The organism is Gordonia araii NBRC 100433 (assembly GCF_000241265.1).
Taxonomy (GTDB): domain Bacteria; phylum Actinomycetota; class Actinomycetes; order Mycobacteriales; family Mycobacteriaceae; genus Gordonia; species Gordonia araii.
On record NZ_BAEE01000056.1, the window covers coordinates 168,533 to 224,141 of the forward strand.

Sequence of the window (55,609 nt, forward strand, 5' to 3'; positions counted from 1 at the left end):
CGAATCCGGGCGAGGCAAGCGGGTGGCGGTGATTCCACACCTGGGTGGTGCGGCCGACGAACTGGTACCCGCCCGGGCCCTCCATGCCATAGATGCACAGGTAGGCGCCGCCGATGCCGACCGCGTTCTCCGGCGTCCAGGTGCGGGCGGGGTTGTACTTGGTCGTGACCAGCCGGTGGCGCGGGTCGAGCGGAACCGCCACCGGCGCCCCGAGGTACACGTCGCCGAGTCCGAGGACCAGATAGCCGGCGTCGAACACCGTGCGGTACACGTCGTCGACCGAGTCCAGTCCGTTCATCCGGCGGATGAATTCGATGTTCCACGGGCACCAGGGGGCGTCGGACCTGACCCCGAGCATGTAGCGCTCGATGGCTTCCCGCGTCGACGGGTCGTCCCAGGAGAGCGGCAGTTCGACCGTGCGACTGGGCACGACGAGGTCCTCGGCGGCGGGCAGGTCGGCTTCGCACTCGATCAGCCAGTCCAGCATCCGCCGCTGCGACCACACGTCGGGGTCGGCCTTGACCTGCAACGACCGGATGCCCGGGGTGAGGTCGAGCAGGCCGCGCGGACGCTGCGCCTCGATCCGCTCGCTCAACGCGTGCACCCGGGCGCGCAGCGCCAGGTCGAGCGTCATCTCCCCGTACTCGACGAGGATGTTGTCGTCGCCGCTGCGTCGATAGGTGACCGTCGTGGTGCCGTCCGCGGTCGTCGACGTCGCCAGGATTCCGTTGTCGGCGTCCCCGCCGGCGGACAGGACGTGGGGGACGGTCGCGCGGCGGCCGAGCCCGATCTGCGCGGGCGAGGCCGTCTCGTCGCTGCGCACCGCGACGAACCGCACCGTGTCACCGGGCTTGAGCTGCCCGAGCTTCCACCGCTGCGCTGTCACGACGGTGAGCGGGCAGACGAAGCCGCCCAGGCTCGGACCGTCCGGGCCGAGGAGGATCGGGGTGTCCCCGGTGAAGTCGAGGGCGCCGACCGAGTAGGCGTTGTCGTGGATGTTCGACGGGTGCAGGCCCGCCTCACCGCCGTCGGCTCGCGCCCAGCGCGGCTGCGGGCCGACCAGCCGGACACCGGTGCGGTCGGAGTTGAAATGCACCTCGTAGGCGCTGCCGAACAGGTCGTCGATGTCGCCGGGGGTGAAGAACTCGGGTGCGCCGTGCGGACCGACGGTGACGGCGAGGGCCCACTGGTTGGTGAAGGCCGGCTGTTCGTCGAACAAGATGCGGCGCGGTCTGGTCGCCGCGGCGCCGCCGGTGGCGACGCGGAGTTCGTCGCCCTCGGCCAGCGCCCGCCCGTCGAGGCCGCCGAAGCGGCCGAGGGTGAACGTCGACGCGCTGCCCAGGTAGTCCTGGGCGTCGATGCCGCCCGCGACGGCGATGTAGACGCGCATGCCCAGCGCGCCGACCGCGCCGACGTCGAGGACGTCGCCGGCCGCGACGCGCAGCGGAACCCATTGCGGCACCGGCTTTCCGGCCACGGTGACGGACACGGGTGCGCCGGTGACGGCGACGACGGCCGGTTCGTCGAACCGCAGCGCGGGCCCGTGCAGCGTCGCCTCCAGGCCCGTGGCCGTCTCCGGATTGCCGACGGCGAGGTTGGCCAGGCGGAAGGACAGATCGTCCATCGGACCCGACGGCGGGACGCCCACCTTCCAGTAGCCGACGCGCCCGGGCCAATCCTGAATGGTCGTCTGTGGGCCGCCGCGCACCACGGTGATCGTCATCGGGCCCGCGCCTTCCGCGTGACGATGACCCGGACAGCCGTCGGGTCGAAACCGTTGCACGGGTTGTTGATCTGCGGGCAGTTGGAGATCAGGACGAGGGTGTCGGCCTCGGCGCGCAGCGCCAGCCGCTTGCCCGGTGCCGACAGCCCGTCGACGATGCCCAGGGATCCGTCGTCGTCGACCGGGACGTTCATGAAGAAGTTCACGTTGCCGACGAGGTCGGCCTTACCGAGGCCGTGGCGGGCGCCCTCGGCGAGAAAGTTCTCCACGCAGGCGTGCTGGTGCTTGGTGTGGTGGCCGTAGCGCAGCGTGTTCGACTCCTGCGAGCACGCGCCGCCGACGGTGTCGTGGTTGCCGACCTCGTCGGCGACGATCGTCATGAGAGGCCGCGATTCCTGGTCGCGCAGCACGCTGCCGGTGGTCAGGAAGATGTTGCCCTGCGCCGCGATGGTGGCCTGGGCCGAGTACCGCGCGGACGGCGACGGCGCTCCTCGGTCGTCGACGCCGTAGAACAGGGTGTCGACCGCCTGGTTGCCGTGCAGGTCGACGATGGTGAGCACGTCGCCCGCGGCGACGACACCCGACCACGGGCCCCGCTCGCCGACGACGGCGTCGAGGATGACCGGGCCGGTGCCCAGTTTGAGGTCGGCGGCCGGTGCCTGCACCGGATCGGTGATGGTGGTGGTCATGGGGTCTCCTGTTGCGATGGTGCGGGGGCGGGCGAATCAGAAATGCGTTGCGGCCCAGATGTCTTCGGTGTTGGCCACGGCCCGGCGATACTCCGGCTCGGTACTCTCGTCGGCGATCAGTGCGTCCAGATCGGCGCCGGCCCGCCAGGCCAGCACTTCGAGCGGGCCGGTGTCGAAAGTCGGCGACTCGTCACACGGGTGCGCCGTGTTGGCGACGGCGACGAGGCAGGGCAGGTGCAGCACCAGGTCGACGGCGCGATCGGGACCCGCGGTGCCGGTCGAGACCAGCGCGCCGTCTTCGGCGACCGTCACCCCGTGGAAGAAGGACAGCGACGGCGCGACGTCGGCCGGACCGAGTCCCTGCTTGGCCGCTGCGAGCAGGAACAGTTCGCGCCCGGCCGGCGCCGGGCCGTGCGCACTGCCGTCGCCGTACTTCGCAGTGTTCGCCGCCCTGGTCGTCGTGCCGCACAGGGCGTCGTGACGTCCGGAATCGTCGGCGACGATGGTCGCCAGCACTCGTCCTTGATCGGAGAGCAGCGGATGCCCCGCGCCCAGGTAGGCCTGCCACGGCACCTTGACCGTGTCGGCAACGTTGAGGCGCTCCCAGGGGGCGTCGGTCCGCCACAGCAGCAGGTGGGCGCACGCCGACCCGTCGACGTCGCGCAGCCTGATCCGGGTTCCGCGGGCCAGCGCTTTGACGGTGTAGCGCCCGCCGGGAACGGTCTCGGCCCATGTGAGAGTCGCGGCGTCGACCTTTGCCGGTGGCGACGGCCAGTCGCTGGCCGGGATGACCGGCATGCTGTCGGTGATGGTGCCGGCCTGGGCGCGAGCGTGTTCGCGGGCGCCGGCGGTGGTATTGGTGCTCATCGTCGAAGGACTCCTCGGTGCTGGGTGGGTGCGGCTATTCGCCGACGGTCACGGGATTGGGGTGGACCTTGCCGCGCGGGAAGCACGCGATGCCGACGAGAACGGTCGCCGCGATGCAGATGGGGCCGGCCCAGCGCAGGATCGGCATCTCACCGGCCGGATCGAAGACCTCGGCGCGCGGCCAGGCCAGGTTCACCACCATGAGGGCGCCGTAGCCGACAGCGAGAACATTGACCACGATGCCGAAGCGGCCGAGCGAGAAGAGCTTGCGCCCGTCGGCGTCGACGGCCGGGCCGCCGTGCGGCCAGCCCTTGAGGCGCCGGTAGAGCATCGGACCGGTGACCGCCAGGTAGGCGAGGTAGATGAGGATGATGCAGACGCTGGCGAGGGTGGCGAAGATCGCCGAGTTGCCGACGTTGACCGCCAGGATGCCGATGCACAGCACGCCGATGAGGATGGCGGGCGCGATCGGGGTTCCGGTGCGCTTGTTGACGTGTGCGAGCGTCGACGAGAAGGGGAGCCGGCCGTCGCGGGCCATCGAGAACATCAGCCGCGAGCAGGCCGTCTGGATGGCCAGGGTGCAGATGAAGATGGCCACGGCGACGTCGGCGAGCAGAACCTTGCCCCAGAACCCACCGAGGATCGAGTCCAGCACGTACGGCAGGCCGCCGTTGGCGAGCTGTTCGTCGAGAGTCGGGGCGGCCATCAGGGCGCCCAGCAGCATCAGGCCGCCGCCGATCGCCGAGACGGTCAGCGCCATGCGGATGGTGCGCGGCGCGACGCGGCGCGGGTTGCGGGTCTCCTCGGCCAGCTCGCCCGCCGAGCCGAATCCCACCATGACGTAGGCGGCCATCAGGCCCGAGACGATGAACGCCCAGATGTAGCCGGGCTGCTGGCCGGGCAGGCCGGTGTCGAAGACGACCGACGGTCCGCGCTGCGCGTGGGTGAACAGCGCCAGGACCACCGCGACGACGCCGACGAGTTCACAGGTGACGCCGATGCTGTTGACCCGGCTCATCCAGGCGACGCCGATGCAATTGATGGCGGTGACGACGACCAGGAGGATCGATCCGAGCAGGACCGCGTTGGCCGCACCGCTGGTCGACGTCAGCGTCGGGTCGTCGCCGATGATCTGGAATCCGCTCCAGATCGACGGCAGGACGACCTGCAGCGCGATCGCCGCTGCCGAAGCGGTGACGATCTGCGCGATCATCATGAACCAGCCGCCGAACCACCCGACGACCTCGCCGCCCATGCGCCGCGACCATTGGTAGATGGCTCCCGAGATCGGATAGCGCGCGGCGATCTCGGCGAAGCACAGCGCCACCAGGAACTGCCCGGCGTAGACGATCGGCCACGTCCAGAAGAAGGCCGGCCCGCCGAAACCGAAGCCCAGGCCGAACAACTGGAAGATCGTCGTCAGGATCGAGACGAAGGAGAAGCCGGCGGCGAAAGAGGCGAACTTACCGAGGGAGCGGTGCAGCTGCTGGTCGTAGCCGAACTCGGACAGGTCGTCGGCGTCGTGGCCGGTGGTCAGTTCGGAGGCGGACGCCGATGCGGTGGTCGTCATGAGGTTCCTTCTCAGGGGAGACGTGCGGGCGCTCGCCGTTGAGCGGTATCTGTCTGCTGATAGATAAGCGGAGTCGCTTTTCTACCCGATGACAGAAATGTTTCGTCCCCGCTAATCGCCGCAACAAACTCGTAAACCGCCGCCGGTAAACTCGGCGCCCATGACCGCACGGGCGAAATCGGGGGGACGCGGCACGTCGGGGCCGGGGCGTCCGCGGCTCGTCGAGCGCAGGCGCGACGCCGCGACCGCGCGCGAGGAGATCCTCGACGCGGCGGCCGAACTGTTCACCAGCCGCGGCTTCACGACGACGTCGACACGGATGATCGCCGAGGCCGTCGGCATCCGGCAGGCCTCGATGTACCACTACTTCTCGACCAAGGACGACATCCTCGCCGCGCTTCTGGAGACGACGGTCGCCGGCCCTCTCGACCGCGCCCGGGAGCTCTTGGCCGCCGACGGCCCGGCACTGGAACGGCTCCTGGAACTGGCGCGGTTCGACGTCGGTCAGCTGACGAGGGCGCGGTGGAACCTGGGTGCGCTCTATCTCCTGCCCGAGTTGCGCGCCGACCGGTTCGCCGACTTCCGCTCCGCGCGGCTCGAGCTGGCCGACGCCTATGCAACGCTGGCGACCGACGTGCTCGGCGATCCGCGCGACAAGCGCAACCTGCTGCCGTTCCGGCTCGTCGAGTCGGTGATCATGATGCGCGGCGACGAGGCCACCGGTCAGGTCGGAAACGACACCGCGGCGAGCCTGGTGGACACGGTCGTCGGGGCGATCGAGATGTTGATGACCCACCGGCCGCCGCGGTAACCCGGCACGTCGCCGTCGGGCCGTCGAGTAGCGTTTGATCCATGCCAGCGAGTATTGGATCGGATTCCCGCTGGGCGCCCGCCGGGCCTGCCCTCCTGTTTTGCCCCGCGGATCGCCCCGATCGTTACGAGAAGGCCGCCGAGCGCGCCGACGTCGTCATCCTCGATCTGGAGGACGCCGTCGCCCCGGATCGCCGCGACGCAGCACGCGAAGCCCTGGTGGCCAATCAGCTCGACCCCGACCGCACCATCGTGCGCATCAACCCCGCATCGACGGGAGAGGCGCGCCGCGATCTCGCAGCCATCGCCGAGACGATGTACCGGGTGATCCTGGTGGCCAAGGCGCAGACCGCGGACGAAGTCGCCCGGACCGAGATGCAAGCCGTCGCCCTCATCGAGACCCCGCTCGGGGCGGTCAACGCCAACGAGATCGCCGGGGCGCCGAACGTGGTCGGTCTCATGTGGGGCGCCGAGGATCTGGTCGCCGGACTCGGCGGTTCCTCGTCGCGCTTCGGGCCGGAGGAACCGCGCACGGGCACCTATCGCGACGTCGCGCGCTACGTACGGTCGACCGTGCGCCTGGCGGCCGCCGCGCACGATCGCTTCGCCATCGACGCGGTACACCTGGACATCGAGGACGTCGACGGGTTGCGCGACGAGGTGCGCGACGCGGTGGCGCTCGGCTACCAGGCGACGGCCTGCATCCACCCGTCCCAGGTGGAGATCATCAGGGCGGGATACCGGCCGTCCGACGAGGAGGTGGCGTGGGCCGCGGCGGTCGTCGCCGCCGCCGACGAGCACTCGGGCGTGTTCACCTTCGACGGGCGGATGGTCGACGGTCCTGTGCTGAGTCAGGCGCGCGCCGTACTGTTGCGGGCGGGTGGCTAGGTTCCGATCGGCGGATCGGTCGGTCACCGGGCCGATCCGGGCACGGGCAATGTACTAGCGTGGTGGTGCATGCGCGTACGCGGGTTCGGCGTCGCCGCTGCCCCAGAACGACAAGGAGTCACCAAGCAATGACCTATCAAGGACCGGCCGGCTACGGCCAGCAGCCCGCCAACCCGCAGGACCCGGCCGCCTACGGCCAGCAGCAGGCCTACGGCCAACAGGATTACGGCCAGCAACAGCAGGCCTATGGCCAGCAGCAGGCCTACGGCCAGCAGGATTACAGCCAGCAGGGCTACGGCCAGCAGCAGGCCTACGGTCAGCAGGACTACGGCCAGCAGCAAGGCTATGCCCAGGGCTACGGCCAGCAGGGTTATGCCCAGCAGGGCTACGGCCAGCAGCAGGCCTACGGTCAGCAGGGTTACGGCCAGCAGGGCTACTACGGCCAGCAGGCCTACACCCCGCCGAAGCCGCCGAGCCAGGGGCTGCCGTCGAACATCGCGCAGATCTTGGCGTTCTCCACGCTGGGGCTCTCGGTGATTCTTTTCCTCATCGGCCTGTTCGCGTCCACCTTCAACCTCGAGTGGGCACTGATTCTCATCGTCCTGGCCGGCGTGGCCGGCACGGCCGGACTGGCCAAGGACAAGGCGCTGGTGACCGTCGTGACGGCGGTGGCCTCGGTGACCTTCATCGGCGGTCTCGCGCGGGTGTTCCTCCTCGATGGGCTCTACCACGATCGGATGATCTCCTTCATCAGCGTCTTCTTCGGGCTCGTGACGCTGGGCGTGGCCATCTTCTGGCTCATCGTCGCGCTCGGTAAGGCGAAGGTCGCTCCCGAGCCCGGTTCGGAGGCCGCGGTGGCCGCCGAGACGGGCTCGGCAGAAGCGGCGACCGCCGACGCCAACACCGCCGTTGCCGCGGGAACGACCGCTGCTGCCGCCGCACCGGCGACCGCTGCCGCCACCGGCTACAGCTACCCGAGCGCGACGGCGCCGGCCGCCGCGGAGACCGCCCAGGGTGCGTCCGGCTACGCCGCCGACGCCGCAGCGGCCTCGGCCGACGCCTCCTCGGCGGCCACTCAGGTCGTCGACACAGCGGCAGACGCCGCCGGCCAGGCTGCCGACTCGGCGACGAAGGTCATCGACACCAACGGTGGCCAGCAGCAGTAGCCGCCACTGATTGATCAACAATGGAACCCCGGCCGTGCGGTCGGGGTTCCATTGTCTCCGGGGGCCGCGGAGTTCCAGGGTTCCCGGGATACCGAGGGCGTGATTTCGGCCTCGTCCGGCGCGCCTGCTGGGAGTGCGCCGCGGTGACTGCGACGCTGAGAAGCGATGGCAGGACAGACGGGATCGCTGGCCGAGCGCCTGAGGCATGTGCGCCAGGCGCAGCGCGAGCGCGCGCTCACCAGCGCGGGCACGGCGCGCGAGTTGGTCATTGTCGCCTTCGCGGTGCCCCTGGCGACATTGGCGCTGCTCGCGCTCATCGTCGGGGTGACGCTGGTGTCGTCGGGCAGCGGCTTCGGGGCGTTCGGCACCGCGCTCGGTTCTGCGTGGCTCTCCCTGCACCAGGTGCCGCTGAGCATCGGCGGCGTCACCATCTCGTCGTTGCCGCTGCTTCCGACGATCGGGCTGGCCGTCGCGGTCTTCGCCTACACCGGCCCGTCGGCCCGTTTGCGTACGACGCCCGCCGATCTCGGGGCGCTGGTCGGTGCCGCGATCGGCGGCCCGTTGCTGATCACCGCCCTGGCGCTGGCCCTGGTCCTCGACGGCAGCTCCGTGTTGCCGGTGAACCCGCCCAACGCGCTCTGGGCCTTCGCGGCGACGGCTTTGCTCTACGGCGGCGCGACGACCGCCGGCATTGCGCGCCGCGACTGGCGCGACTGGTGCGAGGACGCCGGGCTGACCGGCGAGCGGTTCGACGACGTGGTGGCCGGAGTGAAGACCGGCTGGCTCGCCTCGTTGCTGCTGGTGGGCGCGGCGGCGATCGCGGTATGCGCACTGCTGGTGGTCAACTGGCCGTCGGTGGCGACGGTCGTCGCGGGCGGCAACGGTATCGACGGCCACCTCGGCCTCGTCGTCCTGTCCTTGCTGTACCTGCCGAACGTCGTCATCGACGCCGTCGGCGTGCTGCTGGGCACGACGGTGCAGATGGGCGGGTCGCTGGTCGACCTGTTCAATCCGCAACCGGGTACTGTGCCCGCACTGCCGATCCTGGCGATCGTTCCGGGACCGCCCCCCATCCGATTCCTGTGGTCGATCGCGCTCGTCGTCCCGCTGGGGATCGCGGTCTGGGCCGGTCTGCGGATGCGTCACTACGATCCGATCCGGAACCTGCGGCGGGTGGCGATCTGCGCCGCGACGGCCGCCGCCGTGCTGCTGCTCGCGACGCTGGCCGCTACCGGGACGGTGGGCGAACTCGGGCGCGCGGGTGGCGATCCGCCCGTCGTCGGCGTTTTCGCGTTCGGTCTGTTCGTGGTCGTCGGCGCGATCATCGCACTCCTGCACGGCGCGCGAGACGAGACGAAGGCCCAACGTCGCGCCGCTGCCGCCGCAACGGTCGCGCCCGCGGCGGGCGGCGGCGATGCCGAGCTGGCCGCGGACCCGGTGGACGACGATGCCGAACCCGCGGAACCGACGCCGACGTTCTTCCGGCCCGACGGCGACGCACCGGTCGTCGACGACCTCGAGGACCTGATGTTCTTCGACGATCTCACCCCGGACTAGACTTCCTGCTCGTGATGACGGCAGAGGCGATCAGATGAGCGTGCCCGTCGTCGTCCTGGCTTCGGGTGCCGGATCCCTGTTGTCCGCGCTGATCGACGCCGCCGCACAAGACGATGCGGCGTTCGACATCGTCGCCGTCGGCGTCGACCGGGATTGTGCGGCCGCCGAGTTGGCCGCGGACCGGGGGATCGCCGTGATCACCTGCCGCCTCGGGGACTATGGCGACCGCGCCGCGTGGGACCGCGCGCTGACCGAGCAGACCGCCGCGTTCGCGCCGCAGTGGATCGTAACCGCCGGATTCATGAAGATCCTGGGCCCGGCCTTCCTGGAGCGTTTCGCCGGGCGGGTCGTCAATTCTCACCCTGCGCTGCTGCCCGCCTTCCCCGGTGCGCACGGCGTCGCCGACGCACTCGAGCACGGCGTGAAGGTCACCGGCACCACCGTGCACCTCGTCGATTCCGGTGTGGACACCGGTCCGATCCTCGCTCAGGCCCCGGTGGCCGTGGAACCCGACGACACCGAGGCGACCCTGCACGAGCGCATCAAGACGGTCGAGCGCAGACTGCTCACCGACATCGTCACAGCCCTCACCACCCGCGGGGTGGTCATCGACGGACGAAAGGCCCAGATCCCGTGACCGACACCAAACGCCCACTGAAACGCGCCCTGGTCAGCGTCTACGACAAGACCGGGCTGGCCGAGCTGGCGACGACGCTGCACGAGGCGGGCGTTGAACTCGTGTCGACCGGGTCGACCGCGAAGACGATCGCCGCAGCCGGTGTCCCGGTCGTCGAGGTCTCCGAGCTGACCGGCTTCCCGGAATGCCTGGAGGGCAGGGTGAAGACCCTGCACCCGCGGGTGCACGCCGGCATCCTGGCCGATACCCGCAAGGACGACCACGTGCGCCAGCTCGGGGAACTGGACATCGCGCCGTTCGAACTCGTGGTGGTCAACCTCTACCCGTTCACCCAGACGGTCGCCTCCGGCGCCTCGCCCGACGAGTGCATCGAGCAGATTGACATCGGCGGACCGTCGATGGTGCGTGCGGCGGCCAAGAACCACCCGTCCGTGGCAGTCGTCGTCGATCCGGCCGACTACGGCGACGTCGGCGTCGCGGCGGCCGGCGGCGGGTTCACCCTCGCCCAGCGTCAGGCGCTGGCCGCCAAGGCGTTCCGCCACACCGCCGACTACGACGTCGCCGTCGCATCGTGGATGACCAGCGTCGTCGCCCCCGAGCCCGAATCGTCGTTCCCGGTCTGGGCCGGCGCGACGTGGAACCGGTCGGCGGTGCTGCGCTACGGCGAGAATCCGCACCAGGCTGCGGCGCTGTACGCGAACACGGCCGGCGCACCCGGGCTCGCGCAAGCACGGCAACTGCACGGCAAAGAGATGTCGTTCAACAACTACACCGACGGCGACGCAGCGTGGCGCGCCGCCCACGACTTCGACGCACCCGCCGTGGCGATCATCAAACACGCCAATCCGTGCGGGATCGCCGTGGGCGCCGACATCGCGGAGGCCCATCGGAAGGCACACGAGTGCGACCCGGTGAGCGCCTACGGCGGCGTCATCGCCGCCAACCGCGAAGTCAGCGTCGAGATGGCCGAGCAGGTCGCCGACATCTTCACCGAGGTCATCATCGCCCCGTCCTACGCCGACGGCGCCGTCGACGTGCTGGCCAAGAAGAAGAACCTGCGCATCCTCATCGCGACCCCGCCCGCTGACACCGGTATCGAGCTGCGGCCGATCTCCGGCGGAACACTCCTGCAGGAGCGCGACGTGCTCGACGCCGAGGGCGACGACCCGGCGAACTGGCGGCTGGTCGCCGGTCCCGCGGCCGACGAGCGGACGCTCGCCGACCTGGAGTTCGCGTGGCGCGCGTGCCGGGCCGTGAAGAGCAACGCCATCCTGCTGGCCACCGATGGCGCCTCGGTCGGTGTCGGCATGGGCCAGGTGAACCGGGTGGATTCCGCACACCTGGCCGTCAACCGGGCCGGAGCCCGTGCTGCCGGTTCGGTAGGCGCGTCGGACGCCTTCTTTCCGTTCGCAGACGGGTTGCAGGTGCTGATCGACGCGCGTGTGCGGGCCGTCGTCCAGCCGGGCGGCTCCATCCGCGATGAGGAGGTCATCGCCGCCGCCGAGCAGGCCGGGGTGACGCTCTACCTCACCGGTTCGCGCCACTTCGCGCACTGACGAGGCAACCGCGTTCCACGGGGTGAGTCGTCGGCGGCTCAGGAGGGGAACGGCGGACCGGACGCCGAGCCGACCCCGGCGTCGATGGCGGAGAAGACCTGGCTCAAGTTCTTAGCGTGCTTGCCCCAGTCGAGGAACTGGGTGGGCAAGGCAGATCTGCTGTGCACTCTTGCCAGCGAACCGCCGTCTGCAGCCTGTACGTCCACGGTGATGATCTCACCCCAGCTGGCCCAACCGAGGCTGCTGCGCGCCTCCAGCGTTGTCGGCCCTATCCGGGATACCGAGCCGAACAGGGTGCGCAACGCCTCCGCGGCAATGGCGAACGCCGCGTCGGGCGGGATGGCGTAGGGACGGTCTGCGGTGCGTGAGGTGGGCACCGGGGGAGATTACCTCGACGTCCAGCGCCACCGGAAGTCGCGGTGAGTCATGGGATCGCCCGGCGCAGCGCCGCGTAGCTGAGGCCGGCCACCGCCGCGCTCACGGCGAGGCAGATCCCGGCCACGGTGAGCGGCTGTGCCGCGGCCAGCGCGCGGCCGATCGCGGGCCAGCCGTCGACGGCGGAGACGGCGAACGCGGTCCCGATGAGCGCGGCGGCGAGGACGACGCCGACCAGGATCACGCCGAACATGCCGAATCGCTTGTACACGGTGGCGCTGCCGAAGCCGACGAGGAAGGCCAGGGCCGCTGCGCTGAAGAAGGTGAGCGCGGCGACGATCGGGCCCTGCTCCCACACCCACGGCAGGTAGAAGAAATAGCCGCCGAAACCCCAGCCGTCGGTGGCCTGTTCAAGGATCCCGCCGACCAGGTAGACGAGCGCCAGCACGCCCGCGCTGGCGGCAGCGGTCAGCAGCGTGCCGAGGAAGAACTCGCGCCGGGTGACGCTCATCGCCTGGGAGAACGGGAAGGTGAGCGTCAGTGCCTGCACGCCGACGACCCCGAAGTACCAGAGGGGTGCCTGGGTGCCGCCGCTGTACATCGGCTCGTCGGCGGAGCCCGCGGTGTAGACGACGACCCCGTAGATGGCCAGGGTGATGGCGAATGCCGCGCCCAGAATGGTGGCGGGCAACCAGACGAAGGTCTGCCGGTTGACCAGTTGCATGCGGATGACGTTGGCGGTGCGGTTCATCGGTGTGCTCCCGTCGTGGCGGTGGGCCGGGACTCCCGGCCGTTGGTGTGCTGGGTGAGGCGGACGATCAGTTCTTGCAGCGAGACCGGCGCGGTGACGAGGCCGAGACTGTCGAGGGTCCGGTGCTCCTCGTCGGTGAGACCGCCGAGCACGGTCGCCGCGGCGGTCTCGCCCAGGCGTTCGCGGTGCAGTTCTTCGCGCCCGGCGATGAAGTCGTCGACGACTCGTTCGGAGCCGACGACGGTCACCGCGCGGCCGCGCAGGTCGTCGGCGTCCTCGTCGAGGACGATCCGTCCCTCGTCGACCACCAGCACCCGCTCGATCAGATCGCCGATCTCGTCGATCAGGTGGCTGGAGATGACGATGGCGCGCGGGTGCTCGGCGTAGTCGGCGAGCAGACGGTCGTAGAAGGTATGCCTGGCCACCGCGTCGAGCCCCAGGTACGGCTCGTCGAAAAAGGTGACCTCGGCGCGCGAGGCGAGACCGATGATCACTCCGACGGCCGAGAGCTGGCCGCGGGACAGCTTCTTGATGCGGCAGTCCATCGGTAGGCGGAAATCGTCGACGAGGCGCTGGGCGAAGTCGTCGTCCCAGTTCGGGAAGAACAGCTTGGCGGTGGCGAAGGCGTGGCCCGGCTTGGCGTCGTCGGGGTAGCGCTGGCTCTCGCGGACGAAGCAGATCCGCTGCAGGACCCGGGCATTCTCGTACGGATCCTCGCCGAAGACGCGGATCTCGCCGGAGGTGGCGAAGTTCTGCGCGGTGAGGATCGACATGATCGTCGTCTTGCCTGCGCCGTTGCGGCCGAACAATCCGCAGATCGTGTTGGCCGGGATGGCGAAGTCCACCGCGTCGAGGGCGACGGTGTCGCCGTACCGCTTGGTCAGGCCGCGCGCCTCGACGACGAGGTCGGTGGCGGTGGGGGAGGTCGGTGCGGTCATGCGTCGACTCCTTCGGGTGTCGGGTCGGGGGCTCGGTCGTTGATCAGGGCGATCACGTCGTCGGGTGTCAGGCGCAGGCGGCGCGCTTCGGCGAGGAGCGGATCGACGTAGCGCCGCGCGAACGCATCCTGGCGCTCGCGCAGCAGCAGGTCGCGCGCACCGGTGGCGACGAACATGCCGATGCCGCGCCGCTTGTACAGCACGCCTTTGTCGACCAGCAGGTTCACGCCCTTGGCCGCCGTCGCCGGGTTGATCCGGTGGAAGGCCGCCAGCTCGTTGGTCGACGGCGCTCGGGTCTCCTCGGCGAGGGTCCCGTCGACGATCGAGTCGGCGACGCTGTCGGCGATCTGCTGGAACAGTGCCCGTCCGTCGTCCATGGTCCCTCGGTTTCCTGGTTGCTTACCTGACTAACTAACCATGGCACCGATGAGTCCGGCTTGTCAACCGGCCCGGTGGCGTAGCGTGGAACCGTGGCATCTGCGACCCCCATCGATAGCGAAAAGACCACCCCTCCGACCGCCGCGACCCTCGGCGAGCTCCGCGCCAGCGATCACGTCGCGCGCAGCATCCGCGACGAGATCCGGCACAACCTGCTCACCGCGCTGCGGAAAGGCGTCGACCCGTGGCCGGGCATCGTCGGCCTGGAATCGACGGTGATACCGCAACTCGAGCGCTCGCTGCTCGCCGGTCACGACGTCGTGCTCCTCGGCGAGCGAGGTCAGGGCAAGACCCGGATTCTGCGCACCATCGCGGGACTTCTCGACGAGTGGACGCCGGTGATCGCCGGCTCTGAACTGGGCGAACACCCGTACGAGCCGATCACGCCCGCCTCGGTGCGCCGCGCCGCCGAACTCGGCGACGAGCTGCCGATCGCCTGGCGGCACCGTACCGAGCGCTACAGCGAGAAGCTGGCGACGCCGGACACCTCAGTGGCCGACCTGGTGGGCGACATCGATCCGATGAAGGTCGCGGAAGGACGCAGTCTGGGTGACCCGGAGACGATTCATTTCGGCCTGATCCCGCGCGCGCACCGCGGCATCGTCGCCATCAACGAGCTGCCCGACCTCGCCGAGCGCATCCAGGTCGCCATGCTCAACGTGATGGAGGAGCGCGACATCCAGGTCCGCGGCTATTCGCTGCGGCTGCCGCTCGACGTTCTGGTGCTGGCGAGCGCCAACCCCGAGGACTACACCAACCGAGGGCGGATCATCACCCCGCTCAAGGACAGGTTCGGCGCCGAGATCCGTACCCACTATCCGCTTGACCTGTCCGACGAGGTCGGGGTCATCGAACAGGAAGCCGACCTGCTGGCGACGGTGCCGGAGTACCTGCTGGAGATCCTCGCCCGCTTCACGCGCTACGCCCGGGAGAGCCCGGCGATCGACCAGCGCTCCGGGGTGTCGGCGCGATTCGCCATCGCTGGCGCCGAGACGGTGGCCGCTGCCGCACTGCACCGCAGCGCCGTGCTCGGCGCCGGGAGCGGTGGCGAAGGGGCCGAATCCGGGGCCGTCGACGAAGCGCCGGTGGCGCGCGTGGTCGACCTGGAGTCGGTGATCGAGGTGTTGCGCGGCAAGATCGAGTTCGAATCGGGGGAGGAGGGTCGTGAGCTCGAGATCCTCGCGCACCTGCTGCGCAAGTCCGTGGCCGATACCGTGCGCGAACACCTCGGCGGCATCGACCTCGCACCTCTTGTCGCCGCACTGGAAAGCGGGCACCCGGTGGTCACCGGCGACCGCGTCTCCGCCGCTGACCTGCTGGGCTCGCTGCCGGCGGACGAGCCCGTCGGCAAGACCGTCGAGGCCATCGCCGCCCGGTTCGACGCCGACACCGACGGCGAGCGGGCCGCCGCGGTCGAGCTGGCGCTGGAGGGGCTGTTCCTAGCGCGCCGCATCGGCAAGGAAGCCGACGACGAGGGTCAAACCGTCTACGGATAGGCGATAGCCATGGCTGAGGGCACCTACGACTCCGACCCGGCACGCGGCCGGCGGCACTTCCATCGCGCCCGCTACGACCGGTATCGCGGCGGGCCCGATCCGCTGGCGCCGCCGCTCGACCTGCGCGAGGCGCTCGACGAGATCGGCGCCGACGTCATGGCGGGTACCTCGCCGCGCCGGGCGCTGCGCGAGTTGATGCGCCGAGGCACCCCCGGGATGCGCGGACTCGACGAGCTGCGCGAGCGCATCAACCGCCGGCGCAACGACCTGCTGCGCAAGCACAACCTGGACGGCACCTTCGCCGAGATCCGGGAACTGCTCGACCGGGCCGTGCTCGAAGAGCGCAAGCAACTGGCCCGCGACCTCGACGACGACGCCCGATTCGCCGAGATGCGGATCGGCAACCTGCCCGCGTCCACCGCGGCGGCGGTCACCGAACTCGCCGACTATCAGTGGCGCAGCCCATCGGCGCGCGAGGACTACGAGAAGATCCGCGATCTGCTGGGGCGCGAGCTGCTCGAACAGCGATTCGCCGGCATGAAGGAAGCCCTGGAAGGGGCGGACGAGAACGATCGCCAGGCCATCACCGACATGCTGTCGGACCTGCACGATCTGTTGGCCAAGCACAATCGCGGCGAGGACACGACCGAGGCCTTCGACGAGTTCATGGCCCGCCATGGCCAGTTCTTCCCGGAGAATCCGCGCAACACCGAAGAACTCGTCGAATCCCTCGCCAGGCGTTCGGCCGCCGCGCAGCAGTTCTACAACTCGCTGTCGCCCGAGCAGCGGGCCGAACTCGACCAGCTCTCCGCCCAGGCCTTCGGGTCGCCCGATCTGATGAAAGCGCTCGCCGGGGTCGACGACCAGCTGCGGATGGCCCGCCCGGACCTGGATTGGGATGGGGCGCAAGGGTTCTCCGGCGAGCAGCCGATGGGGATGGGCGAAGCGGCCGCGGCGATGGCCGACCTGGCCGAACTCGACGAACTCGGCGAGGCGTTGAGTCAGCAGTATTCCGGTGCCGATCTCGCCGACATCGATCTCGAGGCGCTGACCCGTCAACTCGGTCCGGAGGCCGCCGTCGACGCTCGGACACTGCAGCGCCTCGAGCAAGCGTTGCGCGACCAGGGCTACTTCGAGCGGGGCGTTGACGGCGAGTTGCGGCTGAGCCCCAAAGCGATGCGGCAGCTCGGCCAGTCGGTGCTGGCCGATGTCGCGGAGCGGCTGACCGGGCGCGGGGAGCGTTCGACGCGACTGACGGGCCGGCTCGGCGAACCGACCGGCGCGACCCGGGAGTGGGCCTTCGGTGACACCGAACCGTGGGACGTCTCCCGCACGATCACCAACGCGGTGGTGCGCCAGGCCGGAACCGGCACCTTCGAACAGGGCGGCCCGGTGCGCCTCGACATCGGCGACGTCGAGATCACCGAGACCGAGGCGCGGACCCAGGCGGCCGTTGTGCTGCTGGTCGATACGTCCTTCTCGATGGAGATGGAGGGCCGGTGGACGCCGATGAAACGGACCGCCATCGCGCTCAACCACCTCATCTCCACGCGATTCCGCACCGATGAACTCCAGCTGATCGCCTTCGGCCGGGAGGCGCGCACGATCGACGTCGCCGAGTTGGCCGCACTGTCGCCGAGGATGGAACAGGGAACCAATCTGCATCACGCGTTGCTGCTGGCCCAGCGCCATCTGCGCCGCTTCCCCCATGCCACGCCGGTCGTCCTGATCGTCACCGACGGGGAGCCGACGGCCCATCTCGAACCGTCGGGCGAGGCGTTCTTCTTCTATCCGCCGCACCCGCAGACGATCGGCGTGACCGTGGCCGAACTCGACCATCTGTCCCGCATGGGTGCGCAGGTCACGATCTTCCGGCTCGGCGAGGACCCCGGCCTCGCGATGTTCATCGACCGCGTCGCGCGCCGCATCGGCGGGCGGGTCGTCGCACCCGACGTCGACGGATTGGGCGCCGCGGTGGTCGGCGATTACCTGCGCAGCCGCCGAGGCCACTGAGCGCGCGGTCTCGCAAGAACGACGAAGGCCGGTTCCGCCGGACCCGCGGGGCCCAGTAGAACCGGCCTGTCGAATCAGACCTGTCGAATCAGGTGATCAGTAGCCGCTCGTCGCGCTGGCACCGATGCCGACGACGACGATGAAGATGATGTACAGCACGAGGACGACGGCGGCAGCGACCGCGCCCCAGATGGCGAACTTCTTCGCGTCGTCGGCGGCCTTCTGAGCTCCCGCGACGTCGCCCTGCGCCCACAGCTTGGACACCGAGGTCGACTTGATGATGGCGACGATGCCGAGCGGCAGGCAGCACAGAACGGTGGACAGGATGGCCCACACCAGGTTGTTGTCCGGCTCGGGTCCGAGGCCACCGGGGTGACCGTACGGCTGTCCCGGCACCGGCTGTCCGGGGACCGGCTGGCCCGGGTTCGGCTGGCCCTGGGCGCCGGGGTTGTTCTGCGGATCGTACGGGTTAGTCATGTCTCTCCTAGTTCGATTCGAAACCGCACTTGATGCTCACGCGCGACGTGGTGGTTTCCATCACGCCCCCCTTGCGGAGCGCAACGGTCGGAAGCGTACCCGAGCGTGTCGGGTTTCGCGCGCGGAGATCGGTCGAACAGACGGGTCGGCCGCCGGGCTCAACCGAGCACGATCGCGACGACGGCGATGACGGGAATCGACGCCAGAGTGGTCACGAGCGCCGAGTCACGGGCGAGTTCGCGTCCGCGTCGATAGCGCACCGCGTACACGAGAACGTTCTGCGCGGTGGGCAGCGCGGCGATGACGACCTGGGCGAACAACTGGTGGCCGGAGAACCCGAAACCCCATCGCGCGACGGCGTAGGCCAATGCGGGCATGGCCGCCATCTTCATCGCTGCCGCCAGCGCGAGGTCGCGGTGCCGGTCCGGAGCATTCGCGTCGCGGCTGCCGCGACCGGCCGCGAGGGACAGGCCGAAGACCAGCAGAGCCAGCGGCACAGAAGCGTCGCCGAGCATCCGGAACGGATCGAGGATGGCCGACGGCAGGCTCCAGCCCAGGCCGGACACCAGTAGTCCGGCGGCACCGCCGATCAGAATCGGGTTGGTCAACGGCGTCACGATGGCGTCGCGCCACACGCGCCGGCCACCCCCGGACGACAGATCGGAGGTCGACAGGTCCAGGGCGACCAGCGCGATCGGCGAGTAGACCAGGATCTGGAAGAGCAGCAGGGGGGCGATGAAGGAACGGTCGTCGAGCACGTACATGGCGATCGGTACGCCGAGGTTGACGCTGTTGACGTAGGAGGAGCTCAGCGCCCCGATCACCAGTTCCGGCACCGAGCGGTGCAGCCACAGCCGGGCGATCACGGTGTAGGCGAGCCCGATCGTCAGCGCCGTCCCACCTGCGATGACCAGGGTGGGCGAGAAGACGTCGCGCAGGTTGGCGGTGACCAGCGAATGGAACAACAGGGCGGGCGTGCAGACGAAGAAGACGAGTCGCGACAACACCTCGGTGGCCGTGGTACCAAGCGTCCCGGCGCGGCCGAGGAGGAACCCGATACCGACGACGAGGAAGATGACGGTGAAACCCGCGATGACGCCAGACACCGCCGTCAGCCTAGTCTTGGGCATTCGGTCTGACGACACCGCTACGAGGTCATCGCCGGTTTTGCGGTAACTTCTCCCTTGAGGACGAACTTTGACGTGAGGGACTTGTGTGACGACACCGGATACGCCCGACCAGCAGCCGTCGGGCACTGACGGCTCTGAGGGCCAGGTCAACCTGAACAAGGACTCGGCGGCATCGGCCCAGACCGAGGCGGTCTACTACGCCGACCACGTCAGCTATCCGGCGCAGGGATACCCGGAAGGCCAGGCGCCGCCGAGCGGCGCCGATCAGGCCGCCGGGCCGCAGGAGAACTACGCGCAGCCGGGACAGGACCAGCAGGGCAACCCGCAGGCGTATGCCCAACCGGGATATGCGCCGTCGGCCTACACCGAGCCGGTCCCGCCGGTCTACGGGGCGCCCCCTCCGGGATACGGCCAGCCTCAGGCGGGATACCAGGCCCAGCCCGGATATCCGGCGCCCGCTCCGAGCCCTTATGCGCCCAACCCCTATGCGTCGGCATACGGGGCGGCCTACGGCACGCCCGGCTACGGTTATCCGCCGAAAACGTCGTCGACGAACGGACTGGCCATCGCCGCGCTGGTCGTCGGACTCGCCGGCATCGTCACGACGTTCTGCCTCTTCTTCACCGGCCTCGTCAGCGGTATCACCGCGCTGGTGCTCGGGCTCGTCGCGCTCAAGCAGATTCGTGACGACCCGACGCCCGATTCCACCAGTAAGAACATGGCCATCGGCGGCATCGTCTTGGGAGCGCTGCAGCTGTTGGTGCCGATCGTCGGATTGATCATCATGCTGGTCAGCGCGATGGCGTCCTAGGAGGATTGATGACTAATCCGACCGACCCGCAGGACCACGATCGGCCGACCGGCGCGGCCGAGGACGAATGGTCCTCGGTCAACCTGAGCAAGCCGGCCCCGGCCGACCCTCCGCTGCAACCGCCGACCGCGCAGGAACAACCGGTGGGCGAGTCGGCGACGACCGACCCGGCACCACCGGTGTATCCGGCGCCGCCGGGGTACTCGGCTCCGACCGGGTATTCGGCCCCGCAGCAGTACGCCGCGCCCGGATACGGCGCCGCGCCCACCCCCGATCCGTACGCGGCGGCCTATGGCTACCCGGTGGCCCCGGCAGCCGGTCCGGGGACCGACGGTCTGGCGATCGCCTCGCTGGTCTGCGGGGCTCTCGGTTTGACGTGCTGCCTGACCGGGCCGATCGCCCTGATCCTCGGGATCATGAGCTTGCGCAACCAGAACCGAGACGGCACGGGCGGAGGCAGCAACCGGGGAATGGCCATCGCCGGCATCGTGCTCGGCGGGTTGGCCACCGCGGTCATCGTCGCCTATGCCGTGTTCCTGATCGTCGTCGCGGTCACCGGAGTGTAGTAGGCCGTTTTGGCCTGCGCCGCCTCGGACGCTATCCTGGCAGGGTTGCGCGCCCACCCGGTCCGACGCCCGGGGATGTCGGCGCAATCGAAGACTTGAAGGAAAGAAGGACACATCATGGCCGTTCCGAAGCGCCGCATGTCGCGGGCCAACACCCACAGCCGACGCTCGCAGTGGAAGGCGGACAACGCCGCCCTGCAAGAGGTCAAGATCAACGGCGTGCCGCAGCGCCTCCCGCGCCGCCTGGTGAAGGCCGCCGAGCTCGGCCTCATCGACGTCGACCGCCGCTAGGCCGTCGCCGCCGCACTCGGCGGACCGTAGACGAACAAGGGCGCCCACACGCGATGTGTGGGCGTCCTTGTTGTGGTGCGCGGGTCAGCTCTGGGCGATGACCTTGTTCACGATGCGCGAGACGAAATTGGGGACGACCTTGCTGGCGTTGTTGAGGACCGTCGTCTGCACGCCCACCGAGTAGTGCGTCCGGTGGATGAGCTTGTCGGCCGGACCCGGGTGCACCGAGGTCCACACGCGATCGGCGATTTCCTCCGGCGTGATCCGAATGCCGAGCGTCTTCGCCGACTTGGAGTCCTCGTCGGCGAGCGCGGTCTTGGCCCACAACGGCCAGATGGCGACGACGCGGATGTCGTCTTTCTGCCACTCGAGTTCGAGCGCCTCGGTCAGACCCGCGACGTAGAACTTCGACGCCGAGTAGGTCGCGATGTCCGGCTGGCCGTAGATCGCCGATGCCGAGGCGATGTTCACCAGGTGCGAGCCGGGCGTCGCCTTCAGATAGGGGTGGGCGGCCTGGGCGCCGAGCGTGACCCCGAGGACGTCGATGTCGATCTGCGCCTTGACGGCCTCCGGCGTGATGGTGTCGAGGCTGCCCGCGACGAGAATGCCCGCGTTGTTGTCCAGGACGTCGAGCGTGCCGTCGGTGTGCGACGTGAAGTCGGCGAGGGCCTTCTTCCACTGATCCGGTTCGCGCACGTCGAGCACGCCGGTGACGAACGCCGGATTCTCCTTCTTCACCGCCTCGAGTGCTTTGGCATCGACGTCGTAGACGCCGACCGTCCATCCTTCGTCGGCGAAACGCCGTGCGGTTGCCAAGCCGATTCCGGCGGCGCCGCCGGAAATGAAGATTGAGGGCATAGTGCCTACCTTCGCTGTGCGGAGTCATCGGCCGCGGTGGGTCCGCGCCGTGCACCTCATCGTACTTACCCGCGAGTAACCCTCCGTGCCGGGCGTGGGCGGCCCGCCTTCATCCCGGTCACGATTGCCCGTAACGGTGCCGCGCGGCGCCCGATCTTGGTAGCTTCGGGCCTGTTCGGACTCAAAATCATGGCAAAACCAACGCAAGTGAGGAAGCCGAGATGACTCAACCTCCCATCGATCCGGGCCAGCAGCCGCCGGTGAACCCCGGCCAGCAACCGCCGGTCGTCCCGTCGCAGCCGGGCGCGTACCCGCCCCCGCCGCCGGGTGCCCCGGGTTCGTATCCGCCTCCTCCGCCCGGTGCCTACCCGCCCGGACCGGGTGCAGGGCAGCCGTACAGCATCGGTGACGGCTTCAGCTGGGCGTTCAACAAGTTCGGCAAGAACGTCGGTCCGCTGATTCTCGCGACGCTGATCTTCGGGCTCATCGCCGGCGTCGTCTACGGCATCTTCTACGGTCTGGCGTTCGCCATGGCCGACAAGGACACGAGCGCGTACGGCGCGACGACGATCAGCTTCGGTATCGGCAGCATTCTCGTGGGAATCGTCGGTCTGCTGGTGTTTCTGGTGGTGCTCGGCTATATCGCCGCGTCCTACTGGCACGGCATTCTGCAGATCACCGATGGCCAGCAGGTCACGCTCGGTTCGTTCTTCCAGCCGCGCAACGTCGGCAACGTGATCATCGCGTCGCTGCTCATGGGCATCATCGTCAGCATCGGCTACGTACTGTGCATCCTGCCGGGCCTGGCCGCCGCCATCTTCCTCTTCTTCACCACTGTCGCGGTGGTGGATCGCAATCTCAGCGGTCCGGAGGGACTGACCACGAGCTTCAACCTGGTCAAGGAGAATTTCGGCCCGGCCATTCTGACCTGGCTCGTGGTCGGCGTCATCACCTTCGTCGGCTCTCTGCTGTGCGGTGTCGGCATGCTGGTCGCCGCCCCGGTGGCCGCGTTGCTCACCGCCTACGCGTGGCGCTCGCTGACCGGCGGATACGTCGCGCCGGCAACTCCGTAGCCCGAAGTCGGAGCAACGGCAGAACCTACGCCGATCACAACTCGGTCCCCCGTCATCCGGCGGGGGACCGAGTTGTCGTTGTGGCTATTCTCGCGGCATGACGCAACCCGGCGGGCGCGTTCGTCCAGCTCTTGCAGGCATTCGCATACCGCCGATTTTCCGGGCAACCCGTCGCGCCCTGATGGGCGACCTTCGCCAATTCTCAGGCGCGCTGCGCTAAGAAGTAACCATGCGGATTCTTGTGGTGGATGACGATCGCGCGGTGCGCGAGTCGCTGCGCCGGTCGTTGACCTTCAACGGCTATGCCGTCGAAACCGCCGGCGACGGGCTCGAGGCTCTCGAGAAAGTCGTGGCGCAGCGGCCCGATGTGCTGCTGCTCGACGTGATGATGCCGCGCATGGACGGGCTGGAAGTCTGCCGTCGTCTACGGTCGGCCGGCGATGACCTGCCCATCCTCGTCCTGACGGCCAGGGATTCGGTTTCCGAGCGCGTCGCGGGTCTGGACGCGGGCGCCGACGACTACCTGGCCAAGCCGTTCGCGCTCGAAGAGTTGCTCGCACGGCTGCGGGCCCTGCTGCGTCGCGCGACGCCCGACGAGGAGGACTCCGAGGCGTTGGAGTTCGAGGACCTGCGGCTGGACCCGGTTACCCGCGACGTGACCAGGGGAGAGCGCGCGATCAGCCTGACGCGCACCGAGTTCGCGCTGCTGGAGATGCTCATGGCCAACCCTCGCCGGGTGCTGTCGCGCAGCCGGATCCTCGAAGAGGTGTGGGGCTATGACTTCCCGACGTCGGGCAACGCCCTCGAGGTTTACGTCGGCTATCTGCGCCGCAAGACCGAAGCGGACGGCGAGTCGAGGTTGATCCACACCGTGCGCGGGGTGGGCTACGTGTTGCGGGAGACGCCGCCCTGAGTCTCTGGTCCGATCTGCGGCGGTGGTCGCAGCGCCATCGCGAAGAAGTCGCGCACCGGGAGATGCGTGAGCCGTTCGCGCTGACCCGATCGGCGTCGCTGACGACCCGCGTCGCCCTGCTCTCGGCCACCGTCGTCGCGGTCTCGGTCTCGTTGATGGCGGCTGCCGCCTACTTCGTGGTGTACCGCGCGATGTACAACGAGGTCGACCGGCAGCTCGAAAGCCGGGCAGACGGGATGACCGCGCTCTCGCGGACCGGTGCGCTGCGCGGCGATCCCCAACGGGTCGTCTCCGGCGCGGTGTTCTCGACCAACATCTCGGTCGCGCTGATCCGTCCCGACGGGCAGACCTTCCTGGTCGGCTCCGTGCCGTTCGAGGGGCCCGAGCGGGCGATCGTGCGCAGCGTGAACAGGCCGGGACAGCACAACCAGAGTCTGCGGACGGTCGGTGACCAGCGGGTGCTGGCCCGCAAGCTGGACCGGGGCTACAGCCTCATCATGTCGCAGAGCCTGCTGCACACCGAGCGCGTGCTCAAGCGCCTCGCATGGGTGCTGCTCGTCGTGGGCGGCGGGGGAGTGGCCCTGGCCGCGCTGGCCGGGACGACGGTGGCCCGCACCGGTCTGCGCCCGGTCGCCCGGCTGACCCGCGCGGCCGAACGCGTCGCGCGCACCGAGGTGCTCGACCCCATCCCGGTCACCGGCAACGACGAATTGGCCCGGCTGACCGAGTCGTTCAACACCATGCTCGCCGCCCTGCGCAACTCGCGCGACAAGCAGGCGCGCCTCGTCGCCGACGCCGGGCACGAGCTCAAGACGCCGCTCACGTCGTTGCGGACCAACGTCGAACTGCTCATCGCCTCGGCCGAACCGGGCGCGCCCGCCGTACCGCTGGCCGACATGATCGAGCTGCGCAGCGATATCGTCGCGCAGATCGAGGAGCTGTCCACCCTCGTCGGCGATCTCGTCGACCTATCGCGGGAGGATGCGCCGGAAGTGGTGCACGAGGAGGTGGACATGGTCGACATCATCGATCGCAGCCTCGAGCGCGTGCGGCGCCGGCGCAACGACGTCGAGTTCGCGGTCGCCGCCGAGAATTGGTACGTCTTCGGCGAGTCGTCGGGCCTCGCGCGCGCTGTTCTCAACGTCCTCGACAACGCGGCCAAATGGTCGCCGGGCGGGCACACCGTGGAGGTCCGGCTGCGCCAGACCGCGGTCGACCGGGCGGTGCTGACCGTGGCCGACGCCGGCCCGGGGATTCCCCTGGAAGACCGCGAGCTGGTCTTCGAGCGCTTCTACCGCGCTGCCGCCTCCCGGTCGATGCCGGGGTCCGGCCTCGGCCTGGCCATCGTGCGTCAGGTGATCGAACGGATCGGCGGTACGGTAAGCACCGGGCAGTCCCACCTCGGCGGCGCGCTGATCACGATGACGCTCCCCGGCCACCCGATCCCGGTGGAACCACCGCCCGTCGTCGTTCGTCAGTAATGTGGACGGCACCGAAGACGGGTGCTCTGACTAGACAAGCGAGGAAGCGCAGTGACGCAACCCCCCTCCAATGACAACTCGCCGTGGCAGTCGAGGCCGTTAGGCGGTCCCGACGAAGGCGTCGAGTCCGCGGCGCAGTGGAGTCAGCCGCGCCCTCGGGAGGCATCGGCCTTTCCCACCTCGCCCGCGCCCGTCGGTCAGCCGACGTCGCCCACCGTGCCGACGGCGCAACCGCCCACCGCGCAGTACGGCGCCTACAGCGGTGCGCCGACCGCGGCCTACCCGCCGATGACGCAGAACGTGACCCCCGCCCCCAAGCAGGGCGGCAAGAAGGCGGCGCTGGCGGCCGGTGCCGTTGCGCTGGCGCTGGTCTCGGGCGGGGTCGGCGGAGTGGTCGGCGCCAACGTCGACCGCACCGACACGCCGGCCGCGGTCGGCGGGGACCGGCACGGCGACGGACAACCACAGGCGCAGCCCCCCGCCCCGGCGGGCAGCGTTCAGGAGGTGGCCGCCAGGGTGCTGCCCTCGGTGGTCTCCATCGCGGTCCGCGTCGGTGATCAGGGCGGTGAGGGCTCCGGCGTGGTGCTCGACGCCGACGGCACCATTCTCACCAACAACCATGTGATCGCCGGCGGGGGACGTGCGGTCGGTGAGCGCCGGCCCGCGATCACGGTGATCTTCCACGACGGGTCGCGGGCCACCGCGCAGTTGCGGGGCGCTGACCCGATCTCCGACATCGCGGTGATCCAGGTGAAGGACCACCCGGGCCTCAAGCCGATCAACGTCGGCTCGTCGAAGAACCTCGCCGTCGGGCAGGACGTCATCGCCATCGGTTCTCCGCTCGGGCTGGCCGGCACGGTGACCACCGGCATCATCTCCGCGCTGAACCGGCCCGTCTCGACCTCGCGCATCGGCGACAACACGTCGGTCATCGACGCGATTCAGACCGATGCCGCGATCAACCCGGGCAACTCCGGCGGCGCCCTCGTCAACGCACGAGGGGCATTGATCGGGATCAACACGGCCATCGCGACGATGGGCGGTCAGGACTCCAACGGCAACCAGCGCGCCACGGGCAGCATCGGCCTCGGGTTCGCCATCCCGATCGACCAGGCGATGCGCGTCGCCGATCAGCTGCGCCGGACCGGAAAGGCCGAGCATCCGAGCCTCGGCGTCTCGGTGGGCCCGGCGTCGACGACCGACCCGACCCAGTCGGGCGCGCGCGTGACCAAGATCGTGCCCAACGGTGCGGCCGCGGCCGCCGGTATTCCCGACGGCGCGGTCATCCACCGCTTCGGAGGGCGCAAGATCACCGGCGCCGACGACTTGGTCGCCGCGGTGCGCTCGTTCGCGCCGGGTGATGTCGTGGATATCGAATACGCGGCCGGCGGTAAGACAACGACCGCGAAGGTCACCCTGAAAACCCTGTCCACCAACTGAATTCGCAACCAAGGAGTCCGATGGCCACCTCGGCGTTCGACGAAACCACCCGCGACGAGTCCGTCGCCGACGCGGCTGCTCGCGAGCTGGCGGCAACGCCGGACGCGGATGGGCCGGACCCCCTCGCGCGCGCCCTGGTCGTGGTGGTCGCCGACGACCATCAGGATACCGACGGGCTCGGGGCGCTGGTCGGCGAACTCCTGGAGGAGGCCGACTTCCACGTCGACGCCACCGTCGTGGTCTCCGGTGACGAGGTCGAGATCCGCAACGCCCTCAACACGGCGGTGATCGGCGGTGTCGACGTCGTCATCTCCGTCGGCGGCGTCGGTGTGCGGGCGCGCGACGTCGCCCCCGAGGCGACCGAGTCGCTGCTCGATCGCCGGTTGCCAGGGATCGAGGAAGCCGTTCGCTCGTCCGGGCTGGCCGCCGGGGCCACCGATGCCGGACTATCCCGCGGTCTCGCCGGCATCTCCGGGCAGACCCTGGTGGTCAACCTCGCCGATTCCCGCGCCGCGGTCCGCGACGGGATGGCGACGATCACCATGCTCGCCCATCACGTCATCGCCGACATCACCGAGTTCTGATGGTTCCCGGCGGCGACGAACCGGACGAATCGGACGAACCCCGCTGGCGGCGCCGTCAGCGTCTCGACGACGTCTTCGGCGATGACCTGCCGGAGACGACCGGCGACGAACGAGGTGCGCGCCCGGGGGGTGGACACACGCGCGATTGGTATGAGCGCAATCGCCCTCCGCACCACGATTAGACGGGGTGGACACTCTTCGCCAACCTGCACCGATGATGGGTGCCCTTAGTCACAGTGGTACCGTTTCGACGAGTTTTGCGTTTGGCCACGAAGGGAATCACATGATGGCGACGTACACGTCGTTGCGTCGGCGCGCGGTCTTACTCGCGGTGGTAGCGACTGCGGCGGTGGTCGGACTGTCGAGCCTGGGTGCCGGTGGCGCGGACGCGCTCCGGCTGCCCGGCGGGTCGAAGAAGTCGACCGGCATCGACGGCCAGGTCGTCACCCTCAAGCGCAGCGCCGAGTACGCGCACAACCAGCCGAGTGAGGCCAACAACGGCATGGTGCGGTCCACCCGGGTGTCCGGGACGTACACCGCGCGGATCAACCGCGGCGGCGGCAACGTCCAGGTCGGCTATCTCGTGGGTTGCCAGGTCAACGTCGGCGGTCTCGATATGGGGATCTCCGGGGGTATATGGGGCGGGCTCGGGGGAGGGGGGCCACTGCCGATGATCAGTGGAAACGTGTCGTTTCCTCTCGCTCCTGGGCAGATCCAGGTCGTGCAGGCCCTCGACAAGAACTTCTACAAGAAGGTCGTCAGCATTCAGCTCTCCGGCGTCGAGATCAACGTCCAGGGCTGCGCCGGCTTCGCCCAGGCCCGCTCCTTCATCAAGGTCCTCGCCGCCGAGGATTACAGCACCGACCGCGGCACGGTCAGCGGCCGCAGCGGTGCCATCCAGACCACCCTCTACGGCAAGCCGTTCAGCCTCGGATAACGCAGAACCAGGACCATGATGATGACCTCGCTCCGCTCCCCGTCCACGCGGCGGCTGCTGGCCGCCGCCGCTGTCGTGCTCGCCGCGGCCACCGCCACCGGAACTGCGATCCCGGCCGCCGACGCCAAGCGGCTGCCCGGCGGCAAGGTGAACAAGAAGCTCGTCGACGGCACGACGGTAAAGGCGCGCCTCTACGACGAGGCGGTGCGCTACCACCGCGGCAACGTCGCCAACATCCAGACCAGCCGCGAGGTGTGGGTCTCGGGCAAGGTCGTCGCCACCATCGGCGGCGGCAAAGCGCAGGGGGCCACCGTCTACGGCGGCTACGTCGTCGGATGTCAACTCAACATCGCCGGCATGAGCAGTGGGCAGTCGGGCGGCGTCGACTCGCGCTACGGTATGCCCGCCGGCATCACTAACACCGGTACGACGCTGCACCTCGGCCCGGGGCAGGCCGGCTGGGTCCCGATCATCCAGACCACCTCGGGCGACTACACGAACTACCGCGACTACAACGTCAACCGCTTCACCTTCCGCGGCACCCGTGGCGGCGTCGCGTACAGCCAGGAGGGCTTCCGGCTCAACGGGTGCGGCGGCTACGCGTCGGCCCGCGCACGGTTCACCATCGAGGTGGAGACCGAGACGGTGCGCGCCCAGGTCGTGGTGTGGGGCAAGCCCTTCAGCCTCGGCTAACGCGCTGCGCGTCCGTCGCGGAGCGACGTTTCCGCGAACCTGGCAGGTACCTGTGTGTTGGCGCCGAGGTCGCTTAAACCGCTAGCCGCGCCCCCGACCGTCCGATTAGCGTCAGAGACACGTTCGGCTCAGCCGATCGCAATCAGTTTGGGTCGGACTACCGAGAGGCAGACACATGAAGTTCAACGTTGATCGTCACCGTCGCGGAGGCTACGGCCGCGGATACGGACGCGGCTATGACCGTCGTTACGGCCGCCCCTACGGCCGTCGTCGTTACTACGGCCGTCCTTACGGCCGTCCTTACGGCCGGCCCTACGGTCGCCCGTACGGCTACTACGGTTCCTAGAACCTGATTCGGCTCCACGGCGAGCCGCACTCGACCACCGGAGAAGACTCCCTGATTCTCCGGTGGTCGAGTTTTATCTACGCTTACTCCCAGGGCGCGGCCACAAACGACCGCGCATCCACCGACACCGAGGATCAGATGGCTCGCAATCGTATGAGGTTCTTCCCGTCTTCACGCGGAAGGTCTCATGGCCCCGGCCGTTTCGACGATGAGGGCCGCGACGATTTCGACTGGCGCGACGAGGCCGCGCTCGACGGACCCGATGACGCCGTCGACGGCGAGTGGGATGTCGAGGGCTGGCAGCGCGGCGACGACGCGCCCATGCCCGACGCCATGTTGGTGCCGCCCCCGACGCCGCTGCACGTCCTGGCGGCCATCAAACGGTTCCGGCCGTACATGCACGGCCTCTACGGCCGCTTGATCCTCGGCATCATCCTGCAGCTCGTCGACCTGCTGGCCAATGTCATCACCATCGCGCTGTTCGCCTACATCGTCGACAACGTGCTGGTGACCGGTGACCTGAACCTGCTCATGAAGCCGATGCTCGCCTGGGTCGCGGTCACGCTGGTCGGTGCGCTGGCCTCGTACTTCGGCGAAGTCATCACGGGCGTGGTCGCCGAGCGCATGGTCACCCGCGTTCGTGACGACCTCTACGAGCACACCCAGCAGCTGGCGCCGCACGTTCGGCGCAAGTACCCGTCGGGCGACCTGATCGCCCGGCACAGCGGCGACGTCGAGTCGACCGAGCATCTCGTGTCCTCCGCCGTCGTCGACGCGAGCCTGGCGATCATCTCGGTGATCGTCTACGCGATCGCCGCGTTCATGGCGCAGTGGCAGCTGGCGCTGGTGGCCTTCGCGCTAGCACCGGTTCTCGCGGTGGTCTCGAAGTGGTTCGGCGTCATCTTGAAACGCGTGTCGCGCCGTGAGCGCATCGCGAACGGCAAGATCAGCGCCATGGTCGCCGAGGGCGTCGACAATTCGCTGGCCATCCAGGCCGACAACCAGGGGCCGACCGACCGGCGCCGAGTCCGCGCCCAGTCGTTGGAGTGGATGCGCGCACGTATCACCGAGCTCAAGGCCGGCGAGCTGTACGGCCAGGCCGTCGGCCTGGTGGAGCTGATGGTGATGCTCGGAGTCCTGGTGCTCGGCGCCTGGATGATCTCGACGGATCGCACCACCCTGGGCGGTCTGATCGCTCTCACCGGCTATCTCGGACAGCTATACCCGCAGATCCAGTCGCTGGGCAGCCTCGCCGTCTCCATCACCACAGCGACGGCCAGCGCCGAGCGCGTCGCGCAGGTCCTCGACGAACCGATCGCCATCACCGACGACGACGTCGACACCGACCCGGAGTCGCCGCTGCCGCTTCCCGCCGCGCTGCCCGTCCACACGGCCGGGGGAGTGCCGGTCAAGTTCGACGACGTCGATTTCACGTACCCGGATTCGCAGACCCGGGTGTTCGACGATTTCTCCCTCGACATCGACGCCGGCGAGTTCGTCGCCCTGGTGGGTCCCAGCGGTGTCGGCAAGACGACCGTGACCCACCTGTTGCTCCGGTTCTACGACCCGGATTCCGGTCGTGTCCTGATCGACGGCACCGATGTGTCGACCCAGCGACTGGCCGACGTGCGCAGCCACATCACGCTGCTGCCACAGCGAATCGCGATCTACCGCGGAACGGTGGCCGACAACATCCGGTTCTCCTACCCCGGCGCCTCGCGCGAGGAGATCGTCGCGGCGGCCAGGGCGGCCGACGCGCACGACTTCATCGTCGGACTGCCCGACGGATACGACACCGAGCTGCGCGACGCCGGAGCCAACCTGTCCGGCGGACAGCGTCAGCGCATCGCACTTGCCCGCGCTTTCTTGCGCGACACCCCGGTGCTGATTCTCGACGAGCCGACCACCGGTCTCGACGCGGCGACGACCGAGCGCGTTCTCGAACCGATGTTGCGGCTGGCGCGATCGCGCACCACCATCCTGATCACCCACGATGCCGAGTTGGCGGCGCAAGCCCCGCGCATCATCGAATTGGCGCAGCTCACCGCTGCGTCCGCAGACCCCCCCGATCAACGGGCGGATTGAGAGGAATCACATGAACCAGAAGCGAACGGCGCTCATCGCCGCTCCGATTCTCGCGGCCGGCGTGTTGTTCGGCGCCGGCGCCGTGCATGCCGTTCCGGATAACGGTGGCGGCGGCGATCGCGGCGGGCACAGTCAGGGCCAGAACAACGATCGGTCGGGTAATGACCGTTCGGGCAATGACCGGTCCGGTAATGATCGCTCGGGCAATGACCGGTCGGGTAATGATCGCTCGGGCAATGATCGGTCGGGTAATGATCGCTCGGGCAATGACCGGTCGGGTAATGATCGGTCGGGCAATGATCGGTCGGGCAACGACCGCGGCCGGGACCGCCAGGATCGGCGCGGTGATCGGCAGCGGGATCGGAACGACCGGCGCAGCGATCGGCAGCGCGACCGGCACCACCGGCAGCGCGACCGTCACGATCGACGCTACGACCGCCACCGGCACCGGCACGATCGGCGGCACCACCGCCACGATCGGCGCCCGCAGGTGCGCCCCGATCACGATCGCGGGCACCGGCAGCGCCCACCGCGCCGCGACTACGACTTCTACTACTACTTCGGCCCGTTCCGCATCCCCAAGGTGTGGAGCTGAGGCCCGAGTAGGTCGACAAGCGAATCGGCCCGCCGTCGGAGTTCCGACGGCGGGCCGATGTCGCTTGAGCGGCGCTGACTATCGGGAATGGCGTCCCGGATGGTCACCCGGGCCGAACTCGGTGCCGGGCTGCTGCGGGTATCCGGGGGGTGCGTTGTACCCGCCCGGAGGCAGATTCTGCGAACCGGGGTACGACGACGGCGGAGCTTGGTAGCCACCGCCGGTCACCGGCGGCTGCGACCCGGTGGGGTATCCGCCCGGCTCGTAGCGCGGCAGCGCACCCGACGGCGGTCCTCCCGCTGCGGGACGGATCATCGGCTCCCCCGTCGGAGCGGCGGCGCCTGGGCGGCCCGGTCCGCTCGGGGGCGGCGCGGGAGCACTCGGCGGCGGGGGCAGTTGCTCTGCCGCGGCGGCGCGGGCCTTCGCGGCCTTCTCCGCTTCGGCCTTCTCGGCGGCCTCGGGATCCATCAGGTTGCGGATCTCCGTCAGCAGCGACACCTCGGTGTCCTCGCCTTCCTTCTCGCCCATCACAAGACTCGACAGCTTGTTGTAGGGGAGAACGATGATGAAGTACACGACGGCCGCGACGATGAGGAAATTGATGGCCGCGGTGATAACCGCACTAAGGTCGATGTAATTCAGCGCATTGGCCGGATTCGCGTTATCCGGGTTGGGGAAGCGGCATTCGCCGATGCAAAAACCCAGGCCCTGCGCCGCTTGGGACGGATCGCCGCCGGGAATGGAATTGATCAGCGGCTGGACTACCTTGTCGGTGAACGCCTCGACGATCTTGGTGAAGGCGGCGCCGATGATGACCGCGGTGGCCAATTCGACAACGTTGCCGCGCAAGATGAATTCTCTGAATCCTTTGAGCACTGCGGGTCCTCCTCGGGGTTACGGCGCAGCCGGGTTTCGACAGCTCAAGGCATCGAGTCGAATCGTAAACCAGACAGTGAGAATTTGGACGCTGACGCGGTCCCTTCACCTCTTAGTGGTGAATTCGTGTGCAAGTCGAGACCTTGCACATTCAATAGACGTAAATGCGGTTAATGGATGACGACGGTGAGCGCGGTGGTCAGTCCGGCCGCGGCGACCCGGTGGGCGGCTTCGGCCTTCATGGCCAGAAGGACGGGAGAGCCGTCGCCGCCTGCTCGTTCGCCGGGTCGCCGCGTCCGTCCCAGGGCGACGACGGCATCCGTGGCGATCACCACCGGCGGGTCGGACGAGTCGCCCTTGGTGAGTACATCGACGACGTCGCCGGGCACGAGCAGCTCGGCCGTCCCGGCGTCGGCGAGGTGGACCGGAACGAGTCGTGCCGTGGCGTCGCCGATCAGACTCCGCGGCAGTCGCGGGCCGAGCAGTCGCGAGTCGGTGAGGATCTCTCCGTGGCGCACCGCGCCGGTCACGGTGCGTTCCCGGGCGTCCGCGGACAGCTTCAGCGCGCCGGCGGGTACCAACTCGGGGCGCACGCGCACCACCGCGACGTCGGCCGCGACCAGTGCCGTGCCCGGCCGCAGATCGCGTGCCGCGACGACGACCGCGACCCCGGGTTCGTCGCGCCGATCGGCGAGGAAGGACATGGCGGCGGCGAGGACCAGCAGGGTCGCGCACGACCGTCGAATCACCATCGAACGCAGCCATCCCGGCCGCAGCGCCTGACGCAGACGATCACGCCGGCGGGGTGCGAGTTCGTGGCCGAACACCCTGGTCAACATGTGTGCCGACCATAGTGCGCGTTCTCGGGCGGAGGTCTTAGAGTCCGGTGTGCCGGCCGTCTTCTGGGGACGCGAGACAACTGTGGACAACGCGTGTGACCCCGTCGACCTTGGCACTCGGAATGAATGAGTGCCAAAGTCGGTTAGAATTGTCGAGATTCAAGCCAGATCCGTGTGGAGGTTCCCGGTGCCCACTTACTCCTATGCATGTACGGAGTGCGACAACGCCTTCGATATCGTGCAGTCCTTCGCCGACGATTCGCTGACCGAATGCCCCGACTGTCAGGGCAAGCTGCGCAAGCTGTTCAACAGCGTCGGCATCGTCTTCAAGGGCAGCGGGTTCTACCGGACCGACTCGCGTTCGGGTTCGGTGCCGGCGTCGAGCGATTCCGGCTCGTCATCGTCGTCGAGCGATTCCGGCTCGTCGAGCAGCGACTCGTCGAGCGCGCCGAGCGCATCGGCCGCGGCCGCGTCGTAGCCACGCGAGTATTCAGTCCAGCCGGGTGAAACCGGCCTCGGGGGTCAGCGCCCACTCCATCGGGACGTCGGTCGGCTCGGTCGGCAGTTCGTCGACCAGTTCGTGGTCATAGACGACGCCGATGCGCACCGCCCGGCTCAGCGGAAGGCTGCGGTCGTAGTAGCCGGCACCCCGGCCCAGCCGAGCGCCGTCGCGCGCGACCGCGAGTGCCGGGACGAAGACGACGCTCGCCTCGGCAAGGGCCCCGGGCCCCAAGGAGGGCGACGTCGGTTCGGCGAGGCCCCAGCGCCTGGTCTCCAGGGGCGCGCTGGGGCTGTACACCGCCCAGCGCAGCGGTTGGGGGTCGCCGTCGGGCACCACGGGCACGATGACGCGGTAGCCCTGGTCGACCAGGGCGTCGAGCATCGCATCGGACCCCGGTTCGCTGCCGACGGGCAGGTAGCAGGCGATCGTCGCACCTTCGTCGACGGCCATCGGCAGGCGGTACATCCACTCGGCGAGGTTGACCGCGGCACTCTCCACGTCGAACACCGACAAGCGCTCCCGGTGTGCGCGCAGGCGCCCGCGAACCTCCTGTTTGGACATCGGATCTCCCGCGATTCTGCGCCCGGCGGCGCGCCGAATACAGTGTAGAGCCATGAGTGCTCCCAATTCGGAGACCGCGCTGTCGGCCGCCCCGCCCATCCCGCGGACCGCCGTGGTGCCCGCCGCCGGTCTGGGCACGCGGTTCTTGCCCGCGACCAAGACCGTGCCGAAGGAACTTCTTCCGGTCGTCGACACACCCGGTATCGAGCTGGTCGCCGAGGAGGCCAAGTCGGCCGGAGCGCAGCGCCTGCTGATCGTGACTTCTCCGGGCAAGGACGGCGTGGTCGCCCACTTCGTCGAGGACCTCGTGCTGGAGAACACCCTCGCCAAGCGGGGCAAGGCGGCGATGCTGGCGAAGGTCCGCAAGGCGCCGAATCTGCTGGAGGTCGCTTCGGTGGTCCAGGAGAAGCCGCTCGGCCTCGGCCACGCCATCGGTTGCGTCGAGGAATATCTCGCCGACGACGAGGATGCGGTCGCCGTGCTCCTTCCCGACGATCTGGTTCTTCCCGGCGGCGTGCTGGAGACGATGGCGCGGGTGCGCGAACGTCGCGGCGGTTCGGTGCTGTGCGCCATCGAGGTCCCCGACGACCAGCTCTCGGCGTACGGCATCTTCGACGTCGAGACGGTTCCCGACGCCGCCAATCCCGACGTGCTGCGCGTGCTCGGCATGGTCGAGAAGCCGGCTGCCGCCGACGCGCCGTCGAATTTCGCCGCCGCCGGCCGCTACATTCTCGATCGCAAGATCTTCGACGCGCTGCGTCGCATCGACCCAGGCGCCGGCGGCGAGTTGCAGATCACCGACGCGATCGCGTTGCTGATCGCCGACGGTGAACCGGTGCACGTCGTCGTGCATCGCGGTACCCGGCACGATCTCGGCAACCCGGGCGGATACCTCAAGGCCGCTGTCGACTTCGCGCTCGACCGCGACGACTACGGACCCGAGTTGCGCGCCTGGCTGACCGAGCGCCTCGGCGAGAGGTGAGGCTGCCTTCATTTCTCCGGCGTGGCGCCGGTACCGTCGCCGTCGGCGGCGTTAGGGTTGGTCCGTTGACCAACATGGCGCACAGAAACCCTTCGAGGAGGCGAGATGCGGTCCGTTGACGATCAGTTGGCGCGGATAACGGCGTCCGCCGTGGTCCCGCGACCGGTCAAGATCGCCATCTCCGAGGCGCAGGGCTTGATGTGCGCCGAAGAGGTGGTCACCGAGCGGCCGTTGCCCGGATTCGACCAGGCCGCCGTCGACGGCTACGCGGTGCGCGCGGTCGACGTCGCGCTGGCCGGGGTGGTCGCCCCCGGTGCCGACGAGGACTTCGACGCCGGTGAAGCCGAACTCGACACCCTCACCGAAGGCGAGCCGATCGCCGTGTTCCTGCCGGTCGTCGGCGATGTCGAACCCGGTTCGCGCACGCCGATCAGGCTGCAGCCGCGCCAGGCGGTTCGCGTGGAGACGGGCGCGCCGATGCCGACGCTGGCGGACTCGGTGGTGCCCCTGCGCTGGACCGACGGGGCCAGTCAGAAGGTGCGCGTGGCGCACGGCGTCGACAGCGGCTCCTATGTGCGGCGCGTCGGCGACGACGTGCAGCCCGGCGATATCGCGGTGCGCGCGGGCGAGGTCATCGGGCCCGCCCAGGTCGGTCTTCTCGCCGCCGTCGGCCGGTCCCGCGTGCTGGTGCATCCGCGACCGCGCCTCTCGGTCATCGCGGTCGGATCCGAACTCGTCGACATCGACCGTGTGCCCGGTCAGGGACAGGTCTACGACGTGAACAGCTACGCGCTGGCCGCCGCTGCCCGCGACGCGGGCGCCGACGTCAACCGGGTCGGCATCGCCGAGCGGGACGCCGAGCGGTTGCGCGAGGTCATCGAAGCGCAGCTCATCCGCTCCGAGATCGTCGTCATCTGCGGCGCGGTCGGCGGATCGTCGTCGAGGGCGATCGCCGAGGCACTCGGCGAGCTCGGCGACCTGGAGGTGTCGCGGGTCGCCATGCATCCCGGATCCGTGCAGGGTTTCGGACGTCTCGGGCGCGACGAGGTACCCACCTTCCTGTTGCCGGCGAACCCGGTGTCGGCGCTGGTTACCTTCGAGGTGATGGTCCGGCCGCTCATCCGGATCGCGCTGGGCAAGCGCGACCCGTTGCGGCGCGTCATCAAGGCGCGCACCATCGGGCCGATCGCGTCGGTCGAGGGCCGCACCGGGTATCTGCGCGGTCAGCTCATGCGCGAAGAGCGCACCGGTGCCTACATGGTCCAGGTGATCGGCGAATCCACCACCGGCTCGTCGCACCTGCTCGCGGAACTGGCCGAGGCGAACTGCCTCGTCGTCGTGCCGTCGGAAGCCGCCAAGCTCGATCCCGGCGACGAGGTCGACGTCATGTTCCTCGCCCAGCGCGGCTGAGGCTAGGACACGGGGCACTAGAAGACGCGTGACCGCAACCACGCGGCACGAACCGCCGCGACGACTAGAGTTGAGCCGTGTTCAGCTGGGGTTCAAGTTCGCGTTCGCACCCGGGCTGGCCTGCGCGGGTGGGACCGATTCACGTGTCGGCCGGCCGGTTGCTGCTGCGGCCGATCAAGCTGCGCGACGCCGCTGACTGGAGCCGGCTGCGGATCCGCAATCAGGATTTGTTGCTGCCCTGGGAGCCGACCTCGGACGGGAATTGGGCGGCGCGACACCAGCGCAGTAATTGGCCCCCGCTCTACTCCGTGCTCAAGTCCGAGGCCAAGCGCGGCGCGCTGCTGCCGTTCGTCATCGAGGTCGACGGCGAGTACGTCGGACAGCTCACCATCGGGAGCGTGCAGCGCGGTGCGGTCCGCAGCGCGTGGATCGGCTACTGGGTCGATCGCGACTGGACGGGCAAGGGCATCGCGACGGCGGCCGTCGCACTCGGCGTCGACCACGCCTTCGGGCCGATGGGCCTGCACCGGCTCGAGGCGACCGTGCAGCCGCCGAATGCCGCGTCGCGGGCGGTACTCGCCAAGGTCGGTTTCCGCCACGAAGGCGTGCTGAAGCGCTATATGGATGTCAATGGTCGGTGGCGCGACCACGACCTGTTCGCTTTGACGACGGAGGAAATCATGAGCAGTGCGGTCGAGGCCCTGGTGCGTGCGGGACGGGCGCAGTTCCGATGAGCGCGCTGGAGATCACCGTGCGCGGGCGGGCCGAGCGCCAGTACCGGCCCGAGCAGGGGACGGTGTTGCTCTCGGCGGCGTTCACCGAGTCGACGAGCGAGGCGGCACATGCCAAGGCGCTGGAGCTGCAGAGCGAGGTGGTCGCCGAACTGTCCCGGCTCGACGAGACCGACGCGCTGAACACGTGGCACGCCAACGACATTCACGTCTTCGGGCACCGCCCGTGGATCGACGGGAAGCAGTCGTCCGAGGTCGTCTATACGACGCGGATCGCCATGACCGCCGAATTCCTCGACTTCGAGGCGCTCGCGGCCTTTCTCGTCGAATGGGCCGGTCGCGACGGGCTGGAGGTCGGACGGATCGTGTGGGACGTGCTGACCGAGAACCGGCCGCGGTACGAGGCCAAGGTGCGGCGCGACGCGGTGCGCGATGCGGTTGCGAAGGCTCAGGCCTATGCCGACGCGGTCGGGCGCGGATCGGTGACCGCGGTGGCATTGGCCGACCCGGACATGCTGAGTTCCGGTTCCGACGCCGTGCCCGCCGCGCCGATGATGGCCCGGGCGATGGTCGCCTCCGACGCGGGACCCTCGCTGGAATTGCGGCCCGACGATGTCGTCATCTCCGTCGCCGTCGATGCCCGGTTCACCGCGGGCGACCTGTCTGCGGACTGAGGGCCTACGGCGTCCGGCGTCGCAGGGTTGCGGTCGCCAGTGCGAGCGCGACCACGGCGATCACGACGATCACCACCAGCCCGCGGACCATCGTCGACGTGACCGATGCTTCGCTTGCGACCTGCTGGAGCGCTTCGACGGCATAGCTCAGTGGCATCGCGTTCGAGAGCGCCTGCATCCATCCGGGCAGGTCGGAGCGGGCCACGAACAGACCGCACAGGAACAGCTGGGGGATGACCACCAGCGGCAGGAACTGGACCGCCTGGAACTCGGTCTGGGCGAATGCGCTGCACAACAGGCCGAGGGCGACGCCGAGAAGGGCGACGCTCCACGCGATCACCACCACCCACCAGCGCGAACCGCTGGTCTCCAGCTGCAGCACCCAGAAGGTGAACCCGCAGGTGAGTGCCGCCTGGGCTGCGGCGAGTACGGCGAAGGCCGCCGCGTAGCCGCCGAGCAGGTCGATCCTCGACAGCGGGGTGGTCATCAGTCGTTCCAGCGTGCCGGCCCTGCGTTCGCGCAGCATGGCCACCGACGTGAGGACGAACATCACGACGAAGGGGAGGATGCCGAGGAGGATGATGCCGAAGCGGTCGAACGGCGTCGGGACGCCGGGAGGCGCGGGTACGTCGGCGAACATGAAATAGCACAGTGTCAGCAGGAGCAGCGGCAAGACCAGCAGGACGCCCAGCGAACGGTGATCGGCGCGGATCTGGCGCAGCACGCGAACAGCGGTGGCTGCCAGCAGTTTCGGATTCACGTGGCGCCCTCGATCAGCGCGAGGAAGGCATCGTCGATCGACGATTTCCCGGTGCGCGCCTTGAGTTCGGCCGGCGTGCACTGCGTCAGGACTGCGCCGTCGCGCATCAGGATCATCTCGTCGCAATGTTCGGCTTCGTCCATCACGTGACTGGAGACGAGCAGCGTCGAGCCCTCGGTGGCGAGTCGTGCGAAGTACCGCCACAGCTCGGCCCGCAACACCGGGTCGAGGCCGACGGTCGGCTCGTCGAGGATGAGCAGTTCCGGCTTCGCGACGAGGGCGCACGCGATCGAGACGCGGTTGATCTGTCCGCCGCTGAGGTCGCTGGTTCGGCGTCGGGCGTACGGCGTGAGGCCGACGGCGTCGAGCGTCTCGGCGACGTTGGCACGCGTTCCGTGCAGGGAGGCGAAATAGGTGACGTTGTCGATCACGCTGAGATCGGCGTACGTCGATGCCGATTGCGTCGCGTAGCCGACGCGTCGGCGCAGCGTCTTGGCTCCCGCCGCTTCGCCGAGTACGTCGACGGTGCCCGCGACGTTGGCCTGGGTGCCGATGATGGAGCGCATCAGCGTCGTCTTGCCGCATCCGGACGGTCCGAAGAGGCCGGTGATCGTTCCCCGCGCGATGGTCAGCGACACATCGTCGCAGGCAAGCACTCCGCCACGGTGCACGGTGACCGATTGGCACCGCACAGCCGGTTGCGTGGTCATGGCGGCAACGCTACTCGCCGGAGGCGGTGTTGCTCCGTCGGTTGTGACCAGCATTCGGTAACGATCGACGGAACAGGGGTTATCCACCGACGGGGTGATCAGCCGCCGGCAGGTGATCGAGCACGGCCACAGTTCAGCGGACTGTCGTCGCAAACTGCGCCGACGGGAGTGGGCCGTCGCTGCACCCGGCGTGTACGTCAACCACACCGGGCCGCTGACCTGGTCCCAGCGGGCCTGGTCGGCGGTGTTGGGTGCGCATCCCGCGGTGCTGAGCCACCAATCGGCGATCCGAGCGGCGGGAGGCCCGGGCGGCGAAGCAGGGCCGATCCACGTCGCCGTCGCCGGCCACCGCAAGATCGTCGCGCCGCGCGGTGTCGTCGTCCACTACAGTTCTCATCTCGATGAGCGGGCGATGTGGAGTTCCTGCCCGCCCAGGATGCGCGTGGAGGACGCCGTTCTCGACGTGGCCGCGAACGCGCCAGATCGCCTTCGCGTCGTCGCCCATCTGGCCGATGCTGTCGGTGCGCGCCTCACCACCGCTGACCGGTTGTTGGACGCGCTGCGGCGCAGGACTCGAGCCAGACATCGCCGGTTCCTCGTTGCGGTCCTTGCCGATATTCGCGACGGCACTCATTCGGTCCTCGAGCACGAGTACTTGGCCAAGGTCGAGCGTCGCCATGGATTGCCGACGGCACGACGTCAGGCACCGACGGGCGTCGGGCGGGCCGGCTATCGCGATGCCGATTGCCCGGAGTGGGGACTCATCGTCGAACTCGACGGCCGGCTGGCCCACGACAGCGCCGCCGCACGCGACCGGGATCTCGAACGCGACTTGGATGCCGTCGTCGATCTGGATCGGACGACCCTTCGGCTCGGGTGGGGGCAGGTATGCGGGCGGCCGTGCTCAACGGCTGCCAAGGTGGCCCGGATCTTGCGCAAGCGGGGCTGGTCCGGCTCGTTTCGTCGATGCCCGGACTGTCCGGACGACCCGCGATCGCGCTAGTGTCGCGCGTCGAAAATTCCTGTTGCGGTTGCCGCGGTTCGATGAACGCCTGGCCGCGTTGTCGTCGGTCGCGATAGCTCCGCTATCACTCCCTCCTCCGCCTTGCCAGATCGCCCATCGCCCTCGCGGCAACCATCAACGAATTTCCAACACGCGACACGAGTCCGTCGATTGTGACCGGTATTTGGTAACGATCGACGGAACAGGGCTCACGAATGAAGTTGGCGGCCCTCGGCGCGTCGGCACGGCATTCACCGGCTGCGGACCTAGATTGAAGTCGGGTACGTGTGACCAGAGTGAAAGACGGGAGAGTCGGATGCCGAACTCAGTGTTGTGGGTGTGCCTCGTGGCCATCTGGCTATTCGTGCTGGTCCCGATGGTGATCCAGGGTCGCCCGGGGATCCGTAAGTCCACCCCGGTCGCTGCCGCGACACGGGTGCTCAAGCGCGGCGAGGACGCCGTGCGGCGCCGACGCATTGGTGCGGGCGCGCACCCGCACGATCCCGATTACACGCCGAAGACCGAAACGGCCGACAAGGTGGAAGCGGTCGCGACCAGCAAGGAGTCCACTCCCACCAAGGTCGAAAAGGCGCTCGACGAGGATCTCGCCGAGGCAACGGCCGAGCCCGTCGACCCGTCCCGTGTTCCCGGCAAAGTGCCGACGCGGCAGCGTGCGACGGCGCGCACCGTTGCCGCGCGGATGCGTCGCGTCGTCACCGTGACCACGACGCGCCCCGCCCCCGAGGACGCCGACACCGAAGTCATCAAAGCCGTCGGAGCCGCCGACTCCGAAGACATCATCGATGCGGAGATCGTCGAGGACACGGTCGAGGGCAGCGGCAAGGATTCGGACACCGACGTGGTCGAGGTGCAGACCGTCGAGGCGCTCGACGTCGAGATCACCGAGCGCATCGAGAAGGTGGTGGCCGCCGACGAGTCGCCCACCGAGCGCATCGAGAAGGTCGTCGAGGAGAAGGAAGCCGGGGAGAAGCCGGCCGCGAAGCGCGACACGACGGATGTCGCGGCGAAGAAGGCTGACGAGGAACCGGCCGCGACGTTGTTCGACGTCGACGAGGAACCGGTGAAGGACGAGTCCGCCGACAAGCCCGACGCGGACGAGAATGTCGACGTCGTGGCCGCCGAAGCCGAGGTACCGGAAGCCGATCGGGGCGACGAGGTGGCGGAGGAGAAGCCCGCCGACGACGTCGCATCCGAAGGCGATGACGACGAGGTTGCCGCCGAGTCGGACGACACGGTCGAGGCCGACCTTGACGAGGCCGACGACGACCTGATCGTGGACGAGTTCGACGACGAGGACGAGGTCGCCGAACTCGACGACGCGGACGGCGAAGCCAACGCCTCCTGGGACGACATCGACCCCAACGAGCTGACGCAGGTCATGATGACCCGGCCGGGACGCGGCGGTTACGACCCGGAAGTCGACCGCGAGCGGATCGAACTCAAGTACAAGGAACGCCAGCGGGTGTTGCTGACGCTCGTCGGGCTGACGCTGGCGGGAATCGTCGCCGGAGTGTTCCTCTCGACGCCGGGTTGGATTGCCGCGGGTGTGCTGGGCACCTTCCTCGTGGCCTATCTGGTGTTCCTGCGCCGGGCGGTGAAGAACGAGAGTCAGATCCGGCAGCGGCGTCTGGCTCGCTTGGAGCGATCACGACGCGAAGAGGTCGCGCGTCGGCGGCGCGATCGCGTCGAGCCGGAGTTCGTGGCCGACGAGCCGGCGCCGCGTCCGCGACTACGGCGTCCGAGCGGTATGGCGCCCGTGGCGATCGACGACGAGGACCCGATCTTCGATCATCTACCCACCTACCAGCAGCCGCGCATGATGCGCGCCGACGACGACTTCCGGGCGGCGGTCGGCTAGTCGTCGGCTGGGGTCGAGGGCGGCTTCGGAGCGGCCTTCTTGGCCGGTGACTTCTTCGCCGGATTCTTTTTGGCAGCGGCCTTTTTGGTCGGGGTTTTCTTGGCTGCCGTCTTCGGAGCAGCCTTTTTCGCCGGCGCCTTCTTGCTCGCGGTCTTCTTCGCGGGTGCTTTCTTAGCGGCGGAGGTGCCGTCCGTCGTCTTCGTCGGTGCCACCGGGGCAGGTGTGGTCGTTGGTGACAGGAGTGCCTTCGGTGCCGCGTCGGTGGCGGTCGGTCCGTCGGCCGAGGTGGAGGGCGCCGTGTCCGCGGAGAACGATCCGTCGGCCGACGCCTTGAGGCCGCCCCGGGTGATGGCATCGGGGTGTGCCACGATCCAGGCGCGTCCGGCGTTCACCGCGCGCTTGAGGGCGAACCGTTCGCCTACATAGTTGATCGGTGCTCCGATGACCGGGACGTTCGACAACCAGCGGAGGGGCTTCGCCGGCTGCGGCCGCTTGCCCATCTCGTCGACGCCGCCCTGCAGAGTGCGGGCGATGTCCCAGGTGGCTTTGATCAGCGACTTGCGCTTCGCGTCGACCGGAGCGGCGTCGGGTACCTCGGTGAGGTTGTGCAGGGTGAGCTCGCGGCCGCCGAGCACGCTGGCGAGGAGTTCGATCTGCCTGGCGCGGTCGGTGACGCGGTACTCGCGTGCGACGGCGATCAGCACCATCGCCTGGTTGACGAAACCGAGAACGGTGGTGATGGGCAGGCGTCGCGCCCACAGGCCGAAGATGTTGGGGAAGGCGACGCCGACGGTGTTCAGGCTGCCGATCCGGTTCACCCACCATTGGGCGCGCTCGCCCATCGACAGCTCTTCCCAGCGCTTGGTGCCCGGGAGCGCGGTGAGGTCGACGGTCTTGGCGGCGATGTGCTCGACGCGCCGGAAGATGCTGTCGTCCTTGGGCTTGTCCTGGTGGGACTTGCCTCGCAGACCGGTCACATCCGTCTCGGAGAGTACGTCGATGATCGGGTTGATCGCCGCGATCATGCCGTTCAGGGCACTGATGATTTGTTCGTCTTTCAGATCAGCCACGCTTCGAGACTAGGCGGTCCGGCCGTTTCGCGACGGGTTCGGGTGAAGTGATAAAGTTGCTGGCGGTCGACCGGCGACGGTCACCCGGGGCTATGGCGCAGTTGGTAGCGCGACTCGTTCGCATCGAGTAGGTCGGGAGTTCGATTCTCCCTAGCTCCACCGCAATGTGGGCGTCAGATCTCTAGCCCTTCCCAGCCAGTTGACTGACGCGCTGAGGCGAGACCCCGAGCACCACACCCACGTCGCGGACCGTCAGTCCTTCGCCGCGCAACCTGGCGACCAGGCGGCGAGCGTGATCGGCGGCCTCGCGCTGAGTGTCGGATGCCTTGACACTCAGCGCGCGCGACTCGACGATCGCGCTTTCCAGCTCCGACCCGAGGGCCGGGCGGACTTCGACCTCGACAGGTTCGTTGATGAGCAACTCGGCGGCGTCAGACACCATGTCGGGGATCTGCTCCAGGCGCTTGGCCTGTGTGAAAAGGCCATCGATTTCGGGAACCTCGACGGCCCACCACTCGCCGCTGCGAGTGGCGATCGCCGTTACCTTTCGCACGGTCACTTCACTCCCATCTGCTTGAGAATGCTGTTCGCGGTGTTCTCGTTGATCTCATTGTGGCGGGGGACCACCGTACGGCGGCCATCGCTGAATTGGACCTTGGTATGGCTACCACCCTCAGTTTCGCTGATCCCAACGCCATCGGCCTTGGCAGTCTCGCGGAGCCTCTTCATCACGTCCCGCCGCTTCACGATTATAAGTCTAGATCCCCTAGATAAATCAAGTCAAGTACCACTAGACGTTGATATTGGGACTACTCGCTGGTCTTCGCCTTCGCCGCCTTGTCGCAGGCACCCAGCATCTGGTTGATGAGAGCCTTCAAACCGGCCTTCAGGGCCGGAGCGGGAACCGGGACCTTCGGTGTCGAGTCCATCGTGTAGGTGACCAGTGTTCCGTTCGGGGCATCGGCGAAACTGACCGTTCCGACGTGGCTCTTCACTGGAGCACCCGCGACGATCTTGTAGACCATGCGCTCGTTGGGAACCAGCTCGACGATCTGCTCCTTGATTCCGACCGGGCCGAGGCCGATGAGGTGGACGGCGCCGACGCCTTGACGTGCGTCCTTACCCGGCGTGACCAGGCGCGTGTTGATGGGCAGGTAGTCGCCGTTGTGCTCGCGATCGGTGAAAACGTCGTAGACGACCTCGCGTGGCGCATTGATGACTTTCTCGACGGTGACTGCGACCATGATGGCCCCCTCTGATCGATTGACAGTACTGTGTGACCTCGATCATGCCGGTACCGTCGGTCTGAGGTACACGTGGGGCCTACTTGGCGCCCTGTTCGTCGCCGAACAGCAGGTCGATCAGAACTGCGGGTTGATGCGGAGCTTATAGTTCGCGCCAGGTGCCAGTGTGCAGTTGTAGGACCGTGCCTGCCTGTTGGAAACGGCCCGGTCGCCGGCCTCCCGGCAGGCCGACTGGCTGTGATAGGTCCCGGCATCGCGCGTATCGGGGAATTCGGGGCCGTCGTCGCGGTCGGCGTGCGCGGCCCCATGCCGCCGAAGCAGAGGGCGGCGGCGAATACGGCTGTTGCGATCGTCTTCATGACGCCTCCTGGGCCGACGGCGAATCCGTGCGTTCAGTCTAGCTCCGGGTTGATCGACACGTTTGCCAGTTAGGTGCACTAGTGCAAGAATGCACTAGTGCAAGACGTTGAGTGCGGTGGTATGCGCGACCGGAAACGCGCGGAGACGCTTCGGCGTATCCACGACGCGGCCGTCGAACTCACCAAACGCGACGGACTCGCCGACGCGACGGTGAGCGCCATCGCCGAACGCGCGGGGGTCTCGCGGCGCACGTTCTTCAACTACTTCGACTCCAAAGAGGACGCCGTTCTCGGCATCCAGCCGCCGCGGATTCCTCCCGAAGCGCTCGACGCCTTCGTCGACGAGGCCGTCGTCGTACTGCCCAACGACCCGCCGGGCAAGGAACGATTCCGCCGCGCACTGCGGCTGACGGTGTCGACACTGGCGAGCCTCGGGCTGCCGATGGGGGAGGACCGCGCGCTGATGGCCGTGGTCGCCACCCACCCGGATCTCCTCGACCGGCTGCGTGCGCACCGCGATGCCGTGCAGCACGAACTCGTCGTCGTGCTGTCCCAGCGTCTCGCCGAGGAGAACCCGACGGCGCGAGCCTCCGACAGTGCGCGGGCCATGGTGCTGCTCGCCGGCGCGATTCTGCGATTCGCGCGCGGCAGCGAGCCCGCGCTGCTCGACAACCCGGACCAAGCGGCGATCGAAGCCGCGATGAAAGCATTCCGCGAAGCCCTGGAAGGTATTTGATGTCTGCGCTTGACCAGCCCACCGCGCCACCGGTGCGTCCCGACGACGGTCAGGGTGACCGCACCGTCCTGTTCCTCTTCATCGGCCTGATGATCACGATGCTGCTGGCCGCGCTGAACCAGACGGTCCTCTCGACGGCGCTGCCGACGATCGTCGGCGAACTCGACGGCGTCGACCAGATGACGTGGGTCATCACCGGTTACATCTTGGCCAGCACGATCGTGATGCCCGTCTACGGCCGGATCAGCGATCAGTTGGGTCGCAAACCGATCCTGATCGTCGCGATCGTCTTGTTCATCGCCGGATCGATCGTCGGCGGGCTGGCGCAGAACATCGAGATCCTCATCGCCGGCCGCGTCCTGCAAGGCCTCGGCGGCGGCGGATTGATGATCCTGTCGCAGGCCGCGATCGCCGACGTGGTCCCGGCACGGGAGCGCGGCAAGTACATGGGTGCGATGGGGGCGGTCTTCGCCGTCGCCTCCGTCGCCGGTCCGCTACTCGGCGGCTGGCTGACCGAGGGGCCGGGCTGGCGCTGGGCGTTCTGGATGAACCTCCCGCTCGGTCTACTCGCCATCGCTGCGACCGTCGTCTTCCTGCCGTCGCGGGCGACGCGGCCCGAGCAACGGCCCCGGCTCGACTACTTGGGCATGGCGCTGATCGCCGCCGCGACGACCACCCTCGTGCTGATCTGCACCTGGGGCGGCATCACCTACCCGTGGCTCTCTGCGCCGATCATCGGATTGGCGGGGGTCACCGTCGCGCTGGCAGCGGCGTTCCTGTGGGCCGAGACCCGTGCGGCGAATCCGGTGATCCCGCTGTCATTGTTCGCCGACCGCAACTTCGTCCTGACGACGATCGCCGCGCTCGCCATCGGCGTCGCGATGTTCGGCGCGATCGGATACATGCCGACCTATATCCAGATGGTGACCGGCGTCGACGCGACGCACTCGGGCCTGCTGATGATCCCGATGATGGGCGGGTTGCTGGTCGCGTCGGTTCTCGCGGGTCAAGCCGTCACCCGCACCGGGCGCTACAAGGGATTCCCGATCGTCGGGTCCGCCGTCATCGGCGCCGGGCTGGCCTTGCTGTCGACGATGACCGTCGACACCCCCAACTGGCTGATGTGCACCTATCTGGCGGTGCTCGGCGTCGGCATTGGCCTGTGTCTGCAGATCCTGACGCTGATCGTCCAGAACTCGTTCCCCGGCGCGATCGTCGGCACCGCGACGGCCGCGAGCAACTACTTCCGGCAGGTCGGTGCGACCCTGGGTTCGGCGGTCGTCGGTTCGGTCTTCGCCTCGCGACTGATCGCCAGCCTCGCCACCAAGCTGTCCGGTACAGGGGCCGCCCAAGCGGGCGCCGAGGGGCGCAACCACCTCACACCGGCCGCGGTGAACGCCCTGCCCGATACCGTGCGGCTACCGATCGTCGAGGCGTACAACGAGGCGTTGCTGCCGATCTTCCTGTTCCTCGTCCCGCTCGCCGTCATCGCGTTCGGGGTCCTGTGCTTCATCGACCAGAAAGAACTCGCCACGTCGGTGGACGACGATCCCGCCGACGACGCAGAGACGGCTCCGGTGCAGCCTCCGCAACCGGTGTAATGGTGGTTCGCGACCCAGGATTTCGGCGGTGTAACTAGCTGGTTTCCCCTGCGCTCCTGTCCCGATTCGTCGCATACATTGGCCTCGGCTGTGTCAGACTGCCACCCGTTGCCGGGTCCTATGCGTGCCGAGGAGTGCTCCGCGAATGTCGAATCTGCTTGACGCGATCAATGGCGTGATCTGGAGCAACGCTCTGATCTATCTGTGCTTGGTCGTCGGCGTCTATTTCTCCGTTCGTACCCGTTTCGTGCAATTGCGGCGGGTCGGCGACATGGTCCGGCTGATCCGGCGAGGTGCGTCGTCCGAGTCCGGGGTTTCCTCGTTCCAGGCGCTGGCCATATCGCTTGCCGGGCGGATCGGAGCCGGCAACATCGTCGGCGTGGCGACGGCGATCGCCTTCGGTGGGCCGGGCGCGCTGTTCTGGATGTGGGCGATGGCGTTCCTCGGTGCGTCGACGTCGTTCGTCGAGTGCACGCTCGGGCAGATCTACAAGACCAAGGACCCCCTGACCGGGGAGTACCGTGGCGGTCCGGCGTTCTACCTGCGGCAAGCACTCGCCCACACCCGGGCCAGCACCGCGTTCAAGGTCTACGGGTGGGTGTTCGCTCTGGTCACGGCCATCGCCTGCGGCGTCCTGATGCCCAATATCCAATCGAACTCGATCGCCGAGTCGATGAACAACGCCTGGGGCGTCGAGAAGTGGGTCATCGGAGCGGTGACGATGCTGCTGCTGGCCTTCGTGATCGTCGGCGGTGTCAAACGCATCGCGACTTTCGCCGCATACGTCGTGCCGTTCATGGCCATCGCCTACATCGGGCTCGCGCTCCTCGTCGTCGCGGTCAACGTCGACCAAGTACCCGCGATCATCCGGTTGGTGTTCGCGAGCGCGTTCGGAGCCGACGCCGCCTTCGGTGCCATCCTCGGTTCGGCGATCATGTGGGGCGTCAAACGGGGCATCTACTCCAACGAGGCGGGCCAGGGCACGGGACCGCACGCCGCAGCTGCGGCTGAGGTCTCCCACCCCGCCAAGCAGGGGCTGGTCCAGGCTTTTGCCGTGTACATCGACACGCTGTTCGTCTGTTCGGCCACCGGCTTCCTGATCTTGGCGACCGGCTCCTACCGAGTTTTCGACGGCGAGAAGGAGTCCGGTGGTGTTCGGGCCGACGGCGGCGGGCTACCGGCGCACGTTCCGGGGACCGAGGAGGTCGGCGCGAAGTACGCCCAGGTCGGCTTCGACACGTTGTGGAGCGGCGCGGGCGCGTCGTTCATCGCGATCTCGCTCGGCTTCTTCTGCTTCACGACGATCGTCGCCTACTACTACATGGCCGACACCAACCTGCGCTTCATGCTCGGCGACACCGCCAAGATCTACGTCCGCCCGCTGCGCAGCACGGTCGGCGCGAACGTCACGCTTCTGCTGCAGGCCGTCATCTTGGGTTCGGTGCTGTTCGGCGCGGTATCGACGGCGAAAGACGCGTGGGCCCTCGGTGACATCGGCGTGGGCACGATGGCCTGGCTCAACCTGATAGGGATTCTGATTTTGCAGCGGCCGGCGTTCAAGGCGCTGCGTGACTACGAGGAGCAGCGCAAACGGGGAATCGACCCGGTCTTCGATCCGCGCAAACTCGGTATCGTCGGCGCGACCTTCTGGGAGACCTACGAAGGTCCGCCCAAGCCGCACCTGACGGAAGTCCCGGTACGACGCTGACGAACACGTTGCCATCCCCCGATGGCAACGTTGTGCCGATGGCCGTTAGGGTTGGGCACCATGACAACTCGCGAGCTTGCGCCCGTCTATGTTCTCGGCGGCAATCGGATCCCCTTCGCCCGTTCGAACGGGGCCTACCTGTCGGAGACGAACCAGTCGATGCTGACCGCGGCGTTGAGCGGACTGGTCGATCGCTACGGGCTGGCCGGCGCGCACCTCGGCGAGGTCGCGGGCGGTGCCGTCGTGAAGCTGGCGCGCGATCACAGCCTCACGCGCGAGGCGCTGCTGGATACGTCGCTGTCGCGGGCGACGCCTACCGTTGATCTTCAGCAGCAGTGCGCCACCGGTGGGCAGACCGTCGTGCACATCGCCAACAAGATCGCCTGCGGTCAGATCGAGTCGGGCGTCGCCTGCGGCGCCGACACGACGTCGGATCCACCGATCGGCTTCGGGCCGCGCCTGCGCGACCGGCTGGTACGGATCAACGCGTCGAAGTCGAATCTCGACCGGGCGAAACAGGCCGCACGCCTACCGCTGTCCCTCGACTTCGACATCCCCAGCCCTGCCGAGCGCCGAACGAAGCTGACTCCCGGTGCCGCGCAAGCGATCACCGGCGCCGCCTGGGGGATCGGACGCGATGAGCAGGACAAGATCGCACTGGCCTCGCACCGCAACCTGGCTGCGGCCTACGACCGTGGATTCTTCGCCGATCTAGTCTCGCCGTTCGCGGGGCTGGCCGAGGACGACAACATGCGCCGCGACATCTCACCTGAGCGGCTGGCCAAGCTGAAGCCCTGCTTCGGCGGAGCCGACGGCACGATGACCGCGGCCAACTCGACGACCCTGACCGACGGAGCGTCGTCGGTGTTGCTGGGAACGGCCGACTGGGCATCGGCACACGACCTGAAGCCCTTGGCCCGCATCGTCGACGCGCAGAGCTGGGGAGTCGACTACGTCGACGGCGACCCGAAGACGCAGGGTGTCTTGATGGCGCCGGTGTACGCGGTCAACGAATTGTTGCGCCGCAACGGACTTGCTTTGCAGGACTTCGACTTCTACGAGATCCACGAGGCCTTCGCGTCGCAGGTGCTCTCGACGCTCGCCGCGTGGGAAGACTCGGACTTCTGCCGCGATCTGCTGGCTCGGCCCGAGCCACTCGGGTCGATCGACCGTGATCGGCTCAACGTCACGGGCGGCTCACTGGCCACCGGGCACCCGTTCGGCGCGACCGGCGGCCGGATCGTCGCCACTGTGTCGAAGTTGCTGGCGGAGAAGGGGAGTGGGCGCGCGCTCGTGTCGATCTGCGCGGGCAGCGGTATGTCCGTCGCGATGATCGTCGAGGCAGCCTAGTTCGCGGTCGGCCCGCTGGAGTCCGACACGGGCGGCGCCGTCGGCGCTAGCGTTGGGCCATGGTCGGTGAGTTCGATGGTGCTTCGCCCCGGATTGCGGCGGCGCTCGTGGTCCGGTTCGTCCTGGAACTGGCGCTGCTCGCGGCGGTGGGCGTCATCGCGTGGCACGTGGTCGGCGGCGGATCGCGATGGGTGGCGGTGATCGCAGCGGTCGTCGGCGTTGCCACGTTGTGGGGCCTTGTCCTGTCGCCCAAAGCGCGATTCCCGTTGCCGGACAAGGTGGGATTGGTGCTGGAGGCGCTGTTGTTCGCGGGGGCCGGGCTGGGGCTCGCGGCGATCGGCCACCCCGTCGTGGGCGCTGTCCTTGTCGTCGCGTGGGTCGTCGACCGGGCCGCGCTCGTGGAGTCGAAGGGCTGACGGCGAGTTCGTCCCGGCGCCGGTAGCCTGACGACATGGCTGTGCGCGACGCGGTGACCGCCGGCGTCACAGACGTCGTGTGGTCGCTCGGATTTGCTGCCCGGCACGCGATCCCGCTGCTCGCCGTCGCGGCACTGCCAGCGGCACAGCGCGTGTACGCGGCACTGCATCCCGGCGACGACTGGGTCTATTCGTGGCCGATCGAGATCGTCGTGCTGGGGCTGCGGCTGGCGACGGTCGCGGTGGTCTGGTGGCTCGCGCAGCGCGAAGACGACATCGACGACGAGAAGGTCCGAACGTTCGGCACCGCGTTCGGCGCGATCGGCGACTATGCACGGGCCCAGTGGGTGCGCGTGCTGACGGCGGTCATCGTTGCCGCCTGCCTATTCGGCCTGCTCAACGTAGTGGCGGGACCGGTGGTCGAGGCCCTCGTCGAGCCCGGCCGGGCCGCCGAAGCGTGGGGCTTCGCCATCCGGAATCTGGTGATCATCCCGCTCTATTTCGTGGCCGCCTACGGGATCGTCCGTCCCGCGCTGCGCGCCGATGGTGCCTGAACTCGATGGCAACCAGCCACGGGTAATCGAGTGCCTATATGGGTGATCGAGTGCCCGAGGAGCGAAGCGACGCGGGTGTATCGAGATCAACCCGCAGGCCGCGACGACAACGATCTGTGCAGTTCACAGGTGGTTTCACGAGTTTGTCAGACCCCGATCGTAGGGTGAACACACCAAGGTAAGAAGACACGAAAGTCCCTTCGAACCAAGATGCACAACACATTGATAAACGGGGGTAGTGATGCGAGTCGATGACCTCACCACACTGGTGACCGAACTGAGCGACGACCTGACGCCAGCCGCGACCGACACCGGGCACGGCGTCGGTGCGTTGCTCGCCAACGCGGAACCCATCGCCGACGATCAGATGCTGCTCACGGTCATGGCTGCCGCGTTCCGGCTCGGCACGATCTGCGACTACCTGCTGGCCGCAGCCACATCGCGGGCACAGGCGATCGGACTCCCGAAACGCCAACGACTACGCGACGGCCGCGATGTGCTGCGGCAGCTGCCGCTGGCCCCCTCAGCAGTAGCCAAACTGGGCCGGTTGGCCGACAACCTGCCCGCGCTGCCGCACCTGGCCCGCGAAATCCGCGACGGCGACCTGTCCCTCGAGCATGCCGATGCGGTCATCCGCGGCCTCACCCAGATCGCTTCCCGCATGGACGCCGACGGCTACACGACAGTGAAAGATGCGGTTGCGACGCGGTTGTTGGCTCATGCCCGTGGAGAGACACCAACACAAGTCATGGCACAAGCCCGTGAGTTGGCCCACGAGCTGGCTCCCGCCCATCCACCGGTCGTGCCGCCAGCCGAGAACCCCATGCTCAACGAAGCGGAGGTCACCCGAACCGACGAGGGCCGGGTACGCCTGGCCGCTGATCTGGATCAAGTGTCGGGGGAGAAGCTCCTCACCGCCCTGGACACCCTGACCAAACCTATTCCGGCCCCCGATGGTGGCCGTGATCCCCGCACCCATCCCCAACGGCTTGCCGACGGATTGGTCGACATCCTCGACGCCTACCTCGCCCACCCCGACCGCCCCACCACCGGTGGCATCGTCCCCCACATCACCCTCACCGTGCCCCTACCAGTCCTGACCGGCCACGACGATCGAGCAGCAGACCGGTGCAGTGACTCGGTCGCAGCGACACCTATCGGCGACCACATCCCCCGGCTGGGCTTCACCGGCGCCATCAGCACTGTGACCACCTCCGAACTGTGCTGCGGCAACCCCGAACTCACCGCGATCCTGATGGCCGACTCGGTACCGCTGGATGTGAAACGCACCCAACGCCTCGCCACCCCAGCACTGCGCGCCGCCCTAGTGGCCCGAGATAAGGGTTGCCAATTCCCCGGCTGCGGCAAACCCGCCTCCTGGACCGACGCCCACCACATCAAAGAATGGGCCGCCGGCGGACAAACCACCCTTGACAAGCTAGTACATTGTTAATCTAGGGACTGTCCGGATTTCGGTGTAACTGGCATTTGTTGGAGTTATCAGATGTTCTCGGCGGCGGGCATGCGGTCGGCGAAGGTGACGGCGAATGCGTTGAGTGCGGGTTTCCATCGCATCGTCCATCGTGCCTGGCCGGTGCCTTTGGGGTCTAGGGACCTGACGACGAGGTAGAGCGTTTTCATCGCGGCCTGCTCGGTCGGGAAGTGTCCTTTGGCGGTGACCGCGCGGCGGAACCGGGCGTTGAGCGATTCGATCGCGTTGGTCGAACACAGCACTCGGCGGATCTCGACGTCGTAGTCGAGGAACGGGATGAACTGTTCCCAGGCGTCGCGCCACAGCCGTGGGATCGCCGGATAGGGTTTGCCCCATTTCTCTTCGAACTCCTCAAACGCCGCCCATGCCGCCGCGGCCGACGGCGCGGTGTAGATCGGTTTGAGGTCTCGGGCGATGTGGTCCCAGTACTTGCGTGAGGCGTAGCGGAAGGTGCCGCGGATCAGGTGGATGATGCAGGTCTGCACCTTGGCCAGCGGGAAGACCGCGTTCGCCGACTCGGGCAGGCCTTTGAGGCCGTCGCAGACCAGGAAGAACACATCGGTGACCCCACGGTTCTTGATCTCGGCGAGCACACTCATCCAGTACTTGGCTGATTCGCCGTGCCCGTCGGTGCCCGCCCAGATGCCCAGGACGTCGCGGTGACCAGTCAGGTCGACGCCGATCGCGGCGTAGAACGGCCGGTTCCCGACCTGCCCGTCACGCACCTTGATGTAGATGGCGTCGATGAAGATCGCCGCATACACCGGCAGCAGTGGCCGGCTGGTCCAGTCAGCCATCTCCGCCACGACCCGGTCGGTGATCACGCTGATGCGGTCTTTGGACAGCGAGGCACCGTAGACCTCGGCGAAGTGTGCCGAGATCTCCCCGGTCGACAGGCCCTTCGCATACAGCGACAACACGATCGTGTCGACCTCGCCCAGGCGACGCTGGCGTTTCTTGACGATCTGCGGGGCAAACGAACCGTCCCGATCCCGGGGCACCTCAATGCTCACCGGACCGGCATTGTCGGTCAGCACCGTCTTCGACCGCGTGCCGTTGCGCGAGTTACCACCGTTACGGCCGGCCACAGAATGTTTGTCATAACCGAGATGCTCGGTCATCTCCTCATCCAACGCCGTCTCCAGCACCGTCTTGGTCAGGTGCTTGAGCAGCCCGTCCGGGCCGGTCACATCATCCCCGCGGGCCCGCGCAGCGGCCACGAGCTGACGCAGCGCCGCTTCCTGATCGGCAGCACCAACCGCCGCCAGATCGTCGTTCCGCTGGCTGGACTTCTTCATCGACGAACCCATGCCCGTCAGTTTCTCGGTCATCACGACCTTCCCCGCCGATCCTCACCGGCGTGTCGGGCCAGTTACACCGTTCCCCGGACACTCCCCGGCAACGTAGCGTACCTGGTAGTGCTACTTCGTACAGTTAGCACTTCGGAGAACTCGACGAAGCCCCGGCCCAACATCGCAGACCCGCTGACTCCGATCAGCGGGTCCGGGGTTCGAAAGCTTGACTGCGCGCTCCGCATCACCACAGTTCAGGCATAGTCTTGCTTGGCTGTCAGTGTTTGCTGGGCTGTGACAGAAGTGACGCATGAGACCTAGAGGTCTCCACATTGTCTCCACGCTGCGGGAGCAGACCCGCCACAGCAAGGGCGGCGCGTCGGCGTGATTTGTCAGCGCGCGTGCCTAGAGTTGGTGCGTGGGCGAAGACACCGCCGGCCCGGCCGCACCAACGGCGCACCCGCTTCGAATGAGCGGGCGCGGGGCGATCTACTCGTTCTCATTCGACCTGGGACCAGGGCTCGATCTGGTGAAACTCGCGAACAAGCTCTTGAAGAGAGATATGGCAACGGTGGCCGGATCTCCGTCTCGCGATGGCCTACGAGTCGGCAGCCGCATTCGAAAGACCGCGCGCTTCCACGAGCACACAGCCAGGTACCAACAATGGTTGGAAATGTTCCATACGGAAGAAATCCAGTGGTGGCGACTGTTTCGGCTTGAGCCAAAAGTAACATTACGAATCCTCTGGATCGCACGCCCTCATCTGTGGCAATTCCTTGCTTATAGGGCAACATTCGGACTTGCTTACCGCACATCGCTACACTCTTCGTATGAACGGGCTGAATCCAGAGAAGCAGACCCCGAAAACGAAGAACATCAGCGCCAAGTAGAAGAAATGGTGCGGGAAGCATCGGAAAAACTAGTCCAATCTATCTCAAGTCGACACGCAAGCGGCGCTCTTCGCTTACGCTTGCAACAGCAGATGTATTTTCCGCGCTATTATCTTTACAATGAACCGTTTATCCGACTTGAATTGAATCGATCGTACTATACCGACAGCGACCACAAACATGAGCCCATCGAAATCTCGTTAATGATCCATCGAT

Annotated in this window: 58 protein-coding genes and 1 tRNA gene (2 of these 59 cut by a window edge); 36 read left to right on the plus strand and 23 right to left on the minus strand. The window is 68.1% G+C overall.

Annotated features, from left to right (window positions below; translation table 11 throughout):
• The 4 genes in view from GOARA_RS11240 to GOARA_RS11255 are tightly spaced (at most 36 nt apart) and all read right to left on the minus strand, a layout consistent with a single transcriptional unit that may run on beyond the window.
• Nucleotides 1-1,723 carry the 5' portion of a 5-oxoprolinase/urea amidolyase family protein gene (locus tag GOARA_RS11240; RefSeq protein ID WP_007322493.1) on the minus strand. The gene continues 287 nt to the left of window position 1, outside the view, so the window shows 1,723 of its 2,010 coding nt (coding positions 1-1,723); its start codon is at nt 1,721-1,723; its stop codon lies beyond the left edge, outside the window.
• Nucleotides 1,720-2,412 (minus strand): urea amidolyase associated protein UAAP2, encoded by a 693-nt coding sequence (locus tag GOARA_RS11245; protein WP_007322494.1) that lies wholly within the window; start codon nt 2,410-2,412, stop codon nt 1,720-1,722. Before GOARA_RS11245 ends, GOARA_RS11240 begins: the two co-directional genes overlap by 4 nt.
• A gap of 36 nt (nt 2,413-2,448) precedes the next feature.
• Entirely contained in the window at nt 2,449-3,279 is an 831-nt protein-coding gene (locus tag GOARA_RS11250; RefSeq protein ID WP_007322495.1) for an urea amidolyase associated protein UAAP1, read from the minus strand.
• 34 nt (nt 3,280-3,313) lie between these two features.
• On the minus strand, nt 3,314-4,849 hold the full coding sequence (locus GOARA_RS11255) for an amino acid permease (protein ID WP_007322496.1): 1,536 nt from the start codon (nt 4,847-4,849) through the stop codon (nt 3,314-3,316).
• 160 nt (nt 4,850-5,009) lie between these two features.
• Here GOARA_RS11255 and GOARA_RS11260 point away from each other — a divergent pair, with 160 nt between their 5' ends.
• The 6 genes from GOARA_RS11260 (at nt 5,010) to purH (ending at nt 11,463) form a co-directional block, all read left to right on the plus strand.
• A complete protein-coding gene (locus GOARA_RS11260; RefSeq protein ID WP_007322497.1) occupies nt 5,010-5,660 on the plus strand; it encodes a TetR/AcrR family transcriptional regulator in 651 nt (216 codons plus the stop codon).
• Between the two features lie 41 nt (nt 5,661-5,701).
• Complete coding sequence (locus GOARA_RS11265; protein ID WP_007322498.1) at nt 5,702-6,547, plus strand: HpcH/HpaI aldolase/citrate lyase family protein; 846 nt, start codon at nt 5,702-5,704, stop codon at nt 6,545-6,547.
• Nucleotides 6,548-6,675: 128 nt separating this feature from the next.
• Nucleotides 6,676-7,713, plus strand: a complete 1,038-nt coding sequence (locus GOARA_RS20410) for a hypothetical protein (RefSeq protein WP_007322499.1) — start codon at nt 6,676-6,678, stop codon at nt 7,711-7,713.
• 165 nt (nt 7,714-7,878) lie between these two features.
• Nucleotides 7,879-9,270 carry a cell division protein PerM gene (locus tag GOARA_RS11280; RefSeq protein WP_007322500.1) on the plus strand — a complete coding sequence of 464 codons (1,392 nt, stop codon included), beginning with the start codon at nt 7,879-7,881 and terminating at the stop codon, nt 9,268-9,270.
• A 34-nt stretch (nt 9,271-9,304) separates the two neighbouring features.
• Nucleotides 9,305-9,907: a phosphoribosylglycinamide formyltransferase gene (purN, locus tag GOARA_RS11285; protein ID WP_007322501.1), complete on the plus strand. Its 603-nt coding sequence runs from the start codon at nt 9,305-9,307 to the stop codon at nt 9,905-9,907.
• Nucleotides 9,904-11,463: a bifunctional phosphoribosylaminoimidazolecarboxamide formyltransferase/IMP cyclohydrolase gene (gene purH, locus GOARA_RS11290; RefSeq protein WP_007322502.1), complete on the plus strand. Its 1,560-nt coding sequence runs from the start codon at nt 9,904-9,906 to the stop codon at nt 11,461-11,463. Before purN ends, purH begins: the two co-directional genes overlap by 4 nt.
• A 38-nt stretch (nt 11,464-11,501) precedes the next feature.
• Here purH and GOARA_RS19000 read toward each other — a convergent pair whose 3' ends face one another.
• The 4 genes from GOARA_RS19000 to GOARA_RS11305 are packed head-to-tail and all read right to left on the minus strand — an operon-like array spanning nt 11,502 to nt 13,904.
• On the minus strand, nt 11,502-11,840 hold the full coding sequence (locus tag GOARA_RS19000; protein ID WP_007322503.1) for a hypothetical protein: 339 nt from the start codon (nt 11,838-11,840) through the stop codon (nt 11,502-11,504).
• 47 nt (nt 11,841-11,887) lie between these two features.
• A complete protein-coding gene (locus tag GOARA_RS11295) occupies nt 11,888-12,589 on the minus strand; it encodes a hypothetical protein (RefSeq protein ID WP_007322504.1) in 702 nt (233 codons plus the stop codon).
• Complete coding sequence (locus GOARA_RS11300; RefSeq protein ID WP_007322505.1) at nt 12,586-13,527, minus strand: ABC transporter ATP-binding protein; 942 nt, start codon at nt 13,525-13,527, stop codon at nt 12,586-12,588. The genes GOARA_RS11295 and GOARA_RS11300 overlap by 4 nt, the downstream gene beginning before the upstream one ends.
• Nucleotides 13,524-13,904 carry a GntR family transcriptional regulator gene (locus tag GOARA_RS11305; RefSeq protein WP_007322506.1) on the minus strand — a complete coding sequence of 127 codons (381 nt, stop codon included), beginning with the start codon at nt 13,902-13,904 and terminating at the stop codon, nt 13,524-13,526. Before GOARA_RS11305 ends, GOARA_RS11300 begins: the two co-directional genes overlap by 4 nt.
• A gap of 93 nt (nt 13,905-13,997) precedes the next feature.
• Between GOARA_RS11305 and GOARA_RS11310 the strand changes: the two genes are divergently transcribed.
• Nucleotides 13,998-15,461, plus strand: a complete 1,464-nt coding sequence (locus GOARA_RS11310; protein WP_007322507.1) for a sigma 54-interacting transcriptional regulator — start codon at nt 13,998-14,000, stop codon at nt 15,459-15,461.
• A 9-nt stretch (nt 15,462-15,470) separates the two neighbouring features.
• Nucleotides 15,471-17,474, plus strand: a complete 2,004-nt coding sequence (locus tag GOARA_RS11315; protein ID WP_007322508.1) for a vWA domain-containing protein — start codon at nt 15,471-15,473, stop codon at nt 17,472-17,474.
• 96 nt (nt 17,475-17,570) lie between these two features.
• On the opposite strand, the gene GOARA_RS11320 is transcribed toward GOARA_RS11315, so the two are convergent.
• Both GOARA_RS11320 and GOARA_RS11325 read right to left on the minus strand, forming a co-directional pair.
• Nucleotides 17,571-17,951, minus strand: coding sequence for a CD225/dispanin family protein (locus GOARA_RS11320; protein ID WP_007322509.1), 381 nt, complete (start codon nt 17,949-17,951; stop codon nt 17,571-17,573).
• 158 nt (nt 17,952-18,109) lie between these two features.
• Complete coding sequence (locus GOARA_RS11325) at nt 18,110-19,057, minus strand: AEC family transporter (RefSeq protein ID WP_040522775.1); 948 nt, start codon at nt 19,055-19,057, stop codon at nt 18,110-18,112.
• A gap of 109 nt (nt 19,058-19,166) precedes the next feature.
• Here GOARA_RS11325 and GOARA_RS19005 point away from each other — a divergent pair, with 109 nt between their 5' ends.
• From GOARA_RS19005 to rpmF, 3 genes are all read left to right on the plus strand, one after another.
• On the plus strand, nt 19,167-19,892 hold the full coding sequence (locus GOARA_RS19005; RefSeq protein ID WP_007322511.1) for a DUF4190 domain-containing protein: 726 nt from the start codon (nt 19,167-19,169) through the stop codon (nt 19,890-19,892).
• Nucleotides 19,893-19,900: 8 nt separating this feature from the next.
• Nucleotides 19,901-20,458: a DUF4190 domain-containing protein gene (locus GOARA_RS20755; protein ID WP_007322512.1), complete on the plus strand. Its 558-nt coding sequence runs from the start codon at nt 19,901-19,903 to the stop codon at nt 20,456-20,458.
• Nucleotides 20,459-20,575: 117 nt separating this feature from the next.
• A complete protein-coding gene (gene rpmF, locus GOARA_RS11340; RefSeq protein ID WP_007322513.1) occupies nt 20,576-20,749 on the plus strand; it encodes a 50S ribosomal protein L32 in 174 nt (57 codons plus the stop codon).
• A gap of 84 nt (nt 20,750-20,833) precedes the next feature.
• Here rpmF and GOARA_RS11345 read toward each other — a convergent pair whose 3' ends face one another.
• On the minus strand, nt 20,834-21,607 hold the full coding sequence (locus tag GOARA_RS11345) for an SDR family oxidoreductase (protein ID WP_007322514.1): 774 nt from the start codon (nt 21,605-21,607) through the stop codon (nt 20,834-20,836).
• Nucleotides 21,608-21,828: 221 nt separating this feature from the next.
• Between GOARA_RS11345 and GOARA_RS11350 the strand changes: the two genes are divergently transcribed.
• From GOARA_RS11350 to GOARA_RS11370, 5 genes are all read left to right on the plus strand, one after another.
• The gene (locus GOARA_RS11350) at nt 21,829-22,680 is read left to right on the plus strand and encodes a DUF7847 domain-containing protein (RefSeq protein ID WP_007322515.1); all 852 of its coding nucleotides are present in this window, start codon (nt 21,829-21,831) and stop codon (nt 22,678-22,680) included.
• Nucleotides 22,681-22,909: 229 nt separating this feature from the next.
• The gene (locus tag GOARA_RS11355) at nt 22,910-23,593 is read left to right on the plus strand and encodes a response regulator transcription factor (RefSeq protein WP_007322516.1); all 684 of its coding nucleotides are present in this window, start codon (nt 22,910-22,912) and stop codon (nt 23,591-23,593) included.
• A gap of 62 nt (nt 23,594-23,655) precedes the next feature.
• Nucleotides 23,656-25,074 carry a HAMP domain-containing sensor histidine kinase gene (locus GOARA_RS11360; RefSeq protein WP_007322517.1) on the plus strand — a complete coding sequence of 473 codons (1,419 nt, stop codon included), beginning with the start codon at nt 23,656-23,658 and terminating at the stop codon, nt 25,072-25,074.
• A 51-nt stretch (nt 25,075-25,125) separates the two neighbouring features.
• The gene (locus GOARA_RS11365; RefSeq protein WP_007322518.1) at nt 25,126-26,514 is read left to right on the plus strand and encodes a S1C family serine protease; all 1,389 of its coding nucleotides are present in this window, start codon (nt 25,126-25,128) and stop codon (nt 26,512-26,514) included.
• Between the two features lie 20 nt (nt 26,515-26,534).
• Nucleotides 26,535-27,098 carry a MogA/MoaB family molybdenum cofactor biosynthesis protein gene (locus tag GOARA_RS11370; RefSeq protein ID WP_007322519.1) on the plus strand — a complete coding sequence of 188 codons (564 nt, stop codon included), beginning with the start codon at nt 26,535-26,537 and terminating at the stop codon, nt 27,096-27,098.
• Here GOARA_RS11370 and GOARA_RS20235 read toward each other — a convergent pair.
• Nucleotides 27,068-27,235 carry a hypothetical protein gene (locus GOARA_RS20235; RefSeq protein WP_170265511.1) on the minus strand — a complete coding sequence of 56 codons (168 nt, stop codon included), beginning with the start codon at nt 27,233-27,235 and terminating at the stop codon, nt 27,068-27,070. The two genes, GOARA_RS11370 and GOARA_RS20235, sit on opposite strands and share 31 nt — an antisense overlap.
• A gap of 146 nt (nt 27,236-27,381) precedes the next feature.
• Between GOARA_RS20235 and GOARA_RS11375 the strand changes: the two genes are divergently transcribed.
• From GOARA_RS11375 to GOARA_RS11385, 4 genes are all read left to right on the plus strand, one after another.
• Complete coding sequence (locus tag GOARA_RS11375; protein WP_138947658.1) at nt 27,382-28,035, plus strand: MspA family porin; 654 nt, start codon at nt 27,382-27,384, stop codon at nt 28,033-28,035.
• Between the two features lie 21 nt (nt 28,036-28,056).
• Nucleotides 28,057-28,728: an MspA family porin gene (locus tag GOARA_RS11380; protein WP_138947659.1), complete on the plus strand. Its 672-nt coding sequence runs from the start codon at nt 28,057-28,059 to the stop codon at nt 28,726-28,728.
• A 175-nt stretch (nt 28,729-28,903) separates the two neighbouring features.
• Nucleotides 28,904-29,074 (plus strand): hypothetical protein, encoded by a 171-nt coding sequence (locus GOARA_RS20240; RefSeq protein WP_007322523.1) that lies wholly within the window; start codon nt 28,904-28,906, stop codon nt 29,072-29,074.
• A 138-nt stretch (nt 29,075-29,212) separates the two neighbouring features.
• On the plus strand, nt 29,213-31,159 hold the full coding sequence (locus tag GOARA_RS11385; RefSeq protein ID WP_007322524.1) for an ABC transporter ATP-binding protein: 1,947 nt from the start codon (nt 29,213-29,215) through the stop codon (nt 31,157-31,159).
• Here the strand turns inward: GOARA_RS11385 and GOARA_RS20245 are convergent.
• The 3 genes from GOARA_RS20245 to GOARA_RS11400 form a co-directional block, all read right to left on the minus strand.
• Complete coding sequence (locus tag GOARA_RS20245) at nt 31,116-31,676, minus strand: hypothetical protein (RefSeq protein ID WP_007322525.1); 561 nt, start codon at nt 31,674-31,676, stop codon at nt 31,116-31,118. The genes GOARA_RS11385 and GOARA_RS20245 overlap by 44 nt on opposite strands.
• A gap of 156 nt (nt 31,677-31,832) precedes the next feature.
• Nucleotides 31,833-32,630: a large conductance mechanosensitive channel protein MscL gene (gene mscL, locus GOARA_RS11395; RefSeq protein ID WP_007322526.1), complete on the minus strand. Its 798-nt coding sequence runs from the start codon at nt 32,628-32,630 to the stop codon at nt 31,833-31,835.
• 170 nt (nt 32,631-32,800) lie between these two features.
• Entirely contained in the window at nt 32,801-33,469 is a 669-nt protein-coding gene (locus GOARA_RS11400; protein WP_040522782.1) for an SAF domain-containing protein, read from the minus strand.
• A gap of 187 nt (nt 33,470-33,656) precedes the next feature.
• On the opposite strand from GOARA_RS11400, the gene GOARA_RS11405 reads away from it, so the two are divergent.
• On the plus strand, nt 33,657-33,947 hold the full coding sequence (locus GOARA_RS11405) for an FmdB family zinc ribbon protein (RefSeq protein WP_007322528.1): 291 nt from the start codon (nt 33,657-33,659) through the stop codon (nt 33,945-33,947).
• A gap of 12 nt (nt 33,948-33,959) precedes the next feature.
• Here the strand turns inward: GOARA_RS11405 and GOARA_RS11410 are convergent, their stop codons facing one another.
• Entirely contained in the window at nt 33,960-34,532 is a 573-nt protein-coding gene (locus GOARA_RS11410; protein WP_007322529.1) for a 5-formyltetrahydrofolate cyclo-ligase, read from the minus strand.
• Nucleotides 34,533-34,584: 52 nt separating this feature from the next.
• Here GOARA_RS11410 and GOARA_RS11415 point away from each other — a divergent pair, with 52 nt between their 5' ends.
• The 4 genes from GOARA_RS11415 (at nt 34,585) to GOARA_RS11430 (ending at nt 38,329) form a co-directional block, all read left to right on the plus strand.
• On the plus strand, nt 34,585-35,514 hold the full coding sequence (locus GOARA_RS11415; protein WP_007322530.1) for a UTP--glucose-1-phosphate uridylyltransferase: 930 nt from the start codon (nt 34,585-34,587) through the stop codon (nt 35,512-35,514).
• Between the two features lie 105 nt (nt 35,515-35,619).
• Nucleotides 35,620-36,924, plus strand: a complete 1,305-nt coding sequence (glp, locus tag GOARA_RS11420) for a molybdotransferase-like divisome protein Glp (protein ID WP_007322531.1) — start codon at nt 35,620-35,622, stop codon at nt 36,922-36,924.
• A 77-nt stretch (nt 36,925-37,001) separates the two neighbouring features.
• Nucleotides 37,002-37,658 (plus strand): GNAT family N-acetyltransferase, encoded by a 657-nt coding sequence (locus GOARA_RS11425; RefSeq protein ID WP_007322532.1) that lies wholly within the window; start codon nt 37,002-37,004, stop codon nt 37,656-37,658.
• The gene (locus tag GOARA_RS11430) at nt 37,655-38,329 is read left to right on the plus strand and encodes an SIMPL domain-containing protein (RefSeq protein WP_007322533.1); all 675 of its coding nucleotides are present in this window, start codon (nt 37,655-37,657) and stop codon (nt 38,327-38,329) included. The genes GOARA_RS11425 and GOARA_RS11430 overlap by 4 nt, the downstream gene beginning before the upstream one ends.
• A gap of 4 nt (nt 38,330-38,333) precedes the next feature.
• Here GOARA_RS11430 and GOARA_RS20605 read toward each other — a convergent pair whose 3' ends face one another.
• Nucleotides 38,334-39,089 carry an ABC transporter permease gene (locus GOARA_RS20605; RefSeq protein ID WP_007322534.1) on the minus strand — a complete coding sequence of 252 codons (756 nt, stop codon included), beginning with the start codon at nt 39,087-39,089 and terminating at the stop codon, nt 38,334-38,336.
• Complete coding sequence (locus tag GOARA_RS20610) at nt 39,086-39,799, minus strand: ABC transporter ATP-binding protein (protein ID WP_040522788.1); 714 nt, start codon at nt 39,797-39,799, stop codon at nt 39,086-39,088. The genes GOARA_RS20605 and GOARA_RS20610 overlap by 4 nt, the downstream gene beginning before the upstream one ends.
• A gap of 94 nt (nt 39,800-39,893) precedes the next feature.
• Between GOARA_RS20610 and GOARA_RS11445 the strand changes: the two genes are divergently transcribed.
• Both GOARA_RS11445 and sepX read left to right on the plus strand, forming a co-directional pair.
• Nucleotides 39,894-40,802: a putative endonuclease domain-containing protein gene (locus GOARA_RS11445; RefSeq protein ID WP_007322536.1), complete on the plus strand. Its 909-nt coding sequence runs from the start codon at nt 39,894-39,896 to the stop codon at nt 40,800-40,802.
• A gap of 316 nt (nt 40,803-41,118) precedes the next feature.
• Nucleotides 41,119-42,681 (plus strand): divisome protein SepX/GlpR, encoded by a 1,563-nt coding sequence (gene sepX / locus GOARA_RS20420; protein ID WP_007322537.1) that lies wholly within the window; start codon nt 41,119-41,121, stop codon nt 42,679-42,681.
• On the opposite strand, the gene GOARA_RS11455 is transcribed toward sepX, so the two are convergent.
• Nucleotides 42,678-43,751, minus strand: a complete 1,074-nt coding sequence (locus GOARA_RS11455) for a hypothetical protein (protein ID WP_007322538.1) — start codon at nt 43,749-43,751, stop codon at nt 42,678-42,680. The genes sepX and GOARA_RS11455 overlap by 4 nt on opposite strands.
• Nucleotides 43,752-43,837: 86 nt before the next feature.
• Between GOARA_RS11455 and GOARA_RS11460 the strand changes: the two genes are divergently transcribed.
• Nucleotides 43,838-43,910: transfer RNA gene (locus tag GOARA_RS11460), tRNA-Ala, on the plus strand.
• Nucleotides 43,911-43,932: 22 nt separating this feature from the next.
• Here GOARA_RS11460 and GOARA_RS11465 read toward each other — a convergent pair.
• The 3 genes from GOARA_RS11465 to GOARA_RS11475 form a co-directional block, all read right to left on the minus strand.
• Nucleotides 43,933-44,310, minus strand: a complete 378-nt coding sequence (locus GOARA_RS11465) for a hypothetical protein (RefSeq protein WP_007322539.1) — start codon at nt 44,308-44,310, stop codon at nt 43,933-43,935.
• Nucleotides 44,307-44,498, minus strand: coding sequence for a type II toxin-antitoxin system HicA family toxin (locus GOARA_RS11470; protein WP_007322540.1), 192 nt, complete (start codon nt 44,496-44,498; stop codon nt 44,307-44,309). The genes GOARA_RS11465 and GOARA_RS11470 overlap by 4 nt, the downstream gene beginning before the upstream one ends.
• 62 nt (nt 44,499-44,560) lie before the next feature.
• Nucleotides 44,561-44,995, minus strand: coding sequence for an SRPBCC family protein (locus GOARA_RS11475; RefSeq protein ID WP_007322541.1), 435 nt, complete (start codon nt 44,993-44,995; stop codon nt 44,561-44,563).
• A 480-nt stretch (nt 44,996-45,475) separates the two neighbouring features.
• On the opposite strand from GOARA_RS11475, the gene GOARA_RS11485 reads away from it, so the two are divergent.
• From GOARA_RS11485 to GOARA_RS11515, 7 genes are all read left to right on the plus strand, one after another.
• Nucleotides 45,476-46,090: a TetR/AcrR family transcriptional regulator gene (locus GOARA_RS11485; protein WP_007322543.1), complete on the plus strand. Its 615-nt coding sequence runs from the start codon at nt 45,476-45,478 to the stop codon at nt 46,088-46,090.
• Nucleotides 46,090-47,691, plus strand: coding sequence for an MDR family MFS transporter (locus GOARA_RS11490; protein WP_007322544.1), 1,602 nt, complete (start codon nt 46,090-46,092; stop codon nt 47,689-47,691). The genes GOARA_RS11485 and GOARA_RS11490 overlap by 1 nt, the downstream gene beginning before the upstream one ends.
• 145 nt (nt 47,692-47,836) lie before the next feature.
• Complete coding sequence (locus GOARA_RS11495) at nt 47,837-49,399, plus strand: alanine/glycine:cation symporter family protein (protein ID WP_007322545.1); 1,563 nt, start codon at nt 47,837-47,839, stop codon at nt 49,397-49,399.
• A gap of 60 nt (nt 49,400-49,459) precedes the next feature.
• A complete protein-coding gene (locus GOARA_RS11500) occupies nt 49,460-50,749 on the plus strand; it encodes an acetyl-CoA C-acetyltransferase (protein ID WP_007322546.1) in 1,290 nt (429 codons plus the stop codon).
• A gap of 59 nt (nt 50,750-50,808) precedes the next feature.
• Entirely contained in the window at nt 50,809-51,165 is a 357-nt protein-coding gene (locus tag GOARA_RS11505) for a YrdB family protein (RefSeq protein ID WP_007322547.1), read from the plus strand.
• Nucleotides 51,166-51,200: 35 nt separating this feature from the next.
• Nucleotides 51,201-51,719, plus strand: a complete 519-nt coding sequence (locus tag GOARA_RS11510) for a hypothetical protein (RefSeq protein ID WP_007322548.1) — start codon at nt 51,201-51,203, stop codon at nt 51,717-51,719.
• Between the two features lie 241 nt (nt 51,720-51,960).
• Nucleotides 51,961-53,172 carry an HNH endonuclease signature motif containing protein gene (locus GOARA_RS11515; protein WP_007322549.1) on the plus strand — a complete coding sequence of 404 codons (1,212 nt, stop codon included), beginning with the start codon at nt 51,961-51,963 and terminating at the stop codon, nt 53,170-53,172.
• Nucleotides 53,173-53,219: 47 nt separating this feature from the next.
• Here GOARA_RS11515 and GOARA_RS11520 read toward each other — a convergent pair whose 3' ends face one another.
• Complete coding sequence (locus GOARA_RS11520; protein WP_138947667.1) at nt 53,220-54,509, minus strand: IS256 family transposase; 1,290 nt, start codon at nt 54,507-54,509, stop codon at nt 53,220-53,222.
• A 412-nt stretch (nt 54,510-54,921) separates the two neighbouring features.
• Between GOARA_RS11520 and GOARA_RS19860 the strand changes: the two genes are divergently transcribed.
• Nucleotides 54,922-55,609: part of a hypothetical protein coding region (locus GOARA_RS19860; RefSeq protein ID WP_007322551.1), annotated on the plus strand (this coding region is incomplete at its 3' end). Its footprint extends 239 nt past the window's final position; the window shows 688 of its 927 annotated nt.

What these genes read in the sequence shown, in the direction of transcription:
- GOARA_RS11475 (WP_007322541.1), bottom strand. Translation starts at nt 44,995, where the DNA reads ATGGTCGCAGTCACCGTCGAGAAAGTCATCAATGCGCCACGCGAGGTC.
- GOARA_RS11360 (WP_007322517.1), top strand. Translation starts at nt 23,656, where the DNA reads ATGCGTGAGCCGTTCGCGCTGACCCGATCGGCGTCGCTGACGACCCGC.
- GOARA_RS11430 (WP_007322533.1), top strand. Translation starts at nt 37,655, where the DNA reads ATGAGCGCGCTGGAGATCACCGTGCGCGGGCGGGCCGAGCGCCAGTAC.
- GOARA_RS20610 (WP_040522788.1), bottom strand. Translation starts at nt 39,799, where the DNA reads ATGACCACGCAACCGGCTGTGCGGTGCCAATCGGTCACCGTGCACCGT.
- GOARA_RS11280 (WP_007322500.1), top strand. Translation starts at nt 7,879, where the DNA reads ATGGCAGGACAGACGGGATCGCTGGCCGAGCGCCTGAGGCATGTGCGC.
- GOARA_RS11500 (WP_007322546.1), top strand. Translation starts at nt 49,460, where the DNA reads ATGACAACTCGCGAGCTTGCGCCCGTCTATGTTCTCGGCGGCAATCGG.
- GOARA_RS11265 (WP_007322498.1), top strand. Translation starts at nt 5,702, where the DNA reads ATGCCAGCGAGTATTGGATCGGATTCCCGCTGGGCGCCCGCCGGGCCT.
- GOARA_RS11375 (WP_138947658.1), top strand. Translation starts at nt 27,382, where the DNA reads ATGATGGCGACGTACACGTCGTTGCGTCGGCGCGCGGTCTTACTCGCG.
- GOARA_RS11255 (WP_007322496.1), bottom strand. Translation starts at nt 4,849, where the DNA reads ATGACGACCACCGCATCGGCGTCCGCCTCCGAACTGACCACCGGCCAC.
- GOARA_RS20410 (WP_007322499.1), top strand. Translation starts at nt 6,676, where the DNA reads ATGACCTATCAAGGACCGGCCGGCTACGGCCAGCAGCCCGCCAACCCG.
- GOARA_RS11400 (WP_040522782.1), bottom strand. Translation starts at nt 33,469, where the DNA reads ATGTTGACCAGGGTGTTCGGCCACGAACTCGCACCCCGCCGGCGTGAT.
- GOARA_RS11495 (WP_007322545.1), top strand. Translation starts at nt 47,837, where the DNA reads ATGTCGAATCTGCTTGACGCGATCAATGGCGTGATCTGGAGCAACGCT.
- GOARA_RS11260 (WP_007322497.1), top strand. Translation starts at nt 5,010, where the DNA reads ATGACCGCACGGGCGAAATCGGGGGGACGCGGCACGTCGGGGCCGGGG.
- rpmF (WP_007322513.1), top strand. Translation starts at nt 20,576, where the DNA reads ATGGCCGTTCCGAAGCGCCGCATGTCGCGGGCCAACACCCACAGCCGA.
- GOARA_RS11520 (WP_138947667.1), bottom strand. Translation starts at nt 54,509, where the DNA reads ATGAAGAAGTCCAGCCAGCGGAACGACGATCTGGCGGCGGTTGGTGCT.
- GOARA_RS11350 (WP_007322515.1), top strand. Translation starts at nt 21,829, where the DNA reads ATGACTCAACCTCCCATCGATCCGGGCCAGCAGCCGCCGGTGAACCCC.
- GOARA_RS20755 (WP_007322512.1), top strand. Translation starts at nt 19,901, where the DNA reads ATGACTAATCCGACCGACCCGCAGGACCACGATCGGCCGACCGGCGCG.
- GOARA_RS11345 (WP_007322514.1), bottom strand. Translation starts at nt 21,607, where the DNA reads ATGCCCTCAATCTTCATTTCCGGCGGCGCCGCCGGAATCGGCTTGGCA.
- GOARA_RS11305 (WP_007322506.1), bottom strand. Translation starts at nt 13,904, where the DNA reads ATGGACGACGGACGGGCACTGTTCCAGCAGATCGCCGACAGCGTCGCC.
- GOARA_RS11355 (WP_007322516.1), top strand. Translation starts at nt 22,910, where the DNA reads ATGCGGATTCTTGTGGTGGATGACGATCGCGCGGTGCGCGAGTCGCTG.
- GOARA_RS11485 (WP_007322543.1), top strand. Translation starts at nt 45,476, where the DNA reads ATGCGCGACCGGAAACGCGCGGAGACGCTTCGGCGTATCCACGACGCG.
- GOARA_RS11245 (WP_007322494.1), bottom strand. Translation starts at nt 2,412, where the DNA reads ATGACCACCACCATCACCGATCCGGTGCAGGCACCGGCCGCCGACCTC.
- GOARA_RS11410 (WP_007322529.1), bottom strand. Translation starts at nt 34,532, where the DNA reads ATGTCCAAACAGGAGGTTCGCGGGCGCCTGCGCGCACACCGGGAGCGC.
- GOARA_RS20240 (WP_007322523.1), top strand. Translation starts at nt 28,904, where the DNA reads ATGAAGTTCAACGTTGATCGTCACCGTCGCGGAGGCTACGGCCGCGGA.
- GOARA_RS11380 (WP_138947659.1), top strand. Translation starts at nt 28,057, where the DNA reads ATGACCTCGCTCCGCTCCCCGTCCACGCGGCGGCTGCTGGCCGCCGCC.
- GOARA_RS11415 (WP_007322530.1), top strand. Translation starts at nt 34,585, where the DNA reads ATGAGTGCTCCCAATTCGGAGACCGCGCTGTCGGCCGCCCCGCCCATC.
- GOARA_RS11385 (WP_007322524.1), top strand. Translation starts at nt 29,213, where the DNA reads ATGGCTCGCAATCGTATGAGGTTCTTCCCGTCTTCACGCGGAAGGTCT.
- GOARA_RS11510 (WP_007322548.1), top strand. Translation starts at nt 51,201, where the DNA reads ATGGCTGTGCGCGACGCGGTGACCGCCGGCGTCACAGACGTCGTGTGG.
- GOARA_RS11490 (WP_007322544.1), top strand. Translation starts at nt 46,090, where the DNA reads ATGTCTGCGCTTGACCAGCCCACCGCGCCACCGGTGCGTCCCGACGAC.
- purN (WP_007322501.1), top strand. Translation starts at nt 9,305, where the DNA reads ATGAGCGTGCCCGTCGTCGTCCTGGCTTCGGGTGCCGGATCCCTGTTG.
- GOARA_RS11300 (WP_007322505.1), bottom strand. Translation starts at nt 13,527, where the DNA reads ATGACCGCACCGACCTCCCCCACCGCCACCGACCTCGTCGTCGAGGCG.
- GOARA_RS11250 (WP_007322495.1), bottom strand. Translation starts at nt 3,279, where the DNA reads ATGAGCACCAATACCACCGCCGGCGCCCGCGAACACGCTCGCGCCCAG.
- GOARA_RS11315 (WP_007322508.1), top strand. Translation starts at nt 15,471, where the DNA reads ATGGCTGAGGGCACCTACGACTCCGACCCGGCACGCGGCCGGCGGCAC.
- GOARA_RS11505 (WP_007322547.1), top strand. Translation starts at nt 50,809, where the DNA reads ATGGTCGGTGAGTTCGATGGTGCTTCGCCCCGGATTGCGGCGGCGCTC.
- GOARA_RS11295 (WP_007322504.1), bottom strand. Translation starts at nt 12,589, where the DNA reads ATGAACCGCACCGCCAACGTCATCCGCATGCAACTGGTCAACCGGCAG.
- sepX (WP_007322537.1), top strand. Translation starts at nt 41,119, where the DNA reads ATGCCGAACTCAGTGTTGTGGGTGTGCCTCGTGGCCATCTGGCTATTC.
- GOARA_RS11320 (WP_007322509.1), bottom strand. Translation starts at nt 17,951, where the DNA reads ATGACTAACCCGTACGATCCGCAGAACAACCCCGGCGCCCAGGGCCAG.
- GOARA_RS11370 (WP_007322519.1), top strand. Translation starts at nt 26,535, where the DNA reads ATGGCCACCTCGGCGTTCGACGAAACCACCCGCGACGAGTCCGTCGCC.
- GOARA_RS11515 (WP_007322549.1), top strand. Translation starts at nt 51,961, where the DNA reads ATGCGAGTCGATGACCTCACCACACTGGTGACCGAACTGAGCGACGAC.
- glp (WP_007322531.1), top strand. Translation starts at nt 35,620, where the DNA reads ATGCGGTCCGTTGACGATCAGTTGGCGCGGATAACGGCGTCCGCCGTG.